We start from the raw sequence: 56,181 nt of genomic DNA, 5'->3' as shown, positions 1-56,181 counted from the left end.
GCCGAACGCGGAAGATGATCGGCCAATGCCTGGCCCAGGCCACCGGCACGCACATAGGACGTGGTCAGGAACAAGCCGAGCAATGCGCTGCGACCTATCAACGGCACGATGATCAATGCCAGCGAATGCGATTGCTCGATCAGCGCCAGCAGCGCGGTGAACTTGAGCAACAACACCAGCACCAGCGTCACTACGGCGATCGGCCCGCTGCGCGGGTCTTTCATGATGGTCAGCGTACGCTCACGGTCGCCAAAACCGCCGAGCCAGGCATCGGCGCTGTCCGCCAGGCCATCCAGATGCAACCCGCCACTGAGCAGTACCCAAACGCTCAGCAGTAACGCCGCGTGCAGCAACGCCGGCGTGCCCAGCAGCAGCCAGTTGAATACCCACAAAGTCGCGCCAAACAGCAGTCCCACCAGCGGATAAAACAGCAGCGACCGCCCCAGGTCCCGGGGCTCAGGCATGCCCGGCAGGCGAATCGGCAGGCTGCTGAGAAATTGCAGGGCGATCCAGAATGGCAGCATGGTCAGAGCACTTCCTTCAACACACCGGCAGACTCCAGCGTCAGCGAAAACAGTGCGCCATGCCCGACCTCAACATTGAGCAGTTGTTCTCGCGGCAACCCCCGGGCTTGTGCCAGCAACAGGCGCATCACACCGCCATGGCTGATCAGCAAAATGCGCTCACCGGCACAGGTCGCGTGCAAACGCTCCAGCGCTGCCAGCACCCGCGCCGAAAAATCTGCTACCGGCTCACCCTGAGGCGGCGTGAACGAATATGGATCGGCCCAGAACAAACCCAGAGCCTGCGCGTCGGTTTCCATCAACGCCGCCGCGCTCTGCCCTTCCCAGGCGCCGAAATGCAACTCTTGCAGGTCTTTATCCAGGTGCACCGGCACACCCGATTGCGCACCGAGCTCCTCGGCAAACCGCGCACAACGCTGCAAGGGTGAACTGACCAGCCGATCCCATGGCCCTTGCCCGACCACCGCGGCGCGCATCTGCGCCCAGCCCGTATCGGTCAATGCATCATCGATACTGCCGCGCAGGCCGCCGCCGAGTTCGGTTTCACCGTGCCGCAACAGATCCACGCGCAAGGTCATGCCGGACGATCTGCCACGGCGGCTTCGGCGAAGGTCGCCATCTGCCCGTGCAGGTCGCACGCCAGGCGCAGCAGCGGCACAGCCAATGCCGCGCCACTGCCTTCGCCAAGCCGCAGGCCGAGATCGAGCAAGGGGTGCGCCTTCAGGGCTTCCAGCACATGACGATGCCCCGGCTCGGCGCCGCGATGACCGAACAACAGCCACTGACGGCAATCAGGATTCAAGCGCACCGCAACCAGCGCCGCGACACTGCAAATAAAGCCGTCCACCAGCACCGCGACACCCTCCTGGGCACAAGCGAGATAGGCACCGACCAGCGCGGCGATCTCAAAACCGCCGAGGTTGAACAGGGTCTGCAAGGCATCGCCACGCTGCGCACCATGCAATGCCAAGGCGCGTTCGATCACTTGGGCTTTGTGGCTGACACCTTCTGCGTTGAGCCCGGTGCCTGGCCCGGTCAAATGGCCCACCGGGCAATCGAGCAGCGCACACGCCAGGGCGCTGGCGGCGGTGGTGTTGCCGATGCCCATTTCGCCACCGATAAACAACTGCGTACCGGTGGCCATCGCCCGCTGCACGCTATCACGACCGGCCTGCAAGGCGAGTTTCCCCTGGGCCTGGGTCATGGCCGGCCCCTGGACAAAATTCGCCGTGCCTGGGCCGACATTCAGGTGCCGCACGCCCGGCAGGTTCAGCGACGGCGTCACCGTGCCGAGGTCCACCACCTCAAGGGAAGCGCCCAACTGCCGCGCCAGTACACTGATCGCCGCACCACCGCTGACGAAGTTGAGCAGCATCTGCCCGGTCACTTCCTGGGGAAACGCCGACACCCCCTCAGCGACCACACCATGGTCGCCGGCAAAAATCGCGATCCACACCTGCTCCAGACTCGGCTTGACCCGCCCCTGCAATCCCGCCAGTTGCACCGCCACCGCTTCCAGCTGGCCGAGGGAGCCGGCCGGTTTGGTCAGTTGCTGTTGCCGCGCCTGGGCCTGTTCGACCGCTTGGGTATCGACCGGCTTGCACGGGTTCAGCCACCAGGATTGAGTCATAACGCAGTTCCTTTCAGAGTCAGAGGCAGGCCGGCGACGGTCAGGACGACACGCTGACAACGCTCAGCCAGAGCTTGATGCAGCCAACCGGCTGCATCGACATAGCGGCGAGTCAATTCGCCCAGCGGCACGACACCCATTCCGGTTTCGTTGCTGACAAAAATGATTTCACCCGGCAGCGACACCAGGCAGTCCAGCAAGGCATCACGCTCGGCTTGCAAGCGCTCGGCATCGTCGAGCATCAGCAGGTTGGTCAGCCACAGGGTCAGGCAATCCACCAACAGGCAGCGGTCGGCGCGGGCGGATTCGCGCAGCACCCGGGCCAGCTCCACCGGCTCTTCGATCAATGCCCATTCGGCAGGACGACGGGCGCGATGATGGGCCACCCGCTCGCTCATTTCTCCATCGAGTGGCTGGCTGGTGGCGATGTAGGTGACGGCCAGAGCGCTGTCGATGGCGAGTTTTTCAGCCAGACGACTCTTGCCGGAGCGGGCACCGCCGAGGATCAGTTGGAGCATTGCTTATTCCTTAAAATCTTCGGGGAGGCGACGGCCCTCATCGCGAGCAAGCTCGCTCCCACAGTTGATCCAGGCTGAACATAAATTTTGAATACACCTCGTAACCTGTGGGAGCGAGCTTGCTCCGGGCGGCGTTCCGACGATGGGGCCGCAACAGCCGCCTCAGAACCCACAGAGCTGACGCAGCAGAGAAGTATCCAAATGCTTCTCCACCAGATCCGCCAGCCGCTCGATATCACGTTCGCGCAAGCCGTGGTAATCCACGTCCTGCACCTCCTGCAAACCCGCCCAGCGCAGCAGCGCACTGCACGCCGCCGGCGATTCGAACAGCCCGTGCAGGTAGGTGCCGAAAGTCTGCCCGTCAGCACTTTGCGCACCATCACAGCGGCCGTCATCCAGATGCACGGCGGCATGTTCCAGGGCCGGTCCGGTGGTCACGCCGGCATGAATTTCATAACCCGCAACGGGCGCATCTTCCAGCGCCAGGCGACCACGCACATTGCGCAACTGCTTCTCTTGTTCGAGCAGAGTCTGGAACGCCAGCAGCCCCAAACCGGCACTGGAACCCGGCGCACCTTCGAGACCCAGCGGGTCATGCACTTGCTCACCGAGCATTTGCAGGCCGCCACAAATCCCCAGCAGTTTCCCGCCGTAACGCAGATGCCGGGCGATGGCGGCATCCCAGCCGTTGGCCCGCAGGTACGCGAGGTCGCTGCGCACACTTTTCGAGCCAGGAAGAATGATCAGGTCGGCAGGCGGAATCGCCTGGCCGGGGCCAATGAATTGCAGGTCCACTTGCGGATGCAGGCGCAGCGGATCGAAATCGGTGTGATTGCTGATGCGCGGCAGCACCGGCACCACCACCTTCAGCACCTGCTCGGCTTTATCGTTCTGGCGTTGATCGATGCCGTCCTCGGCCTCCAGGTGCAGGTCCATCACGTACGGCAGCACGCCGATCACCGGTTTGCCGGTGCGCTCTTCGAGCCAGTCGAGACCGGGTTGCAGCAACGCGATGTCGCCACGAAAACGATTGATCACGAAGCCTTTGACCCGCGCCTGTTCGCTCGGCGACAGCAGTTCGAGGGTGCCTACCAGGTGGGCGAAAACCCCGCCGCGATTGATATCGGCGATCAGCAGCACCGGGCAATCCACCGCTTCGGCGAAACCCATGTTGGCGATGTCGCCGGCCCGCAGATTGATTTCCGCCGGCGAGCCCGCGCCCTCGACCATCACCAGCGGATACGCCGCGCTCAAGCGCTCGTGGGAGGCCAGCACCGCTTGCATGGCGATGGTTTTGTAGTCGTGATAGGCGACGGCATTCATGGTCGTGACAGCGCGGCCATGGATGATCACCTGGGCACCAGTGTCACTGTTGGGCTTGAGCAACACCGGGTTCATGTCGGTGTGCGGTTCAAGGTGCGCGGCCTGGGCCTGTACCGCCTGGGCGCGGCCGATCTCGCCACCGTCGGCGGTCACCGCACTGTTGAGTGCCATGTTCTGCGGCTTGAACGGCACCACCCTTATGCCCTGACGTGTGACCCAACGGCACAGCGCGGTTACCAGCGTGCTTTTACCGGCGTCCGATGTAGTGCCCTGCACCATCAGCGTGGTCATTGGTTTTCCTTGGCGAAATCGTCGAACGCCCGCGCCAGTCGTACCCAGGCAATTTCGTCACCGGGCAAGCCGAATCGCAGGCTGCTGTTGTGCGTGAACAATCGCAGGAGAATGCCGCGCCGGGCCATGAACTCATGCAGCTCTTCGGCGCGCTCGGTGATCAGCCACTGGAACAGCGCACAACCGCCCTGAGGCTGGAACCCCTGTTGTTCCAGCAACGACGCAAGGCGCTCGCTGGCCTCATCCGCGCGCACCCGTTGCCGCGTCTGCCCTTCGGTATCGCGCAGGCAGGCCTGGCCCACTACCCGGGTTGCCCCGCTCACGGCCCACGGCCCCACTTGTTCAGCCAGCAACTTGAGCAACTTGCGCTCGGCCAGCACAAACCCCAGGCGCACTCCGGCCAGGCCGAAAAACTTCCCGAAGGAGCGCAGGACGATCAACCCGACTTGATGGGCATACGGAGCCAGGCTCAGATGCGGCGTGTTATCCATGAACGCTTCGTCCACCACCAGCCAGCCACCGCGCTGGGCCAGCCGCGCGTGCCAGTCGAGGAGGCGACTGGGCGTCAGGCTCAAGCCTGTGGGGTTATTCGGATTGACCACCACCAGCACATCGAAACTGTCGATAAAGAAGTCGACTTCGTGCACCAGCACTTCACGCACGATGTAGCCGTTACGACGCCACGCTTCAGCGTGCTCGGCATAACACGGCGACAGCACGCCGACCTTGCCCGCCCGACGCAATCGCGGCAGCAGCTGGATTGCCATTTGCGAGCCGGCCACCGGCAATGCCTGCAAGGTGCCGTAGTAATCACAGGCGGCGTGCTCCAGACCATCGTCCGCTTCCGGCAAACGGGCCCAGGCCCGCAGCGGAATATCCGGCACAGGAAACGGCCAGGGCGCAAGGCCCGTGGACAGATCCAGCCAGTCGGCTTCATCTATGCCGTATTCGAGCGCCGCCTTGCGCAATCGCCCCCCGTGTTCAAGCATAAAGTTCGGCCCCCAGGCAGAGAATCAGCAACCATAACCATACCCCGCGCTGGACCAATTGCCAGCCCCGGTCAATGGAGTCGGCATCCGCCGGCACGCCTTCGCCCAACTGCGGACGCTGATGCAGTTCGCCATGATAAATCGCCGCCCCGCCCAACTCGACGCCAAGGGCACCCGCCCCTGCCGCCATCACCGGGCCGGCGTTCGGGCTGTCCCAGGTCGGGCCCTGGGTGCGCCAGCATTTCAACGCCAGCCGGGTTTTGCCCAGCAGCGCGTAAGTCAGTGCCACCAGGCGCGCAGGAATGTAATTGAGCACGTCGTCGACCTTCGCCGCCGCCCAGCCGAACCGTTCGAAGCGCTCATTGCGATAACCCCACATCGCATCCAGCGTATTGCTCAGGCGATAGAGCACCACGCCCGGCGCACCCGCCACGGCAAACCAGAACAACGCCGCGAACACTGCGTCGCTGCCGTTTTCCAGTACCGACTCGGTAGCGGCACGGGCGACTTCGGTTTTATCCAGATCACTGGTTTTACGGCTGACCAGATAACTCACACGTTTGCGCGCTTCATCAAGATCATCGCCGCGCAATGCCTTGGCCACAGGCGTGACGTGCTCACCGAGGCTGCGCATGCCGAGGGCGCAATAGAGCGCGAGAATCTCGATGATCCAGCCGACATAAGGCGCCCAGGACAATGCCGTGACCAACAGCGTCAGCGGCAACACGGCGATCACCCACGCGGTGACGCCATGACTGCGCCAGCCGCGACCGCCGCCATTGAAGCGTTGCTCGATGCGGTCGGCAAAACGGCCGAACGCCACCAGCGGATGCCAGCGTTTGGGTTCGCCCAGCAGCGCATCCAGCGCAACCGCAGCGACACTCAACAACGCCACACTCATTGACTCACTCCCCAATAGTTTTCATACAGCAATTCATGTAGCGGACGCGCCTGCGCCCAGCCTTCGAGCACCAGCATCGGTGCCGGATAGAACTCCTTCACCGGCCCAAGGCACAGCACCGCCAGCGGTTTGGCTCCCGGTGGCAACCTCAACAAGTCCGCCAGTGCCTGTGGTTCGAACAGCGACACCCAGCCCATGCCCAGCCCTTCGGCGCGGGATGCCAGCCACAGGTTCTGGATCGCACAGGACAGCGAGGCCATGTCCATTTCCGGCAAGGTGCGGCGGCCGAAGATGTGTTGCTCGCGGTCGTCCATCAGCGCAGCGACCAGTACCTCGGCGCAATCGTTGATGCCTTCCACCTTGAGCTTCATGAACTCGTCGCTGCGCTCGCCGAGGGCTTCGGCGGTGCGGATGCGTTCTTCTTCCACCAGGGCCTGGATTCGCCCGCGCAAGGCGCGATCGCTGATGCGGATGAAGCGCCAGGGCTGCATCAGGCCGACACTGGGAGCCTGGTGTGCGGCTTCAAGCAGGCGCCGCAGCAATTTGGGCTCGACGGTGCCGCCGCTGAAGTGGCGCATGTCACGGCGCTCGGCGATGGCGCGATAGACCGCTGCGCGTTCGGCTTCGGAAAATGCGTTATCCGTCATGGCCGCTTCGCGAGCAGGCTCGCTCCCACAGTTGATGGTGTGTTGTCTGAAGAAACGCATTCCCCTGTAGGAGCGAGCCTGCTCGCGATTACGGTCTCAAGGTCCGGCGCAAACAGCGCGGCAATCGCCGAGGGGTTCGACGGAAAATAAAAGTGCACATAAGAGGCGGTCATCCGCCCTTCACGGTAGACCGCCTCCGCTCCGCGCCCGCCATTCGGGCTCAAGCCACGGGCAATCGGCACCAGCTTGGTGGTGGTCAGCGAATGGTGATAGGTGTGCCCGCGCAGAGAACCTTCCGGCAATTCCACCGCTTGCAACGCCAGCGCGGCCAGACGCTTTTGCATGACCGCATCACCGGCCAGCAAGCCAACCAGTTCAGCGCGAGTGCCCTCGACATCGGTCAGGGAATCGAGCAGATACAGCATGCCGCCACACTCGGCGAGCAACGGTTTGCCTGCCCGGTGGTGGGCACGGATCGCGTCGAGCATCGCGGTGTTTTGCGCCAACCCAACATGGTGCAGTTCCGGGTAACCACCGGGCAGATACAGGCTGTCCGCCTCCGGCAACGCACTGTCGCGGATCGGCGAGAAGAACGACAACTCGGCGCCCATCGCCCGCAGCAGATCCAGGCTCGCGCCGTAGGTGAACGCAAAGGCTTCATCGCGGGCGACGGCAATGCGCACACCGGCCAGCAGCGGTTCGGCTGCAATGACATCAGGGGCGGCGAACTCGACCGCCGGYGGCAGCGCAACCTCGCAACTACTGGCCAGTGCATCGGCGGCCGCATCGAGGCGCAGGTCGAGATCGTTCAGCTCACTGGCCTGCACCAGCCCCAGGTGCCGGCTCGGCAATTCGATCCCGGTTTCCCGGGACAGCGCGCCGTACCAGCGCAAACCTTCAGTCAGGCTGCCTTCGAGCAGTTGCGCGTGGCGCAGCGTACCGACACGATTGGCCAGCACCCCGGCGAACGGCAAGTCCGGCTGATAACGCGCCAGCCCCAGGGCCAGGGCGCCAAAGGTCTGGGCCATGGCAGTGCCATCGATCACACCCAGCACCGGTACACCGAAATGCCGCGCCAGATCGGCGCTCGACGGCGTACCGTCGAACAGCCCCATGACACCTTCGATCAGGATCAGGTCGGCTTCAGCAGCGGCTTCCCACAGCAGCCGGCGACTTTCTTGCTCACCAACCATCCACATGTCCAGCTGATACACCGGCGCACCGCTGGCGCGCTCGAGGATCATCGGATCGAGAAAGTCGGGGCCGCACTTGAACACGCGAACCTTGCGCCCCTGATTGCGATGCAATCGGGCCAGCGCCGCGGTGACGGTGGTCTTGCCCTGGCCGGAAGCCGGCGCGGCAATCAGTACCGCCGGACAGAGTCGAGGCTGATTCACAATTCGACGCCTTTCTGCGCTTTGATCCCGGCTTGAAAGGCGTGTTTGATCACACCCATTTCGGTGACGGTGTCGGCCATCTCGATCATTTCCGGCTTCGCTGCACGACCGGTGACCACCACATGTTGCATCGGCGGCCGGGCCTGCAAGTCGCTGAGCACCTGATCGAGATCGAGGTAGCCGTGCTTGAGAGCGATGTTCAGCTCATCCAGCACCACCAGACCGATGGACGGATCGCGCAGCAGTTGCTGCGACACCGCCCAGGCGGCTTCGGCGGCGGCGATGTCGCGCTGACGATCCTGGGTTTCCCAGGTAAAGCCTTCGCCCATCACATGAAAGCGCACCTGCTCGGGAAAGCGCCGGAAGAACAGCTCTTCGCCGGTGCTGTTGCGGCCCTTGATGAACTGCACCACGCCGCACTGCATGCCGTGCCCCATGGCGCGGGCAAGCATGCCGAAGGCCGAACTGCTCTTGCCCTTGCCGTTGCCGGTCAACACCAGCAGCAGGCCGCATTCGTTCGGGGAATTGGCGATGCGCTCGTCGATCACGGCTTTTTTGCGCTGCATGCGCGCCAGGTGGCGTTCGTCACGATCGGGGGTATCAGTCATGGGGGAGCTCTCCGTTGAGGCAGGAATAACGGCGGGCAGGCACAAGAATAGAAGGCAAAAAGCCTGGCATCGCCCACCGTGATGCCGCTGGATGAATCAGGCCGGTCTCCGGGCTCATGAGTGGCGCGAGGCCAGACTGTGCGCCTTCCCGCATCGAATCGACACAGTGGCATCACACACAGTTTTCACTCATTTACCGTTGCGGGGGCAGCGCCGGAATTGCGGGCCTTCGACCAACAGAAGGATTCACTCACCGGCTTCCCTGTTTCACTCTGTCGACCCAAGCCACAGAGCACCTGAAACAAGCCGCGAAGGTTAGAGGGTTGGGGGTGGAGCGTCAATTAAAGCCGGGAGGCGATCGACCGAATATCTGCCATCAATCAATAAACTGACGTCAATCTTGTGCCACGCCCAAAGCAGTGATATCAAAGAGCCACAATCCCCACAACACAATAACAAGGGTGACCCCATGCAAGGCATGATCATCAGCAATCCAAAGCTGGAATTCCTGCGCCCGGTGCTCGAGCGCTGGTTCGAATGCATCGACCGCTATAACGCCGTCCGCGGTGATGGCGACACACCGTACTGGCACGACGAAAAAGCCAATCTCGGACTGCTGTCTGCCGCCGCCTGGATGGCCGGGATGGTCACGCTGCAACAGACGCCAACCCGCAAACAGACCGAAGAAGGCGAGCGCAACAGCCGTGCCGACCTGTTCCTCGCCTCGCCGGAAACCCGCGCCTATATCCAGACCAGCCAGCGCTGGCCACGGGTCAACAGCCTCAACCTGACTCAGGCCCTGCTCGACATCGCCAGCGATGCGAAGCGACTGAGCCACGCCAGCGACCTGAAACTCGGCTGTCTGTTCGTCGCCCCGCAAAAAGCCCAGCAAGGCGCCACACCGGAAGAACTCCAGGACATGGTCGACGACCTGCAAAAGGAACACACCTGCGCTGTCGCCTGGTATTTCCCATACGCCTATCGCAAATTGCGCAACGAAGCCGGCAACTATCACCCCGGCATTGCGGTGCTGTTCAAGGAAGCACGTGGCTAAGGGTTGAACCATCGGACGACAACGTATCTCTATGATTAGAACAAGGCATTCATAGGGAACACCAGCATGCGCAAGCCCCCGCTCGTTCTCGTTATCGCGCTCTGCGGAGGGCTCGCCGCTTGTGGCGAGACCTCCCGCCTGCAAGTCTCCGACGGCACCGGTCCATCGCCACAATTGCCGGAACCGAACAAAACCCTGATCCCGACCCTGAACATCGCCCCGGCCATCGGTTGGCCGCAGGGCGCAAAACCCGTCGCCGCCACGGGCACTCAAGTGGCCGCTTTTGCCGAAGACCTGGATCACCCGCGCTGGCTTTATGTGCTGCCCAATGGCGATGTGCTGGTGGCGGAAACCGCCGCACCACCCAAACCCGAAGACGGCAATGGCATTCGCGGCTGGGTCATGAAGAAAGTCATGGGGCGTGCCGGCTCTACCGTGCCCAGCCCGAACCGCATCACGTTGCTGCGGGACAAGGATCACGATGGCATCGCGGAAACCCGCAAGGTGTTTCTGCAAAACCTCAATTCCCCTTTCGGCATGACGCTGGTCGGCAACGACCTGTACGTGGCCGACACTGACAGCCTGCTGCGATTCCATTATGAAAACGGCGATACGCAGATCAAGTCACCAGCCATCAAGGTGATCGACCTGCCGGGCGGCCCGCTGAACCACCACTGGACCAAAAACGTCATCGCCAGCAAGGACGGCAGCAAGCTCTACGTCAGCGTGGGTTCCAACAGCAACGTCGCCGAAAACGGCATGGACAAGGAAGAAGGTCGCGCAGCGATCTGGGAAGTGGACCGTGCCACCGGCCGGCACCGGATCTTCGCCTCCGGCCTGCGCAACCCCAACGGCATGGCCTGGGAACCGCACAGTGGCGCACTGTGGACCGCGGTCAACGAGCGGGATGAAATCGGCGGTGATCTGGTACCGGACTACATCACCTCGGTGAAAGACGGCGCGTTCTATGGCTGGCCGTTCAGTTACTACGGCCAGCATGTCGATGTTCGTGTCGAGCCGCAGAACCCGGACCTGGTGGCCAAGGCCATTGCCCCGGACTACGCCGTCGGCCCGCACACGGCGTCACTGGGCCTGACCTTCGCCGAAAACAGCAAGCTGCCGGCGCCATTCACCCAAGGGGCATTCATCGGTCAGCACGGCTCGTGGAATCGCAAGCCACACAGTGGCTACAAAGTGATTTTCGTGCCGTTCAGTGCGGGCAAACCTGCAGGAAAACCGGTTGGCGTGCTTACCGGATTCCTCAACGACAAGGAAGAAGCCATGGGTCGCCCGGTGGGCGTGGTGATCGACCGGCAGGGTGACCTGTTGGTGGCCGATGATGTGGGGAACAAGGTGTGGCGGGTGTCGGCTGCTAAATAATGGCTGCCAAGCCACCTGTGGGAGCGAGCTTGCTCGCGATGAGGCCTGCACATTCAACTTTGATGTTGCCTGACCCACCGCCATCGCGAGCAAGCTCGCTCCCACATTGGATCGGAGTCAGCGCTTACCTTTTGCGGCAAAGGGTCAAACCATCACCCAACGGCAACAACGACAGATCCACCCGCACATCGTCTTTCAAGGCCAGGTTGAGCGCCTGGATGGCGCGAGTGTCCGCACTCTCGGGATTGGCCTCGAGCACACGCCCGCTCCACAGGGTGTTATCGAACACCGCCAACCCACCGACCCGCAGCAATCCCAGGGCGTGTTCCAGATAAGCCGGGTAGTTGGCCTTGTCGGCATCGATGAACACCAGGTCGTACTGCCCGCCCTGCCCTTGTCGCTCAAGCTCGGCGAGGGTTTCCAGCGCCGGAGCCAGTCGCAGGTCAATCCGCCCGGCGAGCCCCGCCTCTTGCCAGTAGCGCCGTGCGATGGCGTTGTAGTCGCCGGGGATGTCACAGCAAATCAGCGAACCGTCAGCGGGCAATGCCGCCGCCATGCACAGCGCGCTGTAACCGGTAAAGGTGCCGACTTCGAGCAAGCGCCTGGCCCCCGTCAGTTTCACCAGCAAAGCGAGAAACTGCCCCTGCTCCGGAGCCACCTGCCAACGTGCCATCGGCAGCGCCTGGGTCTCATCGCGCAAGCGCTTGAGCAGTGGCGTTTCGCGCAGGGAGACATCGAGCAAGTATTGGTACAGGGCATCATCGAGATTGAGCGTGCGAGCAGTCATGACCGGCAGCTCCGAATGTTACGGGTTGCGCGCCAGGTGTTCAGGCTGCAGAACACGCTTGGCGCTCAGATACGCTTTTTGCCAATAGGCCTTGGACAGACTGTCGAGCTTCACGGTGCCGCCGGTGGCCGGCGCGTGGACGAAGCGCCCTTCTCCCACGTAGATGCCGGCATGACTGACCTGGGAACCGCCACTGGTGGCGAAGAAAATCAGGTCACCGGTTTGCAGGCCTTCCTTGCCCACATTCGCCGCTTGCATGGAGATCATCTCGCGAGTGGTGCGCGGCAAGGAAATACCGGCGACATCGCGATACACGTAGCCGATCAGGCCGCTGCAATCAAATCCGGAATCCGGCGTGTTGCCACCCCAGCGATAAGGCGTGCCCACAAGGCCGAGCGCGCGAAACAGCACGTCTTCCGCTTCGGGCGAAAAAGCTTGTGAGGAGCCAAATACGATGGGAGCGCGAACCACCGGCGCAGGTGGCGGTGTACGACTGGCGCAGGCGCTGAGTAGCGCAGCGAAGAACATGATTGCGAGGCGGGCCGACGTCGTCATAAGCAGAGCATCCTGATCTGGCTGCGGCTTTTTTCTGCTGGGAATGCAGAAAAGAAAACCGCCTGCGCGTGACGCAGGCGGTTTGCCATCATTCATATATCAGGATTCTAGCGGTTATATGGCAAACTTCAAGTAAGACTTTAAGTTCGCCTTACAAATTGTCCGCTTATTTACGTGCAGTGACGATTGGCGACGCATTCGGTGCCATCGCCAGGGCGCGCTTGGCTTCGATGAAGGTCTTGCTCCAGTAGCTGTCACCCAGGCTATCGATCCGCACACCACCGCTACGGCGGCTGCTGGAGTGGATGAACTGGTTGTCACCCAGGTAGATCCCGGCGTGACTGACGCGACCGCGACGACCGTTGGTTGCGAAGAACAGCAGGTCGCCCGGCTCAAGCTTGCTGCGCGAGACCAGCGGAGCGTCCACGTTGATCATTTCGCGGGTGGAGCGTGGCAGGTTCATGCCCGCTTCTTCGCGGAACAGGTAACCGATGAAACCGCTGCAATCGAAGCCGGCTTCAGAAGTACCGCCGAAACGGTAACGGGTACCGATCAGGGACATGCCACGTTCGAGGATGCTGTCGGCCAGGACCGGAAGCTGGTAGGACTTGCCGCCAGCGAAGTCTGCGAGTTCTTTTTCGGTCGCCAGCTCTTCCTGAAAGAAAGCGGAAGACTGGGCAGTAACGGAGTTTTGAACCTGTTGCTGCGGGGCTTGCTGGGACACCGGAGTGTGGGCAGCGCAACCGAACAACAGGGTAACGAGTGCGAGAGGCACGAGGGGTGCGAAGCGATTTAGCATGGGCACGACCGTGGCTGATAGTTGTAAAGAAGCCGAGACTATGCCCGCTATCATCCTCATTTGCAAATTCAATCGATCTTTTTGTGACTTATCCGTTTCTCGTTTACATCTAAGCGCTTAAGCCCATTTTAAACATACGCGCAGCCTGCAACCGGGCAGGAAAGCGGGGTTTCTGGTGCCTGTAATTCGCCGAACTGGCTAAAAGCCCCGGATTCAGCGGGTTTACCAGCCGAGGGTTTCTTTCAAAAACGGGATTGTCAGCTTGCGCTGAGCCTGGAGGGAGGCCTGATCGAGACGCTCGAGCAGCTCGAACAGCGCACTCATGCTGCGGGTACCGCGAGTCAAAATGAAATGCCCGACTTCATCGGTCAGATGCAGCCCGCGACGGGATGCGCGCAATTGCAGGGCACGCAATTTGTCCTCATCGGACAGCGGGCGCATCTGGAAGATCAAGGCCAGGGTCAGGCGCGACTTGAGATCCGCCAGCTTCACCGGCAACTCACGGGGGGATGTCGACGCGGCAATCAGCAAGCGTCGGCCACTGTCGCGCAAGCGATTGAACAGATGGAACAGCGCCTCTTCCCAGTCCGCCTTGCCGGCAACCGCCTGCAGGTCATCGAGACAGACCAGCTCGTACTGTTCAAGGTTGTCGAGAATTTCAATACCGCGATCGAGCAACTCGGCCAGCGGCAGATAGACCGCAGGTTCCCCCAATTGCTCGAAGCGCAGGCAGGCGGCCTGCAACAGATGCGTACGCCCTACCCCATCCTTGCCCCAAAGGTATATCAGGCTCTCGGTCCAGCCGGCGTCGGCTTCGCACAGCCGCTCGACATAGCCGAGTGCAGCGGCATTGGCGCCTGGGTAGTAATTGATAAAGGTGGCGTCGTCACGCAGACGCACACCTAGGGGCAGCTGAATCGGTTTCATCCTGACTGAACAGTTCCAAAGGAACCGTTAGTGGCCTCTGTGTAAAGTTTGCGAAGTTTATACCCGTGAGCCGGGTCGCACAATGCGACAGACAACAAGCAAAATCAAAGGTTTGCGTTAATGCACCGGTTTTATGACAGTTTCTTTGGCGGTGCATGTGACAGTCGCGCGATGCAAGCAGGCTGATCCGGCATGAACCCGGGCAACCCGCCATCAACCATCGACGCCCCTTACCACTCCGGCTCGTCGACACTCCCGTAGATTTCAGAATCCTTATACAAATCATGCACATGACGCACCAGCACCATGATCACCGCCGCGACCGGCAATGCCAATAGCACACCGGTAAAGCCAAACAGCTCACCACCGGCCAGAATCGAGAAAATCACCGCCACCGGGTGCAGGCCAATCCGGTCACCAACCAGCAACGGCGTCAGCACCATACCCTCCAGCGCCTGGCCGACCATGAACACCGCGACAATGCCGAGCATCGGGTAAAGATCACCACCGAACTGGAACAACCCCGCAAGCAGCGCCGCGCCAATGCCGATGATAAACCCCATGTACGGCACGATCGCCGCCAGACCGGCAATCAGGCCAATCAACAAGCCCAGTTCCAGCCCAACCAGCATCAGGCCCGCTGCGTAGATCACACCCAAGGCCACCATCACCAGCAACTGTCCGCGAACGAACGCGCCGAGCACTTCATGGCATTCACCCGCCAGGGATACCGCGCGCGCTTCACGATCACGGGGCAGCAGGCTGCGGATCTTGGCCATCATCAGGTCCCAATCCCGCAACAAGTAGAAGCTCACCACCGGAATCAACACCAGATTCGCCAGCCAGCCAATCAACGCCAACCCCGAGGCAGTGGCATGACTCAGCACCACGCCGACAATATCGGTGGTTTGGCTCATATGCTCGCTGATGGCGGCCTTGAGCTTGTCGAACTTCCAGAAACCTTCCGACAAGCCAAACTTCGATTGCGCCCAGGGCAACGCCGTGTGCTGTAGCCAGTCGAGCATCTGCGGGGCCAGCTCATACAAACGAAACAACTGCCTGGCGAGCAACGGCACCAATACCAGCAGCAGCGCGGTGAAGATCAATGTAAACAGGGCAAACACCGCCACGACGCCCCAGGTTCGAGACAGGCCTGCCTTCTCCAGCCGATCCACCAGCGGGTCGAACAGGTAGGCCAACAGCAGCGCCACCAGGAATGGCGTCAGGATCGGATGCAACAACCAGACAAACGCACAAAGCAGGACCACCCCACCGAGCCAGAACCAACGCCGCGTATCGGCCATGAACCACTCCATTGCTTCTATATAAAGAAAGAAAAACTACCAGCGATAACGCAGTTGTGGTGTCGGGGCTGGCGCTGGGGCAGGCACCGCACCACCGGCGGCAGGCTGAGCCGGCACTGCCGGGGCCGGTGCCTGACCCGCAGGCGCTTCCTGCAGCCTCGCCAGCGACAGTTGTGCACGCAGCTGATCGGCGCTGCCATTGACCCTATAGACAATCCGGTCGCCGTCGACACTTTGCACACGCCCGCCAAATGGCTCCAGCAAGCGCCCAAGGGACGCGTAGTGCTCAAGATTCATGCCTTGCACCTCCAGCAATTGCTCACTCGAAGCACCGGCCTTGGCAACAAACCGCGGCGCCAGGCGCTCGTTGACCGCCAGCATCACCGCATCGGCCACGGCGGCCTGATCGGCGCCTTGCACGCTACCCGCCTCTTTTTTATCCCCCAGCCACAATTGCCACTTGGCTTGCCACTGCCCGCCCTCTTCCTTGGCGTGTACCGCGAGCAGGGCGTCGGCGTTGTAGCGTTCCGATGCCGCTTGCAAAGGCGCGGGATCTGCGCCCTCCAGATTCGGCGCGGTCGCGACGATCTGCTCATTCAAGTCCGCCAACGGCAAGCGCAATGGCAAGCCACGGTGCTGGGCCGCCCGACGCAGCGGCGCCGCGCTGGCCTGACCGTCGCCCACCAGGCTTGAACCCTCGGTGGAGTCATTCAACCACCAGCCGAGGATCGACGGCCGATTGCCCCCCCACATCGCCAGGCCGGCGCGGCGCAAGGCCTGCTCGGTGGTGCCCGGATCGAAATCGACTTTCAGGACTTCCGGCGGCCCCGCCTCAAAGCCGTATTGGCTGATGATCTGTTGCGGGTCTTTGCGAATCGCTGCCAGCCCCGGACTTTGAGCGGCCTTGGGGTCGCCGGTCAGGCGCAACACCAAGGTGTCCAACGCACGCTGGGTCGCCTGGTCGCGCTCCTCGGGCGATTGGCCATTCACCGGCTCGCGCACCTGGTAAAGGCCTTTGACGGTTTCGGCGTGACTGACCAGGCTGACTACTGACAAACAACTCACAAGCAAGAATTTACAAAAACGCATGGAAGATTCCTGACGACAAGAGCGGCTGGAACAGACCGCATGAAGACGATCGAGCAAGACTGTGACCGTTGCCCGACGCAAAACATTCACACGCTCCGGGTAAGTTTTCGCACTGTCATAACGATAGACGGTTAATCGCGATACCTTATACAGCCATGCAGGATGCCACCGACAACGCGCATCAACGGTTTTTTTTGAACGGATATGGCCCTGCTGTCGGCCTGAGGATGGCCGCTGCGGCTCAAGCCTGATAAAATCGCGCGCCTTCGCAGACCGGCAACAGCCGGGTAGTGTCCGAATAGCGCGCATGGTTCTCGCCTACGCAGTTTCGGCGCTCCCGACGGACTCGGTCGTTACCCAGAAATCCCCCCCCTAAAGGCCTGGATCATGAGCAAGCAACCCTCCCTGAGCTACAAGGACGCCGGTGTAGACATCGACGCCGGTGAAGCATTGGTCGAACGCATCAAGAGCGTCGCCAAGCGCACTGCGCGCCCGGAAGTCATGGGCGGCCTGGGCGGTTTCGGCGCCCTCTGCGAAATCCCGGCCGGCTACAAGCAGCCGGTGCTGGTTTCCGGTACTGACGGCGTCGGCACCAAGCTGCGCCTGGCCCTGAACCTGAACAAGCACGACAGCATCGGCATCGACCTGGTCGCCATGTGCGTCAACGACCTGGTGGTGTGTGGCGCCGAGCCGCTGTTCTTCCTCGACTACTACGCCACTGGCAAACTGAACGTCGACACCGCTGCCCAGGTTGTGACCGGTATCGGCGCTGGCTGCGAACTGTCGGGTTGCTCCCTGGTCGGCGGCGAAACCGCTGAAATGCCGGGCATGTACGAAGGCGAAGACTACGACCTGGCCGGTTTCTGCGTCGGCGTCGTGGAAAAATCCGAAATCATCGACGGCTCCAAGGTTGCTGCTGGCGATGCCCTGCTCGCCCTGCCGTCTTCCGGCCCGCACTCCAACGGCTACTCGCTGATCCGCAAGATCATCGAAGTGTCCGGCGCCGACATCGAAAACATCCAGCTCGACGGCAAGCCGCTGACCGACCTGCTGATGGCCCCGACCCGTATCTACGTGAAGCCGCTGCTCAAGCTGATCAAGGAAACCGGCGCTGTCAAAGCCATGGCCCACATCACCGGTGGCGGCCTGCTGGACAACATTCCGCGCGTTCTGCCAAAAGGCGCGCAAGCCGTGGTTGACGTGGCCAGCTGGAACCGCCCGGCAGTGTTCGACTGGCTGCAAGAGAAAGGCAACGTTGACGAGAACGAAATGCACCGCGTGCTGAACTGCGGCGTGGGCATGGTCATCTGCGTGGCTCAGGAGCACGTTGAAGCCGCCCTGAACGTTCTGCGCGAAGCGGGCGAGCAGCCTTGGGTCATCGGCCAGATCGCCACCGCTGCCGAAGGCGCGGCTCAGGTCGAACTGAAGAACCTTAAGGCACACTAATGCCTAAAACCTGTGATGTGGTGGTGCTGTTGTCCGGCACCGGCAGTAACTTGCAGGCCCTGATCGACAGCACGCGGACCGGCGACAGCCCGGTCCGCATCGCTGCGGTGATTTCCAACCGCGCCGACGCCTACGGCCTGCAACGCGCCAGGGACGCGGGTATCGATACCCGCACCCTGGATCACAAGGCTTTCGAAGGTCGCGAGGCCTTCGACGCCGCGCTGATCGAACTGATCGACGCCTTCAACCCCGAACTCGTGGTACTGGCCGGATTCATGCGCATTCTCAGCGCTGGCTTCGTACGCCACTATCAGGGTCGCCTGCTCAATATCCATCCTTCGCTGCTACCCAAATACAAAGGGTTACACACTCATCAGCGCGCACTGGAGGCCGGCGACACCGAGCACGGCTGCTCCGTGCACTTCGTCACCGAGGAACTCGATGGCGGACCACTGGTCGTACAGGCTGTAATACCGGTAGAGTTACAGGATTCGCCGCAGATTCTGGCGCAGCGGGTCCATGTTCAGGAACACCTGATCTACCCGATGGCCGTACGCTGGTTTGCCGAAGGTCGTCTGACCCTCGACGAGCAAGGTGCTTTACTGGATGGACAGCTACTCGCGGCCAGCGGCCACTTGATTCGAAACTAGGAGATTTTATGCGTCGCGCCCTGCTCTTCGCTTGCGCTCTGCTCGCCTTGCCCTTCGCCCAGGCGGCAGACCTTCAACCCTTCTCCGCCAGCTACACCGCCGACTGGAAACAGCTGCCCATGAGCGGCACTGCCGAGCGCAGCCTCGAAAAAACCAGCAACGGCAAATGGAAGCTCAGTTTCAAGGCGTCGATGATGATCGCCAGCCTGTCCGAGGAAAGCACCCTGACCCCGGACAAGGACACGCTTCTTCCAGAGTCTTACCACTTTGAACGTGGCGGTTTGGGCAAGGCCAAGAAATCGGATCTGGATTTCGACTGGAACACCAAAGTGATCACCGGCACCGATCGCGGCGACGCGGTCAAGGTTGCGCTGAACCGCGGCATGCTCGACAAATCCACCTACCAGTTGGCCTTGCAGCAAGACGTTGCCGCAGGCAAGAAAAGCATGAGCTATCAGGTGGTCGACGGCAATGAAGTCGACACCTATGACTTCCGCGTGCTGGGCACTGAAAAAGTCGACACCAAGGCCGGCAAGATCGATGCGATCAAGGTTGAACGAGTACGCGACCCGACACAAAACAAGCGCATCACCGTGATGTGGTTCGCCAAGGACTGGGATTACCTGCTGGTCCGCCTGCAACAGGTCGAAACCGACGGCAAGGAGTACAACATCATGCTCCTGGACGGCACGGTCAACGGCAAGACTGTCAAAGGCAGCTGATCCGGATCGGTACCATGAAGCCCCGCAATCGCGGGGCTTTTTTGTGGGTTCGAAAATTGGAACACCCGACAAGCGCAATGGTTCTATACCTTCAAGGTCTTTTTTGATCGAATGAGTTTCCCTGATACCTGCGAGGTTTCCATGACTGTCACCGTCAACACTGTCTGCGCCGAAGGTTTTCGCCACAGCGTACAAATCGATGACCACGAACTCTTCGCCGACGTGCCCGTCACGGCCGGCGGTGATGGCTCTGCGCCGGAACCGCACGATTATTTCGATGCCGCGCTAGGCGCCTGCAAGGCCCTGACCCTGAAGCTGTATGCCAGGAAGAAGGACATCCCGCTGACCGGTGTCGGCGTGGAGGTCAAGCGCGACAACAGTCAGGAACAGAAAGGCCAATACGCGCTGCACGTCAAACTGACCCTCAAGGGCGTACTCACCGACGCCCAGCGTGAAGAACTGCATCGCGTGGCCGATCGCTGCCCGATTCACAAGCTGATGACCACGTCTGAAGTAAGCATCGAAACGCATTTGTCCGAAGGCGCGTTCAGCCAATAGCGGCAAGGGCTGCGCAAGCGGGTTATGCTCGAACGCATCACCCGCTCAGCCTGGAACGCACCATGAACACTCCGCTCGTGATCCGCCCCCGCACCGAAGATGTCGAAGGCCAGCCGATTCTCCGCCCGTTGCCATCGGCCAAGTGCCGCAACGTCGGGCCATTCGTGTTTTTCGACCACATGCTGGAAACCCGTTATCCGCCGGGCAAAGGCATGAACATCCGCCAGCATCCGCACATTGGCCTGTCTACCCTCACCTACTTGTTCCAGGGGCAAATCCAGCACAAGGACAGCCTCGGTTCCGATCAAGTGGTCGGGACTGGCGATGTCAGCTGGATGACGGCCGGTAGCGCCATCGCCCACGTCGAACGCACGCCTGAGGCCCTGAAAGAAAGCGGCTTCACGATGCACGGCTTGCAGATCTGGCTGGCTTCGCCCAAGGACAAAGAGCAAGGTCCGGGGCATTACAGTCACCATCCGGCGTCGACTTTGCCGGTCAGCGAAAACCTGGGGGTGAAGATCCGCATGATTGCCGGGTCGGGCTTTTGCCTGGAATCACCAGTGCCGGTGCTTTCTCCTACGCTGTACGCGGAACTGCACCTGCAAACGGCGACGACATTACTGATCCCCACCGAGCATGAAGAACGTGCGCTGTATGTGTTGAGCGGCGAGGTGCAACTGGATGGCGAGCCGCTGGAGCCGCATTCGCTGGTGGTACTGCCTGCCGGGGAAGAGATGACCCTGTTTGCTGAAAGCGACAGTCACGCCGTGTTGTTTGGCGGTGCTCCGCTGGATGGGCCACGGCGGATCAACTGGAATTTTGTCGCGAGCGATCCGGCGGCGATTGATGAAGCACGCCGGCGTTGGGCGGCCGGGGATTGGCCGACGGTACCGGGGGAAAGCGAGCGGATCGAGTTGCCCTGAAACTTTCAGCGCCAGTTATGCCGCTATCGCGAGCAAGCTCGCTCCCACAGTTGACCGCGTCGGTCACAGGAATTGCACACGACACATTTCCCCTGTGGGAGCGAGCTTGCTCGCGATTGGGCCGATAGAGTCACCGGCTAACCAGAACTGAAACCAGCAATCAACCCTTGAACACTTCATCCAGCAAGTTATGCATCGACGTGAACGCCCGGGCAGCTACCTTCGCGTCATACATCATCATGCCCGGCACCTTGGCGTGCGGGTCGGTGAACGAGTGGAACGCACCGCCATAGCTCAGCAACTGCCAGTCCACACCCGCCGCGTTCATTTCATCTTCGAACGCCGGCAACTGCTCTTTCGGCACCAATGGATCGGAAGCACCGTGCAGCACCAGGACCTTACCCTTGATGTTTTTCGCATCGACCGGATTCGGTGTGTCCAGCGTGCCGTGGAACGATACCGCGGCCTTCACCGGCGCGCCGGTACGGGCAAACTCCAGGGCGCAGCAACCGCCGAAGCAGAAACCGAAAGTGGCCAGTTTCGAAGTATCGACAGCCACTTCACCCTGGCTTTGCAGCTGTTCGAACGCCACCTGCATGCGCTTGCGCAGCAACGCACGGTCATTCTTCAACGGCATCATTGCCGCGCCCGCCTCGTCATTGTTCGTCGGACGAACTGATTGACCGTAAAGGTCGGCGACCAGCACAACGTAGCCGTTGGCCGCCACCGACTTGGCGATCCCCTCGGCACCGGCGCCGACGCCCATCCAGTTCGGCGCCATCAACAAGCCCGGGCGCGGGCCTTTATGGTCGGCATCGAAGGCCAGACGGCTTTCGTAAGCCTGGCCGTCAATCTGATAGGCAACGGAACGTACAGTGATTTGGCTCATTTCTGACTCCTGATGTTATAGCACCGGAATGAAAAAACCCGCCGAAGCGGGTTTTCTGCAACACAATCAAGCCGATAGTTCGACCAACAGTTTGTTCAGACGGCGCACATAAGCCGCCGGATCTTTCAAACTGTCGCCGGCCGCCAGCGCCGCCTGATCGAAGAGGATGTGCGACAGGTCGCCGAAGCGCTCGTCGCTCTGCTCGTTGTCGAGCTTCTCGATCAGCGGGTGCGCCGGGTTGAATTCGAAGATCGGCTTCGAATCCGGAACCTTCTGGCCGCTGGCTTCCAGGATCTGGCGCATCTGCAAGCCCAGGTCCTGCTCGCCGATGGCCAGGATCGCCGGGGAATCGGTCAGGCGGTGGGAAACCCGCACTTCAGCAACGGATTCACCCAGCGCGGTCTTCAAACGCTCGACCAGACCTTCTTTGGACTTGGCGACTTCTTCCGCGGCTTTCTTGTCCTCTTCCGAGTCCAGGTTGCCCAGGTCCAGGTCACCGCGCGCCACGTCGACGAAGCTCTTGCCGTCGAAGTCGCTGAGGTAGCTCATCAACCACTCGTCGATGCGGTCGGTCAACAGCAGCACTTCGATGCCTTTCTTGCGGAAGACTTCCAGGTGCGGGCTGTTTTTGACCTGCGCGTAGGTTTCGCCGGTCAGGTAGTAGATCTTGTCCTGACCTTCCTTGGCGCGCGCCAGGTACTCGGCCAGGCCAACAACCTGTTCGCCATCGTCGCCATGGGTCGATGCGAAACGCAGCAGGCCGGCGATTTTTTCCTTGTTGGCGAAATCTTCTGCCGGGCCTTCTTTCATGACCTGACCGAAGTTTTTCCAGAAGCCCTTGTATTGCTCTGGCTCGTTCTTCGCCAGTTTTTCCAGCATGTCCAGAACGCGCTTGGTCAGCGCCGACTTCATGGAATCGATGATCGGGTCTTTCTGCAGGATTTCCCGCGACACGTTCAGCGACAGGTCGTTGGAATCGACCACGCCTTTGATGAAGCGCAGATACAACGGCAGGAAGGACTCGGCCTGATCCATGACGAACACGCGCTGTACGTACAGTTTCAGGCCTTTCGGCGCTTCACGCTGGTACAGATCGAACGGAGCGCGGGCCGGCACGTACAGCAGCGAGCTGTATTCCAGCTTGCCTTCGACCTTGTTATGGCTCCAGCTCAGCGGGTTTTCGAAGTCGTGAGCGATGTGCTTGTAGAACTCCTGGTATTCCTCGTCCTTGATCTCGGTACGCGGACGGGTCCACAGGGCGCTGGCGCGGTTGACGGTTTCCCATTCAACGGCCGGTTGCTCTTCGCCTTCGGCGGCTGCCACTTCTTTCGGCAGCTCGATCGGCAAGGCGATGTGGTCGGAGTACTTCTTGATGATGTTGCGCAGGCGCCAGCCATCGGCGAACTCGTCTTCACCGGATTTCAGGTGCAGGACGATGCGAGTGCCGCGTTCGGCCTTGTCGATGGTCGCAACTTCGAAGTCACCTTCGCCCTTGGACGACCAGTGCACGCCTTCGCCGGCAACGCTGCCGGCACGACGGCTGTACACATCGACTTTGTCAGCGACGATGAATGCAGAGTAAAAACCGACACCGAACTGGCCGATCAGGTGCGAATCTTTCTTCTGGTCGCCGCTCAGGTGCTTCATGAAATCGGCGGTGCCGGACTTGGCGATGGTACCCAGGTGGGTGATCGCGTCTTCGCGGCTCATGCCGATACCGTTGTCTTCGAGGGTGACGGTTTTAGCGTCCTTGTCGAAGCTCACGCGGATTTTCAGTTCGGCGCCACCTTCCAGCAGCTCTGGCTTGGCCAGGGCTTCGAAACGTAATTTGTCGACAGCGTCAGAGGCGTTCGAGATCAATTCGCGAAGGAAAATTTCCTTGTTGGAATACAACGAATGGATCATGAGGTGCAGCAGCTGCTTTACCTCGGTCTGGAAGCCCAGGGTTTCCTTTTGAGTTTCCACACTCATGGTCATCAAACTCCAATCAGATGGCATAAGCCGCGACCTAGAGGGTCGACGGCGGGTTGTCCTCAGAGTTTGGGGCACCGTTCAGGATTTCAAGGGCTCTTCGAGTTTGAAATGTGCACGGGCCGTGGCAATGGGCTCGGCTTCGGTGCTTTGCCAGGCGGTAATCGCCACATTGGCGACCCGGCGACCCTGGCGCCAGACCTGGCATCGGGCCCAGGTATCGCGAAACTGCCCGGCTCGCAGGTAATCCAGGGAGAAGTCGATGATCTTCGGTACCCCGGGCGATCCGGTAAACACCAACAGGTGCAGCGCCGCGGCCAACTCCATGAAACCGGCGATCACACCGCCATGAATCGCCGGCAACAAAGGGTTACCGATGTTGTCCTTGTTCGCTGGCAGCTTGAACAGCAACTCATCTCCCACCCGTGAACATTCGACGCCGATCAGCCGGGCATAGGGAATCAAATCCAGCAGCGAGGCGTAATCGCCCTGCTCGTGGGCCTTTTGCAATTGGTCCTTCAGCGACTCGCTCATTGCGCACCTCCGGCAACCGCGCCACCAAAGCCCTTGATGCCCTTGATTCCCTTGCCCATGCGCATGAAAGTGCCCATCACATGGGCAATCGGTTGCCCAGGGTCATCCTGATAGGCGAAGCCACGGGCAAAAATCACATCGGTGGTGACCCGATAGCACTGGGCAAAGCCGTAGACATCTTTATGTGGCTCGGCGGCGTGCATGTAGTCGATGCGCAGGTCGAGGGTCGGGCAGACCTCGAATTCCGGGAGCACGCAGAGCGTCGCCATGCCACAGGCGGTGTCCATCAGCGAGGTCAGCGCCCCGCCATGAATCACGCCGGTTTGCGGATTGCCGACGATCTGCGGGCTATACGGCAGCATAATCGTCAGCCCTTCGCTGCTGGCGCTGTGAACGCTTAGTCCAAGTACCTGACAATGTCGCAGCGCCGACAGAAAGCGCATCGCACGCTCAAAAACGGGGTTTTCGGCCATTTGATAAAAACTCTTGTTTATGTCCGTACTGTGCGGTGGCGGTCCGGGTAAAAGTTCCGCACTAGAACAAACTTATATATCTGAAAGACTTAAGGAACTTAACCCTGATGCCTGGGCTCTTAATGCCAGTAGATGCTTTTCATCAGGAGAAACACCCCATGCGTAAGACTTTAGCTATTGCCTTGATGTTGACCGCTTCCCTCGGTCTCGCTGCCTGCGATAAAAAATCCGAGGACAAAGCTCAAGATGCTAACCAACATGCTGAGCAAGCCCAGCAAAAAATGAACGAAGCTCAGGATAAAGTGAACGACGCGGCGAAAGAAAACGCCGAAGCCGCCAAAGATCAGGCTGCTCCGGCCACTCCGGCCACTCCGGCTGCTCCGGCTGCTCCGGAAGCACCTAAGAACTAATACGGTTTTTAGAGTGGCAAAAGAAAACCCGCCAAGTGCGGGTTTTCTTTTGTCTTGAAAAAAGTGGTTAGAGCAAAATCGTTCGAAAGGTTGGACTAATCATCAACAACAGCGAACAGATTAATCCCACCAGCCAAACCGGACTGCGCTACCGAGCCAGATCCTTCCAGTAACACACTGGATAGCCAGCACGCGGGTACCCGATCAGGCCGCCTCTTTATTCACCTCGGGCAATGGCGCCTCTGTAGGGGTATAGACCATCACGTCGAGAACGTCGGAGTGAAACTCGCGGCGATACAATACGAACACCACACCGGCACTCATCAACATGAACAGCCATGGACTAACGAACCAGGCCAGCATGGTCATGCCGAAGTAGTATGAACGCAACCCGAAGTTGAACTGGTTGGCGGCCATGGAGATAACGCGGGCTGCCCGGCTCGCAAAGGCTTTACGCTCCTGCTCCGAGACATGACGCTCACCGACCATGGGTGCCGAGCCCACCAGGATGGCCGCGAAGTTGTACTGACGCATGCACCAGCTAAAGGTAAAGAACGCATAGACAAACACCAGCGCCAGGCACAGCAACTTGATTTCCGACATGCCTTGGGACGCCTGTTGCACCATCGGGATATCTGCCAGCAACGAAACCGCCCGCTCGGAAGCCCCGAGCACCGTGAGAATACCCGCCAGGATAATCAGCGTGCTGGAGGCGAAGAACGAAGCATTGCGCTCCAGGTTGCCGATCACGCTGGCATCGGCGATGCGGTTGTCGCGCAGCAGCATGCGGCGCATCCAGTCTTCGCGATAAAGGTGCAGAACACTGGCCAGGCACGCCGTATCACGGCCCTTCCATGTGGCATAGCGGGTGTAACCGCCCCAGCAGATAACGAACCAGATAGCGGCAAGAATGTGGATCAGGTTGGCTTGGATGAACGACATGCAGGTCCTTGTGATGTATTTGCGGTGTACACAACCCCTTGTAGGAGCAGCCGGTCGACGCTCGATTGCTCGCGAAGAACCTGTAAGCAACGCGCTTATCCAGAAATCACGTGCCATAGTTCACGATCTTCGCGAGCAATCGAGCGTCGACCGGCTGCTCCTACAATGGGTTTGGCAGACTTTCGACGTTAGCCCAGAAAAAAAGACACTGCCTCAACCCCATAAAAAATGCCCCGTATCGATTGATACGGGGCATTTCTGTTTCTGCTCAGAACCCGCTTGTGGCGGGTCGTGAAGCGACTTAAGCCAAGGCTTCGGCGCGCTTGCCCAGCAGACGATCGCAAACTACCGCGACCACCAGTGTCATCACCGACGGCACCAGCCAGGCCAGACCCTGCTCGCTCAGCGGCAGGTGGGCCATTTGCGTCGGCATCCAGTCCGCCAGGCCTGCACCCTTGAGGGCGTCGATCAGGCCGAAGATGAACGACACCAGCATGACCGGGCCGAGGATACGACCCTGCTCATGCCAGAAGTCCTTGCAGAAGCTCAACGCCACCAGAACGATACATGGCGGGTAGATCGCGGTGAGCACCGGGATCGAGAACGCAATCAGCTTGGTGAGGCCCAGGTTGGACACCAGCAGGGAGAATGCAGCAAGGATGATGACCAGCGTCTTGTAGGACAGTGGCAGTACACGGCTGAAGTACTCGGCGCAGGCGCAGGTCAGGCCGACCGCGGTCACCAGGCACGCCAGTGAGATCAGCACGGCAAGGAAACCACTACCCAGCGAACCGAAGGTGTGCTGCACGTAAGCATGCAATACCGCCGCGCCATTGCTAGCGCCAGCGGCCACCTCATGGCTGCCCGAACCCAGACGGAACAGGCTGACGTAAACCAGCGCCAGACCCACACCGGCAATCAGACCGGCAATGATCGCGTAACGGGTGATCAGTGCAGGCGACTCGACGCCGCGGGAGCGGATGGCATTGACGATGACGATGCCGAACACCAGGGCGCCCAGGGTATCCATGGTCAGGTAACCATTGATGAAGCCTTGGGAAAACGGCGCCGCCACGTATTCAGGCGTGGCTTGGCCAATGTCACCGGCCGGCAAGGCGAATGCTGCAATGCCCAGCACGGCCAGGGCGATGATCTTCAGCGGCGCGAGAAAGCGCCCTACGGTATCCAACAGACGGCCCGGGTACAGCGAAATGAAGAACACCAGCAGGAAGTAAACCGAGCTGTAGAGGAACAACGCCAGCGGGCTCTCGCCGGTCAGCGGCGCCAGGCCCACTTCGAACGATACCGTGGCGGTACGTGGCGTCGCGAACAGCGGGCCAACAGCGAGGTAGCACGCAGCCGCCAGCAGGCCACCGGCGACTTTACCGATCGGGCTGCTCAAGGCATCCATTGCACCGCCGACCTTGGCCAGCGCCACAACGGTGATCACCGGCAGACCAACCGCGGTGACCAGAAAGCCCAGCGCCGCCATCCAGACATTGGGACCGGACTGCAAACCGACGATAGGCGGGAAGATGATGTTGCCAGCCCCGACGAACAGGGCAAACGTCATAAAACCAAGTGCCAGGATGTCCTGGCCTTTCAACACTTTCATTAAGGAAATACCACACTACTGAATCGGAATTTAGAGAGGGATTTCCCTATGGGTGAGGGAAATGCTGTCGGTCCGTATAAGACCAACCCTTTTAGCGCGTTGCTGCCTTGTGGGCCGCAGACGCAAAAATGGCGCGTAGACTAACGAATTTGGACCAGAAACGCACTGTTAGAGGGCGAACATTCCGATCTACGACACTTCTATGTCGCGTTTCTGCATGTAAATGGGTGGGGCCTGTAAGTCCGTCATCGCGAGCAAGCTCGCTCCCACATTGGAATGCGGTCAACTGTGGGAGCGAGCTTGCTCCGGGCGGCGTTCCGACGATGGGGCCCTGCCAAACAACACATAAATCCCGGAAATGACAAAGGCCACCCGAAGGTGGCCTTTGTCTGGTGAAGCGTCAGCCAAGCGCGAGGCTTACTTGACAGCCCAACCAGTCAGCTCGGCCAGGGCCTTGCCGATGTCTGCCAGCGAACGCACGGTTTTAACGCCTGCGTCTTGCAGAGCAGCGAATTTCTCGTCTGCAGTGCCTTTGCCGCCAGAGATGATTGCGCCAGCATGGCCCATGCGCTTGCCCGGAGGAGCAGTCACACCAGCGATGTAGGAAACAACCGGCTTGGTCACGTGTGCCTTGATGTAGGCAGCCGCTTCTTCTTCAGCCGAACCGCCGATCTCACCGATCATCACGATCGCTTCGGTCTTCGGGTCTTCCTGGAACAGCTTCAGGATGTCGATGAAGTTCGAACCCGGGATCGGGTCACCACCGATGCCGACGCAAGTCGACTGACCGAAACCGGCGTCAGTAGTCTGCTTCACAGCTTCGTAGGTCAGGGTGCCGGAACGGGAAACGATACCGACCTTGCCTGGCAAGTGAATGTGACCTGGCATGATGCCGATCTTGCATTCGCCTGGAGTGATCACGCCTGGGCAGTTAGGACCGATCAGGACTACGCCCAGCTCGTCGCACTTAACTTTAGCGTCCAGCATGTCCAGGGTAGGAATGCCTTCGGTGATGCACACGATCAGTTTGATGCCGCCGAAGGCAGCTTCCAGGATCGAGTCCTTGCAGAAAGGAGCCGGAACGTAGATCACGCTGGCGGTGGCGCCAGTGGCAGCTACAGCGTCTTTCACGGTGTTGAACACTGGCAGGCCCAGGTGCTCGGTGCCGCCTTTGCCTGGAGTTACGCCGCCAACCATCTTGGTGCCGTATTCGATGGCTTGCTGGGTGTGGAAACTACCTTGCGAACCGGTAATACCCTGGCAGATAACTTTGGTGTCTTTATTGATCAGGACGCTCATTATTTGCCCTCCGCAGCTTTGACAACTTGTTGAGCAGCGTCGGTCAGGCTGGTAGCAGCGATGATGTTCAAACCGCTTTCTGCCAGTACTTTAGCGCCCAGCTCAGCGTTGTTGCCTTCAAGGCGAACAACAACCGGGATTTTCACGCCGACTTCTTTCACAGCGCCGATGATGCCTTCGGCAATCATGTCGCAACGAACGATGCCGCCGAAGATGTTGACCAGTACTGCAGCGACGTTAGTGTCGGACAGGATGATCTTGAACGCTTCGGTAACGCGTTCCTTGGTAGCACCGCCGCCCACGTCGAGGAAGTTGGCTGGTTTGCCGCCATGCAGGTTGACGATGTCCATGGTACCCATGGCCAGGCCAGCACCGTTGACCATGCAACCGATGTTGCCTTCCAGCGCTACGTAGTTCAGTTCGAACTTGGCAGCGTGCGCTTCGCGCGGATCGTCTTGCGACGGATCGTGGAAAGTCTTCAGCTTAGGCTGACGGTACATGGCGTTGGCGTCGATGTTGATCTTGGCGTCGAGGCAATGCAGATCGCCGTCAGCCTTGATCACCAGCGGGTTCACTTCCAGCAGAGCCAGGTCGTGATCCTTGAACAGCTTGGCCAGACCTACGAAGATCTTGGCGAACTGAGCAACTTGCTTGCCTTCCAGACCCAGCTGGAATGCCAGCTCGCGACCCTGGAATGGCTGAGCGCCAACCAGTGGATCGATAGTGGCCTTGAGGATTTTCTCAGGGGTGTCGTGAGCGATTTTCTCGATGTCCACGCCACCTTCGGTGGAAGCCATGAACACGATGCGACGGCTCGAACGGTCAACGACAGCGCCCAGGTACAGCTCTTTAGCGATATCAGTGCACGATTCAACCAGGATCTTGGTGACTGGCTGACCATTGGCATCAGTCTGGTAAGTCACCAGACGCTTGCCCAACCACTGTTGAGCGAATGCTTTGGCGTCTTCTTTGCTGCGAACCAGCTTAACGCCGCCCGCTTTACCGCGACCACCGGCGTGGACCTGGGCTTTGACAACCCACTCGCTGCCGCCGATTTTGTCGCAAGCTTCTGCTGCTGCTTCCGGGGTGTCTACCGCGTAACCGGTGGAAACTGGCAGGCCGTACTCAGCGAACAGCTGCTTACCCTGATACTCGTGAAGATTCATGCTTATTACCGTCTTCGTTAGGTACTGCGCATTCGGTGCTGCACTCATTCAAGTGCCGCACCACCTGTGACTGCTGCTTGCATAGCCTTTCCGGATACCCGGTGCAGCTATGCAAGACTGCGTCCAGCGGATATTCCGCGGTGAGTCTTGCATGCAAGGCTCACGACGGGCCAAACCGCCGTGGTTTCTTATTATCTATTAACGCTTCTTGCGGTTGGCGATGTGGATGGCGCCGCCATTCACTGCCAAAGCAGCTTCGTGCAAGGCTTCAGACAGGGTCGGATGGGAGAAAACCATCATGCCCAGGTCTTCAGCGCTGGTGCCGAATTCCATACCGATCGCGCCCTGCTGAACCAGTTCTGCAGCGCTTGGGCCAATCACGTGGACGCCCAGTACGCGGTCTGTCTTGGCATCTGCGATGACCTTGACGAAACCACCGGTGTCGTTGGCAGCCATGGCACGGCCAGAGGCTGCGAACGGGAAGGTACCGACGTTAACTTCAACGCCTTCAGCTTTCAAGGCCTGCTCGGTTTTACCAACCCACGCGATTTCCGGGTGAGTATAAATAACCGAAGGGATCAGGTCATAGTTCATCTGGGCTTTGTGGCCCTTGATGCGCTCGACAACCATGATGCCCTCTTCCGAGGCCTTGTGCGCCAGCATCATGCCGCGAACCACGTCGCCGATGGCGTAAACGCCCGGTACGGTGGTGGCGCAGTGATCGTCAACGTGCACGAAACCGCGCTCGTCCAGGGTCACGCCGCAGTCGGCAGCCAGCAGATCAGTGGTCACCGGACGGCGACCAACGGCTACGATCAGCTTGTCGAAAGTGATGTTCTGTTCGCCGTTGGAATCGGTGTAGTTCACCACGACTTCGTCGCCGTTCACTTTGGAACCGGTGACGCGAGCGCCCAGCTTGATGTCCAGACCCTGTTTGGTCAGGGTTTTCAGCGCTTCCTTGGAAACGGCGGCGTCAGCGGCCATCAGGAAGGTGTCCAGGGCTTCCAGGACAGTCACTTCTGCACCCAGACGCGACCAGACCGAACCCAGTTCCAGACCGATCACGCCAGCGCCGATCACGCCCAGACGTTTTGGAACGGTTTGGAATTCCAGGGCGCCAGTCGAATCGACGATCACATTCTGGTCGACCGGAGCCGGCGGAATGTCGATCGGACGCGAGCCTGGAGCCAGGATCACGTTCTCGGCCTGGATGATTTCTACCGAGCCGTCCGGCTTGGTGACTTCAACTTGCTTGCCGGCCAGCAGCTTGCCGTGACCTTCAATGGATGTCACACCGTTGGCTTTGAACAGGGTGGCGACACCGGAAGTCAGGCCTTTGACGATGGTGGCCTTGCGGCCGACCATTGCTGGCACGTCCATGGTCACGCCAGCGTGGTTGATACCGTGGATCGCGAAGCCTTCTTTGGCTTCCTTGTACTTCCAGGAGCTGTCCAGCAGGGCCTTGGATGGAATGCAGCCGACGTTCAGGCAAGTACCGCCCAGAGCCAGTTTGCCTTCCTTGTCGGTGTACTTCTCGATGCAGGCCGTCGAAAGACCAAGCTGCGCGGCCTTGATGGCAGCCACGTAACCGCCAGGGCCCGCACCGATCACTACTACGTCAAATTTCTGCGACATTCAAAAAATCCTCTTTAGCGAAAAGCTTCAAGCCGCGAGCGGCAAGCCAGGCTGCGGGTTTTCCGACAGCTCGACTTGCAGCTCATGGCTGCTTCGATCAGATATCCAGCAACAGACGAGCCGGATCTTCCAGCAGGTTCTTGATGGTCACCAGGAAGGTCACAGCTTCTTTGCCATCGATCAGACGGTGATCGTAGGACAGTGCCAGGTACATCATCGGACGGATAACGACCTGACCGTTGATGGCCATAGGACGCTGGATGATGTTGTGCATGCCCAGAATGGCGGCTTGTGGCGGGTTGACGATCGGAGTCGACATCATCGAACCGAAAGTACCACCGTTGGTGATGGTGAAAGTACCACCGGTCATTTCGTCCATCGACAGTTTGCCGTCGCGGGCTTTCTTGCCGAAGGTGGCGATGCCGCCTTCGATTTCAGCCAGGCTCATCAGTTCGGCGTTACGCAGAACCGGTACAACCAGGCCGCGATCGCTGGAAACTGCAACGCCGACGTCAGCGTAGCCGTGGTAAACGATGTCGCCGCCGTCGATCGACGCGTTGACAGCCGGGAAGCGCTTCAGCGCTTCGGTAGCTGCTTTCACGAAGAACGACATGAAGCCCAGGCGTACGCCGTTGTGGGACTTCTCGAACAGATCCTTGTACTTCGAACGCAACGCCATGACTTCGGTCATGTCGACTTCGTTGAACGTGGTCAGCATCGCCATGTTCGACTGAGCTTCAACCAGGCGCTTGGCAACGGTGGCCCGCACACGGGTCATCGGTACGCGCTTTTCGATGCGCTCGCCAGCAGCGAACACCGGAGCAGCAGCGGCAGGTGCAGCAGCCTTGGCAGGCGCGGCAGCCGGAGCGGCTTTCTTGGCAGCAACGGCTGCAACCACGTCTTCCTTGGTCACGCGACCGCCTTTGCCGGTGCCGGCAACGGAAGCGATGTTGATGCCGTTCTCTTCAGCCAGTTTGCGGGCAGCTGGAGCAGCAACAGGATCGTCTTCGCCTTCGGCAGCTGGAGCAGCAGCCTGGGCAGCAGCCGGAGCAGCGGCAGCAGCTGGAGCAGCAGCACCGCCAGCCTGGATGGAGCCCAGCACTTCGTCAGACAGAACGGTATCGCCTTCGTTCTTGACGATAGCGCCCAGCACGCCGTCAGCGGTAGCCAGCACTTCCAGCACGACTTTGTCGGTTTCGATGTCGACGATCAGTTCGTCGCGCTTGACCGCGTCGCCCGGTTGTTTGTGCCAGGTGGCAACGGTGCCATCGGCAACCGATTCCGGGAAAGTGGGGGCTTTGATCTCGATAGCCATTATCTGTGGTTCCTTAAATTCGGTTTCAGGTGCGCGAAGGCGTTAAACAGTAAAGGCGTCTTGCAGCAGTTGTTCCTGCTGCTCGGCGTGCATCGATGCGTAACCGCATGCAGGTGCAGCAGAAGCCTCACGGCCCGCGTACTCGAGTACGAGAGACTTGTTGAGGTTGCCGACGCTGCGACGCAAGTGGTGTTGGCTGCAGTACCAGGCACCCTGGTTCATCGGCTCTTCCTGACACCAAACGATATGTTTGAGGTTGGTATAAGGAGCCAGGACTTCATTCAAGTCGTCCTCAGGGAATGGGTACAGCTGCTCGATACGCACGACGGCGATGTCGTCACGACCTTCGGCACGGCGTTTTTCCAGCAGGTCGTAGTAGACCTTGCCGCTACACAGAACAATGCGCTCGACCTTTTTCGGGTCTTGGGCATCGATTTCCGGGATAACGGTCTGGAACGAACCTTCGGCCAGATCTTCCAGCGTCGAGATGGCCAGCTTGTGGCGCAGCAGCGACTTCGGAGTCAGGACTACCAATGGTTTGCGCAGCGGGCGAATCACCTGACGGCGCAGCAAGTGGTAGATCTGAGCCGGCGTCGTCGGCATGCACACCTGAATGTTGTGCTCGGCGCACAGCTGCAGGTAACGCTCCAGACGAGCCGAGGAGTGCTCCGGACCCTGGCCTTCATAACCGTGCGGCAGCAGCATGGTCAGACCGCACAGACGGCCCCACTTGTGCTCGCCACTGGTGATGAACTGGTCGATAACGACCTGGGCGCCGTTGGCGAAGTCGCCGAACTGGGCTTCCCAGATAACCAGGGCATTCGGCGTGGTGGTCGAGTAACCGTACTCGAACGCCAGTACCGCTTCTTCGGACAGGAACGAGTCGTACAGGTCAAAACGCGGCTGACCGTCGTACAGGTTCTGCAGCGGGATGTAGGTGCCCGCGTCTTTCTGGTTGTGCAGGACAGCATGGCGGTGCGAGAACGTACCGCGGCCGATGTCCTGACCCGTCATGCGAATCGGGTGGCCTTCGAACGCCAGGGTCGCGTACGCCATGGTTTCGGCGTAACCCCAGTTGATCGGCAGGCCGCCGGCTTGCATCTTCTGGCGGTCTTCGTAGATCTTGGCAACCTGGCGCTGAACCACGAAGCCTTCCGGGATTTCCAGCAGCTTGGCGGACAGTTCCTGCAAGGTCTTGAGGTCGAAACGCGTGTCGTGACGCGCGGTCCAGGCGTGACCCAGGTATGGGCGCCAGTCCACGAACAACTCTTTGTTCGGCTCCTTGACCAGGCTCTTCACTACGTGCAGACCGTTGTCCAGCGCGTTGCGGTATTCGTCGACTTTCGCCTGAACACGCTCTGCGTCCAGCACACCGCTCTGGGTCAGACGATCGGCATACAGCTCACGGGTGGTGCGCTGTTTGGTGATCTGCTGATACATCAGAGGCTGGGTGCCACTAGGTTCGTCGGCTTCGTTGTGGCCGCGACGACGGTAGCAGAACATGTCGATTACCACGTCACGCTTGAACTGCATGCGGTAGTCGATGGCCAGCTGCGTCACGAACAATACGGCTTCCGGATCATCGCCATTCACATGGAGGATCGGCGCCTGGATCATTTTCGCAACGTCGGTCGCGTACTCGGTGGAACGAGCGTCCAGCGGGTTGCTGATGGTGAAACCGACCTGGTTGTTGATCACGATGTGCACGGTACCGCCGGTTTTGAAACCGCGGGTCTGCGACATCTGGAAGGTTTCCATGACCACGCCCTGACCTGCGAATGCAGCGTCACCGTGGATGGAGATCGGCAGAACCTTCTCACCGGTCGGGTCGTTGCGACGATCCTGACGGGCGCGAACCGAACCCTCGACCACCGGGGAAACGATTTCCAGGTGGGACGGGTTGAACGCCATCGCCAGGTGAACTTCACCGCCAGTGGTCATCACGTTGGACGAGAAGCCCTGGTGGTATTTGACGTCACCGGAACCCAGCTCGACCTTCTTCTTGCCTTCGAACTCGTCGAACAACTCGCGCGGGTTCTTGCCGAAGGTGTTGACCAGCACGTTCAGACGGCCACGGTGGGCCATGCCGATGACGATTTCCTTGGTGCCGTAGGAACCGGAACGCTGGATCAGCTCGTCGAGCATCGGAATCAGGCTCTCGCCGCCTTCCAGACCGAAACGCTTGGTACCCGGGTATTTGGTGCCCAGGTATTTTTCCAGGCCTTCGCCGGCGGTCACGCGCTCGAGCAGGTGGCTCTTGATGTCGGCGGAGTACGTCGGACGACCGCGCACGCTTTCCAGACGCTGCTGGAACCACTGGCGCTGCTCGGAATCGGTGATGTGCGTGAATTCAGCGCCGATGGTGCGGCAATATGTCTGCTGCAACGCTTCGTGAATTTCGCGTAGGCTCGCTTCCTCTTTGCCGATGAACAGGTCGCCGGCACGGAAGGTCGTATCAAGATCGGCATTGGTCAAGCCGTAATGATTGATCGACAGGTCTGCAGGTGCAGGACGCTGCCACAGTCCCAGCGGGTCAAGCTGGGCTGCCTGGTGGCCACGCATACGGTAGGCCTGGATCAATCGCAGCACTTCAACTTGCTTCTTCTCGTGCTCACTGCTCACGCTGCCGGCGGAAACCGGTTGGGCGCGGCGCTGGTTCTTTGCCAGCAAGACGAAATGATCGCGAATTGTGGAGTGCGAAACATCGGTGGCAGTGTTGCCGTCAGCAGGCAACTTCTGGAAGTAGGTGCGCCACTCTTCTGGCACAGCGTTAGGGTCGTGCAGGTAGAGCTCGTAGAGCTCTTCCACATAGGCAGCGTTACTACCGGATAGGTAGGCGCTGTTCCACATGCGCTGCATCACGCTTTCTTGCATGCTTGGTCACCCTCGGTTAGGGGAACACCATCGGTGTCGACACCGAGCAAACTTGCAGAAGTCCGAATGCAGCGACCAAAACAAGCCACTAGGATCACACTGATAGTCCGGGTACCAGCCCGGATGCCCCTGCTTGTCTCATTTCTTCAAAATAAGAGCCGCAGCCTTTTAAGCTGCTGCTCAGGTTAAAACTACGGCGCCGGTTGAAGCCCGCGCCGTAGCATCTACGGGTACTGCGGTCCTACGGGTACAGCAGCTGAATCACACGCCGCTCGAGAGCAACATGTTACGGATGTGACCGATGGCCTTAGTCGGGTTCAGGCCTTTCGGACATACGTTGACGCAGTTCATGATCCCGCGGCAGCGGAATACGCTGAACGGGTCATCCAGCGAAGCCAGACGCTCGGACGTCTTGGTGTCACGGCTGTCTGCCAGGAAGCGGTACGCTTGCAGCAGAGCAGCTGGACCCAGGAACTTGTCCGGGTTCCACCAGAAGGACGGGCAGGAAGTCGAGCAGCAAGCGCACAGGATGCACTCGTACAGACCGTCCAGCTTTTCACGCTCTTCAGGGGACTGCAGACGTTCGATGGCCGGAGCCGGCGTGTCGTTCTGCAGGTATGGCTTAACCTTCTCGTATTGCTTGTAGAAGATGCTCATATCGACGACCAGGTCACGGATAACCGGCAAACCTGGCAGCGGACGAACGATCAACTTGTTACCTTTTACGACGGCAGACAGCGGCGTGATGCACGCCAGGCCGTTTTTGCCGTTGATGTTCATGCCGTCGGAACCGCAAACACCTTCACGACAAGAGCGACGATAGGAGAAACCTTCGTCCTGCTCTTTGATCAGGGCCAGCACGTCCAGCACCATCAGGTCTTTACCACCGGTATCGACCTGGAATTCCTGCATGAACGGCGCGGCGTCCTGATCAGGGTTGTAACGATAAACGCTGACTTGCAACATGGCGGCCACCCTTAATAAGTCCGAATCTTAGGTTCAAAAGTCGGAACAGTCTTCGGCGAGAAGTTCACGGCACGCTTGGTCACGCGCTTGTCACCCGGGAAGTACAGGGTGTGGCACAGCCAGTTTTCGTCGTCACGATCTTCGAAGTCTTCACGGGCGTGAGCACCACGGGACTCTTTACGTACTTCTGCAGCGATGGCGGTGGCTTCGGCCACTTCCAGCAGGTTCTGCAGTTCCAGCGCTTCGATACGTGCAGTGTTGAACGCCTGCGACTTATCGTTGATCTTCACGTTGGCGATACGGGTACGCAGCTCAGCCAGTTGGGCAATACCCTTCTGCATGTATTCGCCGGTACGGAATACACCGAAGTAGTTCTGCATGCAGTTTTGCAGTTCGCGACGCAAGGTAGCCACGTCTTCGCCTTCGGTACGCTCGTTCAGAGCGGACAGACGTGCCAGGGCCGCATTGATGTCGGCATCGGTGGCGTCGTCGTATTCGATACCGTCGGTCAGCGCCTTTTCCAGGTGCAGGCCGGCAGCACGGCCGAATACCACCAGGTCGAGCAGCGAGTTGCCGCCCAGACGGTTGGCACCGTGAACCGATACGCAAGCCACTTCACCCACTGCGAACAGACCAGGGATGATTTCATCGACGCCTTCGCCGTTCTGGGTGATTGCCTGACCGTGAATGTTGGTCGGAACGCCGCCCATCATATAGTGACAGGTCGGAACAACCGGAACCGGAGCAACAACCGGGTCAACGTGTGCGAAAGTCTTCGACAGTTCGCAGATGCCTGGCAGACGGCTGTGCAGCACTTCCTCGCCCAGGTGGTCGAGTTTGAGCATCACGTGGTCGCCATTCGGACCGCAACCGTTGCCGGCGATGATTTCCTTAACCATCGAACGGGCAACGACGTCACGACCGGCAAGGTCTTTGGCGTTCGGAGCATAACGCTCCATGAAACGCTCGCCGTGCTTGTTGATCAGGTATCCACCTTCACCACGGCAACCTTCGGTAACCAGTACACCAGCGCCGGCGATACCGGTCGGGTGGAACTGCCACATTTCAATGTCTTGTACCGGCACGCCAGCACGCAGCGCCATACCAACGCCGTCACCGGTGTTGATCAGGGCGTTGGTGGTCGAAGCGTAGATACGGCCTGCACCGCCGGTCGCCAGCACGGTGGCTTTGGCGCGGATGTAGGTGGTTTCACCGGTTTCGATGCAGATCGCGATCACACCGACGAACTCGCCTTCGCCGTTCTTCACCAGATCAACCGCGTAGTACTCGTTCAGGAACACGGTACCGGCTTTCAGGTTGCCCTGATAAAGGGTGTGCAGCAGTGCGTGACCGGTACGGTCGGACGCAGCGCAAGTACGAGCAGCCTGGCCGCCCTTACCGTAATCCTTCGACTGACCGCCGAATGGACGCTGGTAGATACGACCCTGCTCGGTACGCGAGAATGGCATGCCCATGTGGTCCAGCTCGTAAACGGCAGCCGGGCCCTCCTGACACATGTATTCGATAGCGTCCTGGTCACCGATGTAGTCGGAACCCTTGACGGTATCGTACATGTGCCAGCGCCAGTCATCGTTCGGGTCAGCAGACGCGATTGCGCAGGTGATGCCGCCTTGAGCGGATACAGTGTGCGAGCGGGTCGGGAAAACCTTGGTGATCACGGCAGTCTTGTGACCGCCCTGTGCCAGTTGCAGCGCTGCGCGCATGCCGGCACCGCCACCACCAATAATGATGGCGTCGAAAGAAATCGTTGGAATGTTAGCCATGAATCAGATACCCCAGAGAATCTGCACACCCCAGACGAAGTAAGCGAACATCGCAACGCCGCATACTGCCTGGAAAAGGAAACGCACTGCAGTCGCGGACTTGCCCAGCGCCATCGGCGTCAGGTAGTCGGTCGCGATGGTCCACATGCCGACCCAGGCGTGAGCACCCAGGGCCACAAGGGCCAGCAGACTGAAGATACGCATCCCGTTGTGGGCGAACAGGCCGTGCCATTGGTCGTAGCCAATGCCCGGGTTCGCAGCAAGGTATCCGATCAGGAAAATGAAATAAGCCGCGAGAACGACCGCAGACACACGTTGCGCCATCCAGTCATACAGACCGGAACGCGAAAGGTTCGTAACGCTGGTTACCATATCCAAACTCCTGCCAGAACGATCAACACCACGGAAACGGCGATGATAATTTTCGAGCCCAGGCGGCCGCCTTCCAGCGTCTCACCGATGCCCATGTCCATAATCAAATGGCGCACACCGGCTACCAGGTGATAAAGAAGAGCGGACAGGAGGCCCCATGCTACGAACTTGGCCAGCGGGCTGGTCAAGGTTGCCTTCACGTCGGCAAAACCTTCCTCGGAACCCAGGGATTTGCCCAATGCATAAAGCATGAAGCCAAGGCCCAGGAAGAGGATGATGCCGGAAACACGGTGAAGAAACGACGTAACGCCGGTGATGGGGAGTTTGATGGTCCTTAGGTCTAGGTTTACAGGTCGTTGGCTTTTCACGGCTTTTTTTTCACACTGAAGAGCCCCTAACAATCAGGGCAAAGTTGTTGGGGAGTGCACTGGTCAGGTAACCACCACCCAGGGATGCGACCCCCAATAAAGCAGGCCCAAAAGCCCCTGGCGGTCGGTGGCCGAGTATAGACAGTTAGGCTACTAATGACAACGCAAAGACCTAACCCAAACAGCTGATTGCGCAACTGACATAAAAGGCGTAAATGGCAGCCAATTTCGAGAAAAAAGTCCGGTTAAAGCCTTCTGGAGCAAGACTTTAGGCAAATTGACATTCGAATTTATCTCACTATAGTGGTGCGGGCCCTGCGTGGGGGGTCTGTCTGATGATTTCAAGCATAAATAGGAGGCCACATGGCTGACAAAAAAGCGCAGTTGATCATCGAGGGCGCAGCCCCCGTCGAGCTGCCCATTTTAACCGGCACCGTTGGTCCCGATGTTATCGATGTTCGGGGCCTGACGGTCACGGGCCGTTTCACCTTTGACCCGGGTTTCATGTCGACCGCCTCGTGCGAGTCGAARATCACCTATATTGATGGCGACAACGGCATTCTGCTGCACCGCGGCTACCCGATCGAACAGTTGGCCGAGAAGTCGGACTATCTGGAGACCTGCTACCTGCTGCTCAACGGCGAACTGCCGACCGCAGAACAGAAGGCACAGTTCGTCAGCACCGTGAAGAACCACACCATGGTCCACGAGCAGCTGAAGACCTTCTTCAACGGCTTCCGTCGCGACGCCCACCCGATGGCCGTCATGTGCGGCGTAGTCGGTGCCCTCTCGGCCTTCTACCACGACTCCCTGGACATCAAGAACCCGCAGCATCGCGAAATTTCCGCGATCCGCCTGGTTGCCAAGATGCCGACCCTGGCAGCAATGGTTTACAAGTACTCCATGGGCCAACCCATGATGTACCCGCGCAACGACCTGTCGTACGCGGAAAACTTCCTGCACATGATGTTCAACACCCCGTGCGAGATCAAACCGATCAGCCCGGTACTCGCCAAGGCCATGGACCGGATCTTCATCCTCCATGCCGACCACGAGCAGAACGCATCGACCTCCACCGTGCGCCTGGCGGGCTCTTCGGGCGCCAACCCGTTCGCCTGTATCGCCGCCGGTATCGCTGCACTGTGGGGCCCTGCCCACGGCGGTGCAAACGAAGCCGTTCTGACCATGCTTGACGAGATTGGCGATGTTTCGAACATCGACAAGTACATCGCCAAGGCCAAGGACAAGAACGATCCGTTCAAACTGATGGGCTTCGGTCACCGGGTTTACAAAAACCGCGACCCACGCGCCACCGTCATGAAGCAGACCTGCGACGAAGTACTGAAGGAACTGGGCATCAACAACGATCCGCAACTCGAACTGGCCATGCGCCTGGAAGAGATCGCGCTGACCGACCCGTACTTCRTCGAGCGCYSGCTSTACCCGAACGTCGACTTCTACTCGGGGATCATCCTCAAGGCGATCGGCATTCCAACCAGCATGTTCACCGTGATCTTCGCCCTGGCGCGGACCGTCGGCTGGATCTCCCACTGGAAAGAAATGCTCTCCAGCCCGTACAAGATCGGCCGTCCGCGCCAGCTGTACACCGGCTACGAGTCGCGTGATATCACCAAGCTGGAAGACCGCAAGTAAGCGCTGTCTTGCTGTAGCGTGTTGAGTTGTACTGAGAACGGCCTCTGCTTTTTTATATAAAGAGCAGGAGGCCGTTTTTGTTTGTGCGGTTTTTTGATGGTGTACATATCCGTTGCTGCGGTAACGGCCGCTATTGGTTCCGCCCTTACGGCGGGTCACTTGGAAAAGCCCCAAGTAACCAAGGGCTCTTGCCCCTGACATTCGGTGCCTCGCTTTGGCTCGGCATGCCCTCGCTCCGGTCCTGCTCCGTGGGCCCGCCGCCATCGGCCATCCATGGCCGGCGGCGACTAACCCGGCATCCATGCCGGGTTGCCCACTGCGCAGAACCTCCTCTCGGCCTCACGAGGGGGGGTACACCGCAACAGCGCCCGAGGCGGCCTACCGGCCGGCCTGTTTGCTGATGTGGTTCTCTGCAAAGTTTCGGTCAGCCGATAGACCGCCATCGCGAGCAGGCTCGCTCCCACAGTACTTGCGTCGAACACAAACTATTCGGACGGCACCAAACCTGTGGGAGCGGCGGTGCGGCGATCCGACTTGCCCGCGAAGAGGTCGGCACATCCGACATTGATGCTGGCTGACAGACCGCCATCGCAGGCAAGCCAGCTCCCACAGAAGAGCAAAGGCAGATCGGCATACACCCACGCTTTTCACCACTCATCAGGCCGAGCGTTAGCTCGCCTGCAGCTCTTGATCTTGATCCACCCGCCCCCTCGGGAGGCTGAGTGGAGGTGTTCATCCGGGGATTGGCGCGCAGCGCCGTTCGACGCAGTCGAACTCATTGCATGTAGGTCGAAGCGAAGCCGACCGGAGGGCAATGCCCCCGGATGAATGCCGGAGCGAAGGAACGCCGAGCCTTAGCGAGGGGCCGTACGTAAGGGGCGAGACCTTTGGTTACTTTGGGGCGTTTGCCAAAGTGACCCGCTGTAAGAGCGGAACCATAAGCCGCCGTTACCGCAGGAATGGATATGTACGCGGTCAACAAAAGACAGGTCGGCTGTCAGGCCGCCTTCGCGAGCAGGCTAGTTCCTACAGTAAATCGGCACACCCACGAAATTCCGGTCGATTACCGCCCAATAAAAAAATGCCCCGATCTCTCGACCAGGGCATTTCCATTCAACGCAACTTAAACAGTCAAACCCAAACGCTTAGTGCGAAACAGCACCACTCGCCCCAAGACCCGTCTGCGAACGAACAAACTGCGGGAAGAACAGCGCCCGCTCATTGTCCGCAGCAGTGGACTTGTCGGTAACCGAGAAGAACCAGATCCCGACAAAGGCAATCATCATCGAGAACAGCGCCGGGTACTCATACGGGAAGATGGCCTTCTCGTGATGCAGGATCTGCACCCAGATGGTCGGACCAAGCACCATCAGGCCCACGGCACTGATCAGCCCCATCCACCCACCGATCATCGCACCGCGAGTGGTCAGCTTCTTCCAGTACATGGAAAGCAGCAGCACCGGGAAGTTGCAGCTCGCCGCGATGGAGAACGCCAGGCCCACCATGAACGCAATGTTCTGGCTCTCGAACAGGATACCCAGGCCAATTGCCAGCACCGCCAAGAAGATGGTGGTGATTTTCGAGACGCGAATCTCGTCCTTCTCGTTGGCCTTGCCTTTCTTGATCACGCTGGCGTACAGGTCGTGGGACACCGCCGAAGCACCGGCCAGGGTCAGACCGGCAACCACTGCCAGAATGGTCGCGAACGCCACCGCCGAGATGAAGCCCAGGAATATACTGCCACCCACCGCGTTGGCCAGGTGCACCGCCGCCATGTTGTTACCACCCAACAAGGCGCCAGCAGCGTCTTTGAAGGCCGGGTTGGTGCTGACCAGCAGGATCGCGCCGAAGCCGATGATGAAGGTCAGGATGTAGAAGTAACCAATGAAACCGGTTGCGTACAACACGCTCTTGCGGGCTTCTTTTGCGTCACTCACGGTGAAGAAGCGCATCAGGATGTGCGGCAGGCCAGCGGTACCGAACATCAGCGCCAGACCGAGGGAAAACGCCGAGACCGGATCTTTCACCAGACCGCCCGGGCTCATGATCGCTTCAGCTTTCGGGTGAACCTTGATCGCCTCGGAGAACAGCATGTTGAAGTCGAAGTTGACGTGCTTCATCACCATCAGTGCCATGAAGGAAGCACCGGACAGCAGCAGGACTGCCTTGATGATCTGCACCCAGGTGGTCGCCAGCATGCCGCCGAACAACACGTACAGGCACATCAGAATACCGACCAGGATCACCGCAACGTGGTAATCGAGACCGAACAACAACTGGATCAGCTTGCCGGCACCGACCATTTGCGCGATCAGGTAGAACGCCACCACCACCAGCGAACCGCAAGCGGACAGCGAGCGGATCTGGGTTTGCCCCAGGCGATAGGACGCCACGTCGGCAAAGGTGTATTTGCCCAGGTTACGCAGGCGCTCGGCGATCAGGAACAGAATGATCGGCCAGCCCACCAGGAAACCGATCGAATAGATCAGGCCGTCGTAGCCGGAGGTGAACACCAGCGCGGAAATACCCAGGAAGGACGCTGCCGACATGTAGTCACCGGCAATCGCCAGACCGTTCTGGAAACCGGTGATCTTGCCGCCAGCGGCATAGTAGTCGGCTGCCGAATTATTACGCTTGGAAGCCCAATAGGTGATGCACAGGGTGGCACCGACGAAGGCGACAAACATCAAGATCGCCGACACATTAAGCGGTTGCTTCTGCACGGCACCGGTCAGGGCGTCAGCCGCCCAGGCGCCAGGCGCGAAAGCTGCGATACTCAAAAGAGCCATTAGACGGCGGATCATTGCTGAGCCTCCTTGAGAATCGCATTGTTCAGGTCGTCGAATTCGCCGTTGGCGCGTCGTACGTAAATACCGGTCAGGACGAAAGCCGAAACAATCAGCCCGACACCGATCGGTATGCCCCAGGTAATCGAGGACTCAGGGCTGATTTTCGCCCCCAGCACCTGCGGTCCATAGGCAATCAGAAGGATGAATCCGGAGTAAAGCCCTAGCATGATCGCCGACAGAATCCAGGCGAATCGTTCCCTCTTGCTAACCAGCTCCTTGAAGCGCGGGCTGTTTTGAATCGAGAGGTAAATGCTGTCGTTCATTGTTTTTATCCTCGCAGCACAGATTGAGTTGCAACGGTATCCACTCTATGCGGCTGCGGGGCAGGTTCCAGACGACCTTAGTCTTATAACGCCATGACGGATTCGCCAATTGTAGGAGCGAGCTTGCTCGCGATGAATTTGAAGGCGCCGCACTTTTTCAGACAGCACGCGTTAACGCTCACGCCCATCGCGAGCAAGCTCGCTCCTACAAAAAAGCAAAGGGCCGCTTGGCATAAATTTGCCGAGCGACCCTGGAAGATGCTGACCAGACGCGTCAGCTCAAATCACTTGGTCCAGTCAGCAACACGATCAGGGTGTTTGGCGACCCAATCCTTCGCCGCCGCTTCAGGCTTGGCACCGTCCTGGATCGCCAGCATCACCTGGCCGATTTCATCCTTGGATTCCCACTGGAAGTTCTTCAGGAACTTGGCCACTTCCGGCGCCTTGGCCTCCAGGCCTTTGCTGCCGATGCTGTTCACGGTTTCAGCCGCGCCATACACGCCTTTCGGATCTTCGAGGAAGCGCAGTTTCCACTTGGCGAACATCCAGTGCGGCACCCAGCCGGTCACTGCGATGGATTCGTTCTTCTTCTCGGCACGGGTCAGCTCGGCGATCATGCCGGCGCCAGAACTGGCCTTGAGTTGATAGCCCGTCAGGTCGTAGTCCTTGATCGCCTGATCGGTCTTGAGCATCACGCCCGAACCGGCGTCGATGCCGACAATGCGGTTCTTGAAGGTGTCGTCGGTCTTGAGGTCGTCAATGGACTTCGCCTTGACGTATTCCGGCACGATCAGGCCGATTTTCGCGTCCTTGAAGTTCGGGCCGTAATCGACGACCTGATCCTTGTTCTTCGTCCAGTAATCGCCGTGGGTCACCGGCAGCCAGGCCGACAGCATGGCGTCGAGCTTGCCGGTGGCCACGCCTTGCCACATGATCCCGGTGGCGACGGCTTGCAGCTTCACGTCATAACCGAGTTTCTGCCTGATCACTTCGGCAGCCACGTTGGTCGTGGCGACACTGTCCGACCAGCCGTCGACATAACCGATCGTCACTTCCTTCCCAGCGGCACTGGCCACGGTAGAACTGATCGCCAGCACCAAAGCGGCACCTGCGCCCAAGAGTCGTCGCATCTTCATCGTTACTTCCCCGAAAGTGCTGCGCTCGACGGATGCCGAGTCGCTTAAACGTATTGTTATGGTGCACAGCGCCCCCATCACGCCTTACCGCAAACTCGTTCGAACATCAGCGGAGTACTGACGCCTTCGATGATCAACCTGACGCTCTTGGCGACCTGCTCTGCCAGCGACCTCAAGGCAACGAGAAACGACATCAGAACGCCATTAATCTTGAGCGCGACCAACGCACCGCAGACTCCGCCCGAACTTTGCATATCAAAATCATGCAAGCCACCAAGCACACGGTAAATGCAGGTAACATGCGCCGCTTTGCTCCCACACGGCCTTTCCATGTCCGCGACATCCCGCTTCCCTTTTGCTGCTTATCTATTCGCTTGCCTGCTCGGGCTGTTTGCCCTGGGCGGCTTCTGGTACGGCCTCGGCAAACCGGTGATATTGCCGGACGTGGCCAGCGCAACGCACAAGCTGCAATGCGCGTCCTACACGCCGTTCGACAAAGACCAATCGCCGTTCGACCAGCCCTTCAAGCTGCGCCCCGAGCGCATGGATGCCGACCTCGCGCTGCTGTCCAAAAGCTTCGAATGCATCCGCACCTATTCCATGACCGGCCTCGAAGCCCTGCCGGAACTGGCGCGCAAGCACGGCTTGAAAATGATGATTGGCGCTTGGGTCAACAGCAACCCGGTGGACACGGAAAAAGAAGTCGACCTGCTGATCGCCTCGGCCAATGCCAACCCGGATGTGGTGAGCGCCGTGATCGTCGGCAACGAAACCCTGCTGCGCAAGGAAGTCACTGGCGCGCAATTGGCGAAACTGATCAACAAGGTCCATAGCCAGGTCAAACAGCCTGTCACCTATGCCGACGTCTGGGAGTTCTGGCTCAAGCACCCGGAAATCGCCCCCGCCGTGGACTTCCTGACCATCCATTTGCTGCCGTACTGGGAAGATGATCCATCGAACATCGACGCCGCCCTGCAACATGTGGCCGAAGTACGCCAGGTGTTCGGCAACAAGTTCGCGCCCAAGGATGTACTGATTGGCGAAACCGGCTGGCCCAGCGAAGGCCGTCAGCGCGAAACAGCGCTGCCGAGCCGGGTCAACGAAGCCAGGTTCATTCGCGGTTTTGTCGCCATGGCCGAGCAACGGGGCTGGCACTACAACCTGATCGAAGCCTTCGACCAGCCATGGAAACGCGCCAGTGAAGGTGCAGTGGGTGGTTACTGGGGGCTGTTCGATGCCGATCGCCAGGACAAGGGCGTGCTGGCCGGGCCAGTGACAAACGTACCCTACTGGTCGCAATGGCTGGCGGTGGGTGGCTTGATCTTCATCGGCACGTTGCTGCTCGGCGGCCGGGTTCGCACGACGCGCTCGGCGCTGGTGCTGCCCTTGCTCGGCGCGTTGGCGGCGTGTTCGATAGGCGCCTGGGGTGACCTGGCACGGGTGACCACGCGTTTTACCAGTGAATGGCTATGGGTCGGATTGCTGACCGCTCTGAATCTGCTGGTGCTGGCCCATGCTGCGCTGACGTTGAGCCCTCGTACCGGTTGGCGCGGCCAGGCTTTCAACTTGCTGGAACGCCGTGCTGGCTGGCTGGTTGCAACGACAGGTTTCGCTGCAGCCGTGATGATGCTGGAACTGGTATTCGATCCGCGTTATCGCAGCTTCCCGAGTGTCGCGTTCATCGTGCCGGCGCTGGTTTATCTGTGCCGCCCGGTGAATGTGCCGCGCCGCGAGATTGCGTTGCTGACCGTCATTATTGGTGCCGGCATCGCGCCGCAGCTGTTTCGTGAAGGTTTGCAGAATCAGCAGGCCTGGGGCTGGGCGCTGGTGAGTGTGTTGATGGTGGCAGCATTGTGGCGCTGCCTGCGGGTTCGCACAGCTTGATTTTGCATTGACCTGACCGGCCTCATCGCGAGCAAGCTCGCTCCCACAGTAGATCTTCAGTGAACACAAAATTTGTGTGCGATAAAGATCAATTGTGGGAGCGAGCTTGCTCGCGATGACGGACTATCAGACGCTCCGAGAAGCCCTGACCAAACGCAACCCCGCTATCACCACCGCAAACACCGCCAGCGTCGTGTTGTACAACGCCAGCGCCGGAAACCCGAACACCAGCGCCAGCACCGCCAGCCACCAGCCTGCCCGCCCCGGCACGACAAAGCCGATGATCGCCGCGCCCAGCGCAGCCCAGCCCAGAACGCCGAAATGGATCATCAGCCCCAGATTCGATCGCACCTGGCATTCCCAGCGACTTGCCTCATCCACGCAAATGCCGACCCACTGTGCATCCTCCATGAAGCCATAACGCGCGCCATAACTGGCAGCCAGCCATACAGGCAGCAATACAAGCAGCAGAATCACGGGCAGACGGCGAGACATGAAACACTCCAATTGGCGAAAAACGGCGGCCAGCTTAATCGCCCGAAGGCGTTTCGCAAGCGATAACAACTGTTAACTGGTCTTTCAATCGCGGCGAAGTGTATCGTCCAGCTACTACTACTGCACAATCAGGCCTGTTTCGTGCCGATGGTTGGCACTTTGGCGCAGATCCGATGGTCATAGCCTGCGAAATTCATTCGGCACCTTCTTCTAAGGGATTTAGTCATGCTCCGCTCCTTGCGCTTCGCCGCCCTGTTTGGCGGCCTTATTTTGAGTGCGTCCGCACTGGCGGTCGATATAGATGCCGCCAGTTATGGCTACCCCCTGACCAACCCGTTCGAGGCGACCATCGCGACCACGCCGCCGGACTTGCGTCCGGAGTTGCCCCTGGACGATGACATCGATCAGACAGTGCGCAGCGTCACCTTGCGTCCGGAACGGGCGTTCGAATTGCCGGACAATTTCTGGGCGGTCAAGAAACTCGACTACCGCATTGCCACGCAGGATCACGCCGCACCGCTGATTTTCCTGATCGCCGGCACCGGTGCGCGCTATGACAGCAGCCTGAATGAATACCTGAAGAAGCTCTATTACAAAGCCGGCTACCACGTGGTGCAGTTGTCATCGCCTACCAGCTATGACTTCATGAGCGCCGCATCACGCTTCGCCACGCCGGGTGTGTCCAAGGAAGATGCCGAAGATTTGTACCGGGTGATGCAGGCCGTGCGGGCACAGAACCCGAAAGTGCCGGTCACCGATTACTACCTGACCGGCTACAGCCTGGGTGGACTGGAGGCCGCTTTCGTCGCGCACCTGGACGAAACCCGCCGCAGCTTCAACTTCAAGAAAGTCCTGCTGCTCAACCCGCCGGTCAACCTCTACACCTCGATCACCAACCTCGACAAGCTGGTCCAGACCGAGGTCAAGGGCATCAACAACAGCACCACGTTCTATGAACTGGTACTGAACAAACTGACCCGCTACTTCCAGCAGAAGGGCTACATCGACCTCAACGACGCCCTGCTCTACGACTTCCAGCAGTCCAAACAGCACCTGACCAACGAACAGATGGCCATGCTGATCGGTACGTCGTTCCGCTTTTCGGCAGCCGACATCGCCTTCACTTCAGACCTGATCAACCGTCGCGGCCTGATCACCCCACCCAAGTTCCCGATCACCGAGGGCACCAGCCTCACGCCATTCCTCAAGCGTGCACTGCAATGCGACTTCGACTGCTACATCACCGAACAAGTCATCCCGATGTGGCGCGCCCGTACCGACGGTGGCAGCCTGCTGCAACTGATTGACCAGGTGAGCCTGTATGCGCTGAAGGACTATCTGCACGACAGCCCGAAAATCGCCGTCATGCACAACGCCGACGACGTGATCCTCGGCCCTGGCGACCTCGGTTTCCTGCGCCGGACCTTCGGCGATCGCCTGACCGTTTACCCGCTGGGCGGCCATTGCGGCAACATTAACTACCGCGTCAACAGCGACGCCATGCTGGAGTTCTTCCGTGGCTAAATACCTCCTGCTTTTCGCAGCGTTACTCTGTGCAGGCGTCGCCAATGCCGACAACAGCAAAGCCAACGCCCCCGTGGTCGTCGACAGTGATGGTTTCAAGGAACCGCTGAGCAAACTCAAATTCAACCCGGGCCTGGACCAGCGCGAGTTCGAGCGTTCGACGCTCAGCGCGCTGGCCGTCTACGATCCGCTGGAAGAGTGGAACCGGCGCGTCTATCACTTCAACTACCGCTTCGACCAATGGGTGTTCCTGCCGGTGGTCAATGGTTACCGCTACGTCACCCCGAGCTTTCTGCGTACCGGTGTCAGCAACTTCTTCAACAATCTCGGCGACGTGCCGAACCTGTTGAACAGCCTGCTGCAACTCAAGGGCCAGCGCTCGATGGAGACCACCGGACGCCTGCTGCTCAACACCACCATCGGCATCGCCGGCCTGTGGGACCCGGCCACCGCCATGGGTCTGCCGCGCCAAAGCGAAGACTTCGGCCAGACCCTGGGCTTCTACGGCGTGCCGGGCGGCGCTTATTTCGTCCTGCCGATCCTCGGTCCGTCGAACCTGCGCGACACCGGCGGCCTGGCGGTGGATTACACGGCCGAGAATGCGATCAACTTCCTCAACGTGGCCGAAGTCAGTTCCAACCATCCGGAAGTCTGGATCCTGCGCAGCATCGACAAGCGCCACCAGACCACCTTCCGCTATGGCCAGACGAACTCGCCATTCGAATACGAGAAAGTGCGTTACGTCTACACCGAGGCGCGCAAGTTGCAGATTGCTGAGTAATTCCAGCGGCCGAAAAACACTGTGGGAGCGTGCCTGCTCGCTCCCACAGTTGTTATGTGTTGCCTTCAGCCTTTCAGTGCTTTCCAGATTTTGCTGGTCGCCAAAACGCCCACCAACACCACCGCACCCGCCGCAATCCCCGCCAGACCATTGAGCAGCACCGGCACAATAAATCCACCGCCACCCGCCGCAGCGCCAACCTCTTCGATCCAGTGATGCACCACCGGCACACCGTGCGTGAGGATGCCGCCACCCACCAGAAACATCGCCGCCGTACCAATCACCGACAGGCTTTTCATCATGTACGGCGCCGCACGCAGAATGGCGCCACCGATGCTTTTCGCCATCTGCCCGGGCTTTTGAGTCAACCAGAGTCCAAGGTCATCCAGCTTGACGATACCCGCCACCAGGCCATAGACGCCAATGGTCATGACGATTGCGATCCCCGACAGCACGATGACTTGCTGGCTCAACGGCGCACCGGCCACGGTGCCGAGGGTGATGGCGATGATTTCTGCCGAGAGAATGAAGTCGGTGCGGATCGCGCCCTTGATCTTGTCCTTTTCGAATGCCACCAGATCCACCGCCGGGTCTGCCACCGCCTCGACCAGTTCAGCATGTTCGACCTGATCTTCGGCCTTGCTGTGCAGAAACTTGTGGGCGAGTTTTTCAAACCCTTCGAAGCACAGATAGGCACCGCCGACCATCAACAATGGCGTGACCAGCCACGGAATGAACGCACTGATGGCCAGCGCCGACGGCACCAGGATCAGTTTATTGATGAACGAACCCTTGGCGACCGCCCAGACCACCGGGATTTCCCGCTCGGCACGCACGCCGCTGACTTGCTGGGCATTGAGGGCAAGGTCGTCACCGAGTACGCCGGCCGTTTTCTTGGCGGCCATTTGGGTCATCAATGACACGTCGTCCAGTACGGCGGCGATGTCGTCAATCAGCACCAGCAAACTGCTTCCTGCCATGAATCGGGTTTCCTTCTGCAATGAATGCGCAGCAGCATAGCGCGGCATAACGGGTCGCGGTGCATTCTTGAGCGTCGCGCGAGGCCGGTGATACCATGCGCAACCGCCAGTACAGGCAAGGAATCACCCGGTTTATGAGCACTATCCGCGAGCGCAACAAACAACTGATCCTGCGTGCCGCCAGTGAGGAATTCGCCGACAAAGGCTTCGCTGCGACCAAAACCAGCGACATCGCAGCCAAGGCGGGATTGCCCAAGCCCAACGTCTACTACTACTTCAAATCCAAGGAAAACCTCTACCGCGAGGTCCTGGAAAGCATCATCGAGCCCATCCTGCAGGCCTCGACGCCGTTCAACGCCGACGGCGTGCCCAGCGAAGTGCTCAGTGGCTACATCCGCTCGAAAATCCGCATTTCCCGCGACCTGCCCTTCGCCTCCAAGGTGTTCGCCAGCGAAATCATGCACGGCGCCCCCCACCTGAGCAGCGATCTGGTCGAACAACTCAATGGCCAGGCCAAACACAACATCGAGTGCATCCAGACCTGGATCGACCGCGGGCAAATCGCCCCCATCGACCCCAACCACCTGATGTTCAGCATCTGGGCCGCGACCCAGACCTACGCCGACTTCGACTGGCAGATCACCGCCATCACCGGCAAGGCCCGGCTGGATGAAGAAGATTATGAAGCGGCGGCGCAGACGATTATCCGGTTGGTGCTCAAGGGGTGCGAGCCCGAGCGGTAGACCGTATCAAGGCTATTCGCGAGCAAGCCCCACATTGAAATGCATTCCCCTGTAGGAGTGAGCCTGCTCGCGATGAAGGCAACTCAATTTCAGCTCAAACCCAAACAGCATCCCACAACGGATAGTCGCCAAGCTTCTCCACCAGCCCAGCCCGCAACGGATTGGCCACAACATACCGCGCCATCTTCACCAAATCCTCTTCCCGCCGCAGTACCCGATCATGAAATCCTCTCTGCCAGAGACTGGTGGTTCGACCGGTAGACTGCTTCACGGCTTTGGTACTCATCGACTTGGTTTTCTGCATCAACTCACTCAAAGAGCCCCTCTGCAACTCAATTAACCAATGAAAATGATCTGGCATGACCACCCAGGCCAACGAGTTCGCAAAGCCTAGATTCTGTGCGTTTCGAAATTGATCGACCACCAGCCTGCCCAAGGTGAAATCCTTGAAAACCGGGGCCCTGTGAAGTGTGTTGGTGGTTAACAGATAAATTCGACTGGTTTCGGCATAGCGGCCGATTCGCAATCGATTTGCGGCAGGTAAATCCGGCATTCCTTTGCCTCCCATGATCAGGTCATGAGAAGGCTAGCTCTGTGGATTCAAGTGGGTGGGCACACTATTGACTGGATGTGTCTGGTAGATAGCAATCGCGAGCAGGCTCACTCCTACAGGGGTTCAGGCGTTCAGACAATTTTGTGTCCAACCACAAACCCTGTAGGAGCGAGCCTGCTCGCGATTGCATTAGGTCAGGCGCTGCCTATCAAGCCGCCACCCCCGCATCCGCCACCAACCCCAACGCCTCAATCGCATTGATCGCGCACTGCTCGTCGACATCCGACAGATCGCCGCTGATCCCTACCGCCCCCAGCACGTTCCCGTCCTGATCGCGAACCAGCACACCACCCGGTGCCGGCACGACGCTGCCCTGCCCCAGGCTGTTCAACGCGGCGATGAACGCCGGGCGTTGCTGGGCGTCCAGTGCCAGCAGGCGTGAACCCTTGCCCAGCGCGATGGCGCCCCAGGCTTTGCCGATGGCGACATGCGGGCGCAGCAGGCTGGCGCCGTCTTCACGTTGCAGGGTGATCAGATGCCCGCCGGCATCCAGTACCGCAATGGTCAAGGGCGCCGCGGATATTGCACGCCCTGCGGTGATGGCCTCGTTGACCAGGTTGACTGCGACTTTCAAGGTTAAAGCGCTCATGGTGCCGTCCTCATTTTGTTTTTCGGAAAGCCGGTGGGCTGCGCGGCAGCCCGATGCAACAAATAGAACACAATGAGTTATTTTTTTGTATACAATAATTCTCGAAAGGCGCCACATGCGACGAAAAGCCACAGTAGATTGGCCTTCCGACGAATGAAACAAGCGCTTGAGAAAATGGATTGACCTGCGCCGTCCGCCGTGAATACACTCTGCGCAAAGCCACTTGTATACAATTACAAAACGTAAAGAGGCACAAAACCATGAGCAAAATGAGAGCAATCGAAGCCGCCGTTCTGGTGATGCGCCGTGAAGGGGTCGATACCGCTTTTGGCATCCCCGGTGCCGCCATCAACCCGCTGTACTCCGCCTTGCAAAAGGTCGGCGGCATCGATCACGTACTCGCTCGCCACGTTGAAGGCGCCTCGCACATGGCCGAGGGCTACACCCGCACCAAGGCCGGCAACATCGGCGTGTGCATCGGTACTTCCGGCCCTGCCGGCACCGACATGGTCACCGGGCTCTACAGCGCCTCGGCCGACTCGATTCCAATCCTCTGCATTACCGGCCAGGCACCCCGCGCCCGTATGCACAAGGAAGACTTCCAGGCTGTCGATATCACCACCATCGTCAAGCCAGTCACCAAGTGGTCGACTACCGTCATGGAACCTGGCCAGGTGCCTTACGCGTTCCAGAAAGCCTTCTACGAAATGCGCTCCGGCCGTCCAGGCCCGGTGCTGATCGACCTGCCGTTCGACGTGCAGATGGCTGAAATCGAATTCGACATCGACGCTTACCAGCCACTGCCGCTGGCCAAGCCGAGCGCTACCCGCGTCCAGGTTGAAAAAGCCTTGGCCATTCTGGATCAGRCCGAGCGTCCATTGCTGGTGGCCGGTGGCGGCATCATCAATGCCGATGCCAGTGACCTGCTGGTTGAATTCGCCGAGCTCACCGGTATTCCGGTGATCCCGACCCTGATGGGCTGGGGCACCATCCCGGACGATCACCCGCTGATGGTGGGCATGGTTGGCTTGCAGACTTCGCACCGTTACGGCAACGCGACCATGCTGAAATCCGACGTGGTTCTGGGCGTGGGCAACCGTTGGGCCAACCGCCACACCGGTTCCGTTGACGTGTACACCGAAGGCCGCAAGTTCATTCACGTCGACATCGAACCGACCCAGATCGGTCGCGTGTTCACCCCGGACCTGGGCATCGTTTCCGACGCCGCTGCCGCACTGACCGTGTTCATCGAAGTCGCTCGCGAATGGCAAGCCGCCGGCAAGCTGAAGAACCGCAGTGCCTGGCTGCAAGACTGCCAGCAGCGTAAAGCCAGCCTGCAGCGCAAGACTCACTTCGACAACGTGCCGGTCAAGCCGCAACGCGTTTACGAAGAAATGAACCAGGTGTTCGGCAAAGACACCTGCTACGTCAGCACTATCGGGCTGTCGCAGATTGCCGGCGCGCAGTTCCTGCACGTCTACAAGCCACGTCACTGGATCAACTGCGGTCAGGCAGGCCCATTGGGCTGGACCATTCCGGCAGCGCTGGGTGTGGTCAAGGCTGATCCGAGCCGTAAAGTCGTGGCCCTGTCGGGGGACTATGACTTCCAGTTCATGATTGAGGAATTGGCGGTCGGCGCGCAGTTCAAGCTGCCGTACATACATGTTGTCGTGAACAACTCGTACCTGGGCCTGATCCGTCAGGCGCAGCGCGGTTTCGACATGGACTACTGCGTGCAGCTGTCCTTCGACAACCTCAACGCTCCGGAACTCAACGGTTACGGTGTCGACCACGTCGCAGTGGCCGAAGGCCTCGGCTGCAAGGCACTACGTGTGTTCGAACCGGCTCAGATCCAGCCTGCCCTGCGCAAGGCCCAGGAGCTGATCGAAGAGTTCAAGGTTCCAGTGATCGTCGAGATTATCCTGGAGCGTGTGACCAACATTTCCATGGGCACCGAGATCAACGCCGTCAACGAGTTCGAAGACCTGGCGCTGGTCGGCGACGACGCACCGACTGCGATTTCGTTGCTTGATTAACTGCTGACCGCTCCCCCTGTGGGAGCGGGCTTGCCCGCGAAGGCGGCTTCACATTCAACAGAGATGTTGACTGACCCACCGCTTTCGCGAGCAAGCTCGCTCCCACAGGGATCCGGGGCCGCTCACCATACATACTCAGGAGACCACCATGCCGCGTTTCGCAGCCAACCTGTCCATGCTGTTCACCGAACAGGACTTTCTCGCCCGTTTCGAAGCGGCCGCCAAGGCCGGCTTCAGTGGTGTCGAATACCTGTTCCCGTACGACTTCAGCTCCGCCGAAATCAAGGCCAAGCTCGACGCCAACGGTCTGACCCAAGTGCTGTTCAACCTTCCGGCCGGTGACTGGGCCAAGGGCGAACGCGGTATCGCGTGCCTGCCGGACCGGGTTGAAGAGTTCCGTGCCGGTGTCGACCTGGCTATCGCTTACGCGCAAGTGCTGGGCAACACCCAGGTCAACTGCCTGGCCGGTATTCGTCCGCAGGGTTTTGACGATGCCACCGTGGAAAAAACCTTCGTCGCCAACCTCAAGTACGCCGCCGACAAGCTGCAAGCGGCGGGTATCAAGCTGGTGATGGAAGCGATCAACACCCGTGACATTCCAGGCTTCTACCTGAACAACACGGCGCAAGCCCTGTCGATTCGCGAGCAGGTCGGCAGCGCCAACCTGTTCCTGCAATACGACATCTATCACATGCAAATCATGGAAGGCGATCTGGCCCGCACCCTGCAATCGCACCTGGGCGAGATCAACCATGTGCAGCTCGCGGACAACCCGGGGCGCAACGAACCAGGTACCGGTGAAATCAACTACCGCTTCCTGTTCGAACACCTGGACCGCATCGGTTATCAGGGTTGGGTCGGTTGCGAATACAAGCCGCTGACCACCACTGAAGCGGGCTTGGGTTGGCTCAAGACCCACAACGCAATCTGATAGAACACGGTCATCACTGTAGGAGCTGCCGCAGGCTGCGATCTTTTTATATTCAGCTTTAAATTCAAA

At 59.7% G+C, this 56,181-nt stretch carries 53 protein-coding genes, 1 pseudogene and 1 riboswitch (1 of these 55 cut by a window edge); of the genes and pseudogenes, 15 read left to right on the top strand and 39 right to left on the bottom strand.

Annotated features, from left to right (window positions below; genetic code table 11):
• The 10 genes from AC1DXW_RS12800 to cobO form a co-directional block, all read right to left on the bottom strand.
• Positions 1 to 524, bottom strand: the 5' portion of a protein-coding gene (locus tag AC1DXW_RS12800; RefSeq protein ID WP_477753331.1) for an adenosylcobinamide-GDP ribazoletransferase. Its footprint begins 208 nt before the window's first position; the window shows 524 of its 732 coding nt (coding positions 1-524); the start codon lies at positions 522 to 524; its stop codon lies beyond the left edge, outside the window.
• A 2-nt stretch (positions 525 to 526) separates the two neighbouring features.
• On the bottom strand, positions 527 to 1,102 hold the full coding sequence (gene cobC / locus AC1DXW_RS12795; protein WP_477753332.1) for an alpha-ribazole phosphatase family protein: 576 nt from the start codon (positions 1,100 to 1,102) through the stop codon (positions 527 to 529).
• Entirely contained in the window at positions 1,099 to 2,154 is a 1,056-nt protein-coding gene (gene cobT, locus AC1DXW_RS12790; RefSeq protein ID WP_477753333.1) for a nicotinate-nucleotide--dimethylbenzimidazole phosphoribosyltransferase, read from the bottom strand. The genes cobC and cobT overlap by 4 nt, the downstream gene beginning before the upstream one ends.
• Positions 2,151 to 2,672: a bifunctional adenosylcobinamide kinase/adenosylcobinamide-phosphate guanylyltransferase gene (cobU, locus tag AC1DXW_RS12785; RefSeq protein WP_477753334.1), complete on the bottom strand. Its 522-nt coding sequence runs from the start codon at positions 2,670 to 2,672 to the stop codon at positions 2,151 to 2,153. Before cobU ends, cobT begins: the two co-directional genes overlap by 4 nt.
• Positions 2,673 to 2,834: 162 nt before the next feature.
• On the bottom strand, positions 2,835 to 4,286 hold the full coding sequence (locus tag AC1DXW_RS12780) for a cobyric acid synthase (protein WP_477753335.1): 1,452 nt from the start codon (positions 4,284 to 4,286) through the stop codon (positions 2,835 to 2,837).
• The gene (cobD, locus tag AC1DXW_RS12775) at positions 4,283 to 5,275 is read right to left on the bottom strand and encodes a threonine-phosphate decarboxylase CobD (RefSeq protein WP_477753336.1); all 993 of its coding nucleotides are present in this window, start codon (positions 5,273 to 5,275) and stop codon (positions 4,283 to 4,285) included. The genes AC1DXW_RS12780 and cobD overlap by 4 nt, the downstream gene beginning before the upstream one ends.
• On the bottom strand, positions 5,268 to 6,176 hold the full coding sequence (gene cbiB / locus AC1DXW_RS12770) for an adenosylcobinamide-phosphate synthase CbiB (RefSeq protein WP_477753337.1): 909 nt from the start codon (positions 6,174 to 6,176) through the stop codon (positions 5,268 to 5,270). The genes cobD and cbiB overlap by 8 nt, the downstream gene beginning before the upstream one ends.
• Entirely contained in the window at positions 6,173 to 6,823 is a 651-nt protein-coding gene (gene bluB / locus AC1DXW_RS12765; protein ID WP_477753338.1) for a 5,6-dimethylbenzimidazole synthase, read from the bottom strand. The genes cbiB and bluB overlap by 4 nt, the downstream gene beginning before the upstream one ends.
• The gene (locus tag AC1DXW_RS12760; protein ID WP_477753339.1) at positions 6,820 to 8,220 is read right to left on the bottom strand and encodes a cobyrinate a,c-diamide synthase; all 1,401 of its coding nucleotides are present in this window, start codon (positions 8,218 to 8,220) and stop codon (positions 6,820 to 6,822) included. The genes bluB and AC1DXW_RS12760 overlap by 4 nt, the downstream gene beginning before the upstream one ends.
• Positions 8,217 to 8,828 (bottom strand): cob(I)yrinic acid a,c-diamide adenosyltransferase, encoded by a 612-nt coding sequence (gene cobO / locus AC1DXW_RS12755; protein WP_057715808.1) that lies wholly within the window; start codon positions 8,826 to 8,828, stop codon positions 8,217 to 8,219. The genes AC1DXW_RS12760 and cobO overlap by 4 nt, the downstream gene beginning before the upstream one ends.
• 82 nt (positions 8,829 to 8,910) lie before the next feature.
• Positions 8,911 to 9,143, bottom strand: a riboswitch (cobalamin riboswitch).
• A gap of 154 nt (positions 9,144 to 9,297) precedes the next feature.
• On the opposite strand from cobO, the gene AC1DXW_RS12750 reads away from it, so the two are divergent.
• Complete coding sequence (locus AC1DXW_RS12750) at positions 9,298 to 9,882, top strand: hypothetical protein (RefSeq protein ID WP_477753340.1); 585 nt, start codon at positions 9,298 to 9,300, stop codon at positions 9,880 to 9,882.
• 66 nt (positions 9,883 to 9,948) lie between these two features.
• Positions 9,949 to 11,262: a PQQ-dependent sugar dehydrogenase gene (locus AC1DXW_RS12745; RefSeq protein ID WP_477753341.1), complete on the top strand. Its 1,314-nt coding sequence runs from the start codon at positions 9,949 to 9,951 to the stop codon at positions 11,260 to 11,262.
• A 124-nt stretch (positions 11,263 to 11,386) separates the two neighbouring features.
• Here AC1DXW_RS12745 and AC1DXW_RS12740 read toward each other — a convergent pair whose 3' ends face one another.
• From AC1DXW_RS12740 to AC1DXW_RS12715, 6 genes are all read right to left on the bottom strand, one after another.
• Complete coding sequence (locus AC1DXW_RS12740; protein WP_477753342.1) at positions 11,387 to 12,049, bottom strand: class I SAM-dependent methyltransferase; 663 nt, start codon at positions 12,047 to 12,049, stop codon at positions 11,387 to 11,389.
• An 18-nt stretch (positions 12,050 to 12,067) separates the two neighbouring features.
• Positions 12,068 to 12,604 carry a C40 family peptidase gene (locus AC1DXW_RS12735; RefSeq protein ID WP_477753343.1) on the bottom strand — a complete coding sequence of 179 codons (537 nt, stop codon included), beginning with the start codon at positions 12,602 to 12,604 and terminating at the stop codon, positions 12,068 to 12,070.
• Between the two features lie 166 nt (positions 12,605 to 12,770).
• Positions 12,771 to 13,403, bottom strand: a complete 633-nt coding sequence (locus AC1DXW_RS12730) for a C40 family peptidase (protein ID WP_477753344.1) — start codon at positions 13,401 to 13,403, stop codon at positions 12,771 to 12,773.
• 222 nt (positions 13,404 to 13,625) lie between these two features.
• The gene (gene hda, locus AC1DXW_RS12725) at positions 13,626 to 14,330 is read right to left on the bottom strand and encodes a DnaA regulatory inactivator Hda (protein ID WP_007898944.1); all 705 of its coding nucleotides are present in this window, start codon (positions 14,328 to 14,330) and stop codon (positions 13,626 to 13,628) included.
• A 230-nt stretch (positions 14,331 to 14,560) separates the two neighbouring features.
• Positions 14,561 to 15,634, bottom strand: coding sequence for an AI-2E family transporter (locus AC1DXW_RS12720; protein ID WP_477753345.1), 1,074 nt, complete (start codon positions 15,632 to 15,634; stop codon positions 14,561 to 14,563).
• A gap of 36 nt (positions 15,635 to 15,670) precedes the next feature.
• A complete protein-coding gene (locus AC1DXW_RS12715; protein WP_477760058.1) occupies positions 15,671 to 16,723 on the bottom strand; it encodes a DUF2066 domain-containing protein in 1,053 nt (350 codons plus the stop codon).
• A 387-nt stretch (positions 16,724 to 17,110) separates the two neighbouring features.
• On the opposite strand from AC1DXW_RS12715, the gene purM reads away from it, so the two are divergent.
• The 5 genes from purM (at position 17,111) to AC1DXW_RS12690 (ending at position 21,022) form a co-directional block, all read left to right on the top strand.
• The gene (purM, locus tag AC1DXW_RS12710) at positions 17,111 to 18,169 is read left to right on the top strand and encodes a phosphoribosylformylglycinamidine cyclo-ligase (protein ID WP_057399405.1); all 1,059 of its coding nucleotides are present in this window, start codon (positions 17,111 to 17,113) and stop codon (positions 18,167 to 18,169) included.
• Positions 18,169 to 18,819: a phosphoribosylglycinamide formyltransferase gene (gene purN, locus AC1DXW_RS12705; RefSeq protein WP_477753347.1), complete on the top strand. Its 651-nt coding sequence runs from the start codon at positions 18,169 to 18,171 to the stop codon at positions 18,817 to 18,819. The genes purM and purN overlap by 1 nt, the downstream gene beginning before the upstream one ends.
• 8 nt (positions 18,820 to 18,827) lie before the next feature.
• Positions 18,828 to 19,541 carry a DUF3108 domain-containing protein gene (locus AC1DXW_RS12700; protein ID WP_477760057.1) on the top strand — a complete coding sequence of 238 codons (714 nt, stop codon included), beginning with the start codon at positions 18,828 to 18,830 and terminating at the stop codon, positions 19,539 to 19,541.
• Between the two features lie 141 nt (positions 19,542 to 19,682).
• Positions 19,683 to 20,099 carry an OsmC family protein gene (locus AC1DXW_RS12695; RefSeq protein WP_477753349.1) on the top strand — a complete coding sequence of 139 codons (417 nt, stop codon included), beginning with the start codon at positions 19,683 to 19,685 and terminating at the stop codon, positions 20,097 to 20,099.
• Between the two features lie 62 nt (positions 20,100 to 20,161).
• Entirely contained in the window at positions 20,162 to 21,022 is an 861-nt protein-coding gene (locus tag AC1DXW_RS12690) for a pirin family protein (RefSeq protein WP_477753350.1), read from the top strand.
• A gap of 160 nt (positions 21,023 to 21,182) precedes the next feature.
• On the opposite strand, the gene AC1DXW_RS12685 is transcribed toward AC1DXW_RS12690, so the two are convergent.
• The 4 genes from AC1DXW_RS12685 to AC1DXW_RS12670 all read right to left on the bottom strand — a co-directional run bounded on the left by AC1DXW_RS12685 (position 21,183) and on the right by AC1DXW_RS12670 (position 24,889).
• Positions 21,183 to 21,911 carry a dienelactone hydrolase family protein gene (locus tag AC1DXW_RS12685; RefSeq protein WP_477753351.1) on the bottom strand — a complete coding sequence of 243 codons (729 nt, stop codon included), beginning with the start codon at positions 21,909 to 21,911 and terminating at the stop codon, positions 21,183 to 21,185.
• A 66-nt stretch (positions 21,912 to 21,977) separates the two neighbouring features.
• Entirely contained in the window at positions 21,978 to 23,882 is a 1,905-nt protein-coding gene (gene htpG, locus AC1DXW_RS12680; protein ID WP_477753352.1) for a molecular chaperone HtpG, read from the bottom strand.
• Positions 23,883 to 23,963: 81 nt separating this feature from the next.
• Positions 23,964 to 24,416 (bottom strand): PaaI family thioesterase, encoded by a 453-nt coding sequence (locus AC1DXW_RS12675; protein ID WP_110659453.1) that lies wholly within the window; start codon positions 24,414 to 24,416, stop codon positions 23,964 to 23,966.
• The gene (locus AC1DXW_RS12670; protein WP_223514846.1) at positions 24,413 to 24,889 is read right to left on the bottom strand and encodes a PaaI family thioesterase; all 477 of its coding nucleotides are present in this window, start codon (positions 24,887 to 24,889) and stop codon (positions 24,413 to 24,415) included. The genes AC1DXW_RS12675 and AC1DXW_RS12670 overlap by 4 nt, the downstream gene beginning before the upstream one ends.
• A gap of 158 nt (positions 24,890 to 25,047) precedes the next feature.
• On the opposite strand from AC1DXW_RS12670, the gene AC1DXW_RS12665 reads away from it, so the two are divergent.
• Entirely contained in the window at positions 25,048 to 25,299 is a 252-nt protein-coding gene (locus AC1DXW_RS12665) for a hypothetical protein (protein WP_477760056.1), read from the top strand.
• 67 nt (positions 25,300 to 25,366) lie between these two features.
• Here the strand turns inward: AC1DXW_RS12665 and AC1DXW_RS12660 are convergent.
• From AC1DXW_RS12660 to sdhC, 12 genes and pseudogenes are all read right to left on the bottom strand, one after another.
• A pseudogene (locus AC1DXW_RS12660) lies at positions 25,367 to 25,447 on the bottom strand (MAPEG family protein); the annotation flags it as partial.
• A gap of 56 nt (positions 25,448 to 25,503) precedes the next feature.
• Positions 25,504 to 26,241 carry a DUF599 domain-containing protein gene (locus AC1DXW_RS12655; protein WP_477760055.1) on the bottom strand — a complete coding sequence of 246 codons (738 nt, stop codon included), beginning with the start codon at positions 26,239 to 26,241 and terminating at the stop codon, positions 25,504 to 25,506.
• Between the two features lie 301 nt (positions 26,242 to 26,542).
• Positions 26,543 to 27,856, bottom strand: coding sequence for a branched-chain amino acid transport system II carrier protein (gene brnQ / locus AC1DXW_RS12650; protein ID WP_477755726.1), 1,314 nt, complete (start codon positions 27,854 to 27,856; stop codon positions 26,543 to 26,545).
• Between the two features lie 417 nt (positions 27,857 to 28,273).
• Positions 28,274 to 29,155, bottom strand: a complete 882-nt coding sequence (sucD, locus tag AC1DXW_RS12645; protein WP_007919877.1) for a succinate--CoA ligase subunit alpha — start codon at positions 29,153 to 29,155, stop codon at positions 28,274 to 28,276.
• The gene (gene sucC / locus AC1DXW_RS12640; protein ID WP_007919879.1) at positions 29,155 to 30,321 is read right to left on the bottom strand and encodes an ADP-forming succinate--CoA ligase subunit beta; all 1,167 of its coding nucleotides are present in this window, start codon (positions 30,319 to 30,321) and stop codon (positions 29,155 to 29,157) included. The genes sucD and sucC overlap by 1 nt, the downstream gene beginning before the upstream one ends.
• A gap of 198 nt (positions 30,322 to 30,519) precedes the next feature.
• Positions 30,520 to 31,956: a dihydrolipoyl dehydrogenase gene (gene lpdA, locus AC1DXW_RS12635; RefSeq protein ID WP_477755727.1), complete on the bottom strand. Its 1,437-nt coding sequence runs from the start codon at positions 31,954 to 31,956 to the stop codon at positions 30,520 to 30,522.
• A gap of 97 nt (positions 31,957 to 32,053) precedes the next feature.
• Entirely contained in the window at positions 32,054 to 33,271 is a 1,218-nt protein-coding gene (gene odhB / locus AC1DXW_RS12630) for a 2-oxoglutarate dehydrogenase complex dihydrolipoyllysine-residue succinyltransferase (RefSeq protein WP_477755728.1), read from the bottom strand.
• Between the two features lie 42 nt (positions 33,272 to 33,313).
• The gene (locus AC1DXW_RS12625) at positions 33,314 to 36,145 is read right to left on the bottom strand and encodes a 2-oxoglutarate dehydrogenase E1 component (protein WP_477760054.1); all 2,832 of its coding nucleotides are present in this window, start codon (positions 36,143 to 36,145) and stop codon (positions 33,314 to 33,316) included.
• A gap of 261 nt (positions 36,146 to 36,406) precedes the next feature.
• Entirely contained in the window at positions 36,407 to 37,111 is a 705-nt protein-coding gene (locus AC1DXW_RS12620; protein WP_003223007.1) for a succinate dehydrogenase iron-sulfur subunit, read from the bottom strand.
• 11 nt (positions 37,112 to 37,122) lie between these two features.
• Positions 37,123 to 38,895 carry a succinate dehydrogenase flavoprotein subunit gene (sdhA, locus tag AC1DXW_RS12615; protein ID WP_477756425.1) on the bottom strand — a complete coding sequence of 591 codons (1,773 nt, stop codon included), beginning with the start codon at positions 38,893 to 38,895 and terminating at the stop codon, positions 37,123 to 37,125.
• A 3-nt stretch (positions 38,896 to 38,898) separates the two neighbouring features.
• Positions 38,899 to 39,267, bottom strand: coding sequence for a succinate dehydrogenase, hydrophobic membrane anchor protein (gene sdhD / locus AC1DXW_RS12610; protein WP_007977503.1), 369 nt, complete (start codon positions 39,265 to 39,267; stop codon positions 38,899 to 38,901).
• Complete coding sequence (gene sdhC / locus AC1DXW_RS12605; protein ID WP_033052382.1) at positions 39,261 to 39,635, bottom strand: succinate dehydrogenase, cytochrome b556 subunit; 375 nt, start codon at positions 39,633 to 39,635, stop codon at positions 39,261 to 39,263. Before sdhC ends, sdhD begins: the two co-directional genes overlap by 7 nt.
• Before the next feature lie 363 nt (positions 39,636 to 39,998).
• Here sdhC and gltA point away from each other — a divergent pair, with 363 nt between their 5' ends.
• Positions 39,999 to 41,288, top strand: coding sequence for a citrate synthase (gene gltA / locus AC1DXW_RS12600; RefSeq protein WP_477760053.1), 1,290 nt, complete (start codon positions 39,999 to 40,001; stop codon positions 41,286 to 41,288).
• Between the two features lie 1,145 nt (positions 41,289 to 42,433).
• On the opposite strand, the gene AC1DXW_RS12595 is transcribed toward gltA, so the two are convergent.
• From AC1DXW_RS12595 to AC1DXW_RS12585, 3 genes are all read right to left on the bottom strand, one after another.
• Complete coding sequence (locus AC1DXW_RS12595) at positions 42,434 to 44,092, bottom strand: cation acetate symporter (RefSeq protein ID WP_477754858.1); 1,659 nt, start codon at positions 44,090 to 44,092, stop codon at positions 42,434 to 42,436.
• Positions 44,089 to 44,400, bottom strand: a complete 312-nt coding sequence (locus AC1DXW_RS12590; RefSeq protein WP_110746318.1) for a DUF485 domain-containing protein — start codon at positions 44,398 to 44,400, stop codon at positions 44,089 to 44,091. Before AC1DXW_RS12590 ends, AC1DXW_RS12595 begins: the two co-directional genes overlap by 4 nt.
• Before the next feature lie 284 nt (positions 44,401 to 44,684).
• A complete protein-coding gene (locus AC1DXW_RS12585; protein ID WP_477754859.1) occupies positions 44,685 to 45,536 on the bottom strand; it encodes a glycine betaine ABC transporter substrate-binding protein in 852 nt (283 codons plus the stop codon).
• A gap of 288 nt (positions 45,537 to 45,824) precedes the next feature.
• Here AC1DXW_RS12585 and AC1DXW_RS12580 point away from each other — a divergent pair, with 288 nt between their 5' ends.
• The gene (locus tag AC1DXW_RS12580) at positions 45,825 to 47,420 is read left to right on the top strand and encodes a glycoside hydrolase family 17 protein (protein ID WP_477760052.1); all 1,596 of its coding nucleotides are present in this window, start codon (positions 45,825 to 45,827) and stop codon (positions 47,418 to 47,420) included.
• 126 nt (positions 47,421 to 47,546) lie between these two features.
• On the opposite strand, the gene AC1DXW_RS12575 is transcribed toward AC1DXW_RS12580, so the two are convergent.
• The gene (locus AC1DXW_RS12575; RefSeq protein ID WP_477754861.1) at positions 47,547 to 47,915 is read right to left on the bottom strand and encodes a hypothetical protein; all 369 of its coding nucleotides are present in this window, start codon (positions 47,913 to 47,915) and stop codon (positions 47,547 to 47,549) included.
• 225 nt (positions 47,916 to 48,140) lie between these two features.
• On the opposite strand from AC1DXW_RS12575, the gene AC1DXW_RS12570 reads away from it, so the two are divergent.
• The gene (locus AC1DXW_RS12570) at positions 48,141 to 49,439 is read left to right on the top strand and encodes an alpha/beta fold hydrolase family protein (protein WP_477754862.1); all 1,299 of its coding nucleotides are present in this window, start codon (positions 48,141 to 48,143) and stop codon (positions 49,437 to 49,439) included.
• The gene (locus AC1DXW_RS12565; RefSeq protein ID WP_477754863.1) at positions 49,432 to 50,220 is read left to right on the top strand and encodes an MlaA family lipoprotein; all 789 of its coding nucleotides are present in this window, start codon (positions 49,432 to 49,434) and stop codon (positions 50,218 to 50,220) included. Before AC1DXW_RS12570 ends, AC1DXW_RS12565 begins: the two co-directional genes overlap by 8 nt.
• A gap of 65 nt (positions 50,221 to 50,285) precedes the next feature.
• Here AC1DXW_RS12565 and AC1DXW_RS12560 read toward each other — a convergent pair whose 3' ends face one another.
• Positions 50,286 to 51,200 carry a DUF808 domain-containing protein gene (locus AC1DXW_RS12560; RefSeq protein WP_477754864.1) on the bottom strand — a complete coding sequence of 305 codons (915 nt, stop codon included), beginning with the start codon at positions 51,198 to 51,200 and terminating at the stop codon, positions 50,286 to 50,288.
• Positions 51,201 to 51,334: 134 nt separating this feature from the next.
• Here AC1DXW_RS12560 and AC1DXW_RS12555 point away from each other — a divergent pair, with 134 nt between their 5' ends.
• The gene (locus tag AC1DXW_RS12555; RefSeq protein ID WP_477754865.1) at positions 51,335 to 51,943 is read left to right on the top strand and encodes a TetR/AcrR family transcriptional regulator; all 609 of its coding nucleotides are present in this window, start codon (positions 51,335 to 51,337) and stop codon (positions 51,941 to 51,943) included.
• Positions 51,944 to 52,037: 94 nt separating this feature from the next.
• Here the strand turns inward: AC1DXW_RS12555 and AC1DXW_RS12550 are convergent, their stop codons facing one another.
• Together AC1DXW_RS12550 and AC1DXW_RS12545 are read right to left on the bottom strand one after the other, a co-directional pair.
• Positions 52,038 to 52,496: an REP-associated tyrosine transposase gene (locus AC1DXW_RS12550; RefSeq protein ID WP_477754866.1), complete on the bottom strand. Its 459-nt coding sequence runs from the start codon at positions 52,494 to 52,496 to the stop codon at positions 52,038 to 52,040.
• 208 nt (positions 52,497 to 52,704) lie between these two features.
• Positions 52,705 to 53,145, bottom strand: a complete 441-nt coding sequence (locus AC1DXW_RS12545) for a GlcG/HbpS family heme-binding protein (protein WP_150757696.1) — start codon at positions 53,143 to 53,145, stop codon at positions 52,705 to 52,707.
• A 260-nt stretch (positions 53,146 to 53,405) separates the two neighbouring features.
• Here AC1DXW_RS12545 and gcl point away from each other — a divergent pair, with 260 nt between their 5' ends.
• On the top strand, positions 53,406 to 55,181 hold the full coding sequence (gene gcl, locus AC1DXW_RS12540) for a glyoxylate carboligase (protein ID WP_477760051.1): 1,776 nt from the start codon (positions 53,406 to 53,408) through the stop codon (positions 55,179 to 55,181).
• A 148-nt stretch (positions 55,182 to 55,329) separates the two neighbouring features.
• Positions 55,330 to 56,112: a hydroxypyruvate isomerase gene (gene hyi, locus AC1DXW_RS12535; protein ID WP_007971414.1), complete on the top strand. Its 783-nt coding sequence runs from the start codon at positions 55,330 to 55,332 to the stop codon at positions 56,110 to 56,112.
• The last annotated feature ends 69 nt before the right edge of the window (positions 56,113 to 56,181 follow it).

The organism is Pseudomonas sp. P4_C4, assembly GCF_056402055.1.
Note: the sequence above shows the minus strand (reverse complement) of the source record. Positions and strands in the feature narration are given on the sequence as shown.

What these genes read in the sequence shown, in the direction of transcription:
- AC1DXW_RS12750 (WP_477753340.1), top strand. Translation starts at nt 9,298, where the DNA reads ATGCAAGGCATGATCATCAGCAATCCAAAGCTGGAATTCCTGCGCCCG.
- AC1DXW_RS12655 (WP_477760055.1), bottom strand. Translation starts at nt 26,241, where the DNA reads ATGTCGTTCATCCAAGCCAACCTGATCCACATTCTTGCCGCTATCTGG.
- AC1DXW_RS12735 (WP_477753343.1), bottom strand. Translation starts at nt 12,604, where the DNA reads ATGACGACGTCGGCCCGCCTCGCAATCATGTTCTTCGCTGCGCTACTC.
- sdhA (WP_477756425.1), bottom strand. Translation starts at nt 38,895, where the DNA reads ATGGCTAACATTCCAACGATTTCTTTCGACGCCATCATTATTGGTGGT.
- cobO (WP_057715808.1), bottom strand. Translation starts at nt 8,828, where the DNA reads ATGACTGATACCCCCGATCGTGACGAACGCCACCTGGCGCGCATGCAG.
- AC1DXW_RS12555 (WP_477754865.1), top strand. Translation starts at nt 51,335, where the DNA reads ATGAGCACTATCCGCGAGCGCAACAAACAACTGATCCTGCGTGCCGCC.
- AC1DXW_RS12740 (WP_477753342.1), bottom strand. Translation starts at nt 12,049, where the DNA reads ATGACTGCTCGCACGCTCAATCTCGATGATGCCCTGTACCAATACTTG.
- cbiB (WP_477753337.1), bottom strand. Translation starts at nt 6,176, where the DNA reads ATGAGTGTGGCGTTGTTGAGTGTCGCTGCGGTTGCGCTGGATGCGCTG.
- htpG (WP_477753352.1), bottom strand. Translation starts at nt 23,882, where the DNA reads ATGAGTGTGGAAACTCAAAAGGAAACCCTGGGCTTCCAGACCGAGGTA.
- purN (WP_477753347.1), top strand. Translation starts at nt 18,169, where the DNA reads ATGCCTAAAACCTGTGATGTGGTGGTGCTGTTGTCCGGCACCGGCAGT.
- AC1DXW_RS12675 (WP_110659453.1), bottom strand. Translation starts at nt 24,416, where the DNA reads ATGAGCGAGTCGCTGAAGGACCAATTGCAAAAGGCCCACGAGCAGGGC.
- hda (WP_007898944.1), bottom strand. Translation starts at nt 14,330, where the DNA reads ATGAAACCGATTCAGCTGCCCCTAGGTGTGCGTCTGCGTGACGACGCC.
- AC1DXW_RS12625 (WP_477760054.1), bottom strand. Translation starts at nt 36,145, where the DNA reads ATGCAAGAAAGCGTGATGCAGCGCATGTGGAACAGCGCCTACCTATCC.
- odhB (WP_477755728.1), bottom strand. Translation starts at nt 33,271, where the DNA reads ATGGCTATCGAGATCAAAGCCCCCACTTTCCCGGAATCGGTTGCCGAT.
- sdhD (WP_007977503.1), bottom strand. Translation starts at nt 39,267, where the DNA reads ATGGTAACCAGCGTTACGAACCTTTCGCGTTCCGGTCTGTATGACTGG.
- cobD (WP_477753336.1), bottom strand. Translation starts at nt 5,275, where the DNA reads ATGCTTGAACACGGGGGGCGATTGCGCAAGGCGGCGCTCGAATACGGC.
- AC1DXW_RS12585 (WP_477754859.1), bottom strand. Translation starts at nt 45,536, where the DNA reads ATGAAGATGCGACGACTCTTGGGCGCAGGTGCCGCTTTGGTGCTGGCG.
- AC1DXW_RS12590 (WP_110746318.1), bottom strand. Translation starts at nt 44,400, where the DNA reads ATGAACGACAGCATTTACCTCTCGATTCAAAACAGCCCGCGCTTCAAG.
- cobT (WP_477753333.1), bottom strand. Translation starts at nt 2,154, where the DNA reads ATGACTCAATCCTGGTGGCTGAACCCGTGCAAGCCGGTCGATACCCAA.
- sucC (WP_007919879.1), bottom strand. Translation starts at nt 30,321, where the DNA reads ATGAATCTTCACGAGTATCAGGGTAAGCAGCTGTTCGCTGAGTACGGC.
- AC1DXW_RS12745 (WP_477753341.1), top strand. Translation starts at nt 9,949, where the DNA reads ATGCGCAAGCCCCCGCTCGTTCTCGTTATCGCGCTCTGCGGAGGGCTC.
- lpdA (WP_477755727.1), bottom strand. Translation starts at nt 31,956, where the DNA reads ATGTCGCAGAAATTTGACGTAGTAGTGATCGGTGCGGGCCCTGGCGGT.
- AC1DXW_RS12695 (WP_477753349.1), top strand. Translation starts at nt 19,683, where the DNA reads ATGACTGTCACCGTCAACACTGTCTGCGCCGAAGGTTTTCGCCACAGC.
- purM (WP_057399405.1), top strand. Translation starts at nt 17,111, where the DNA reads ATGAGCAAGCAACCCTCCCTGAGCTACAAGGACGCCGGTGTAGACATC.
- brnQ (WP_477755726.1), bottom strand. Translation starts at nt 27,856, where the DNA reads ATGAAAGTGTTGAAAGGCCAGGACATCCTGGCACTTGGTTTTATGACG.
- AC1DXW_RS12545 (WP_150757696.1), bottom strand. Translation starts at nt 53,145, where the DNA reads ATGAGCGCTTTAACCTTGAAAGTCGCAGTCAACCTGGTCAACGAGGCC.
- AC1DXW_RS12570 (WP_477754862.1), top strand. Translation starts at nt 48,141, where the DNA reads ATGCTCCGCTCCTTGCGCTTCGCCGCCCTGTTTGGCGGCCTTATTTTG.
- AC1DXW_RS12730 (WP_477753344.1), bottom strand. Translation starts at nt 13,403, where the DNA reads ATGCTAAATCGCTTCGCACCCCTCGTGCCTCTCGCACTCGTTACCCTG.
- bluB (WP_477753338.1), bottom strand. Translation starts at nt 6,823, where the DNA reads ATGACGGATAACGCATTTTCCGAAGCCGAACGCGCAGCGGTCTATCGC.
- AC1DXW_RS12670 (WP_223514846.1), bottom strand. Translation starts at nt 24,889, where the DNA reads ATGGCCGAAAACCCCGTTTTTGAGCGTGCGATGCGCTTTCTGTCGGCG.
- AC1DXW_RS12580 (WP_477760052.1), top strand. Translation starts at nt 45,825, where the DNA reads ATGCAGGTAACATGCGCCGCTTTGCTCCCACACGGCCTTTCCATGTCC.
- AC1DXW_RS12720 (WP_477753345.1), bottom strand. Translation starts at nt 15,634, where the DNA reads ATGGCCGATACGCGGCGTTGGTTCTGGCTCGGTGGGGTGGTCCTGCTT.
- AC1DXW_RS12575 (WP_477754861.1), bottom strand. Translation starts at nt 47,915, where the DNA reads ATGTCTCGCCGTCTGCCCGTGATTCTGCTGCTTGTATTGCTGCCTGTA.
- AC1DXW_RS12685 (WP_477753351.1), bottom strand. Translation starts at nt 21,911, where the DNA reads ATGAGCCAAATCACTGTACGTTCCGTTGCCTATCAGATTGACGGCCAG.
- AC1DXW_RS12560 (WP_477754864.1), bottom strand. Translation starts at nt 51,200, where the DNA reads ATGGCAGGAAGCAGTTTGCTGGTGCTGATTGACGACATCGCCGCCGTA.
- cobC (WP_477753332.1), bottom strand. Translation starts at nt 1,102, where the DNA reads ATGACCTTGCGCGTGGATCTGTTGCGGCACGGTGAAACCGAACTCGGC.
- AC1DXW_RS12665 (WP_477760056.1), top strand. Translation starts at nt 25,048, where the DNA reads ATGCGTAAGACTTTAGCTATTGCCTTGATGTTGACCGCTTCCCTCGGT.
- AC1DXW_RS12550 (WP_477754866.1), bottom strand. Translation starts at nt 52,496, where the DNA reads ATGCCGGATTTACCTGCCGCAAATCGATTGCGAATCGGCCGCTATGCC.
- AC1DXW_RS12690 (WP_477753350.1), top strand. Translation starts at nt 20,162, where the DNA reads ATGAACACTCCGCTCGTGATCCGCCCCCGCACCGAAGATGTCGAAGGC.
- hyi (WP_007971414.1), top strand. Translation starts at nt 55,330, where the DNA reads ATGCCGCGTTTCGCAGCCAACCTGTCCATGCTGTTCACCGAACAGGAC.
- AC1DXW_RS12620 (WP_003223007.1), bottom strand. Translation starts at nt 37,111, where the DNA reads ATGTTGCAAGTCAGCGTTTATCGTTACAACCCTGATCAGGACGCCGCG.
- AC1DXW_RS12780 (WP_477753335.1), bottom strand. Translation starts at nt 4,286, where the DNA reads ATGACCACGCTGATGGTGCAGGGCACTACATCGGACGCCGGTAAAAGC.
- sucD (WP_007919877.1), bottom strand. Translation starts at nt 29,155, where the DNA reads ATGAGCGTCCTGATCAATAAAGACACCAAAGTTATCTGCCAGGGTATT.
- cobU (WP_477753334.1), bottom strand. Translation starts at nt 2,672, where the DNA reads ATGCTCCAACTGATCCTCGGCGGTGCCCGCTCCGGCAAGAGTCGTCTG.
- AC1DXW_RS12595 (WP_477754858.1), bottom strand. Translation starts at nt 44,092, where the DNA reads ATGATCCGCCGTCTAATGGCTCTTTTGAGTATCGCAGCTTTCGCGCCT.
- AC1DXW_RS12715 (WP_477760058.1), bottom strand. Translation starts at nt 16,723, where the DNA reads ATGCGTTTTTGTAAATTCTTGCTTGTGAGTTGTTTGTCAGTAGTCAGC.
- AC1DXW_RS12700 (WP_477760057.1), top strand. Translation starts at nt 18,828, where the DNA reads ATGCGTCGCGCCCTGCTCTTCGCTTGCGCTCTGCTCGCCTTGCCCTTC.